This is a genomic window from Halomonas sp. M20, from assembly GCF_020622265.1.
Taxonomy (GTDB): Bacteria; Pseudomonadota; Gammaproteobacteria; order Pseudomonadales; family Halomonadaceae; genus Modicisalibacter.
Genome location: NZ_JACNMQ010000005.1, coordinates 1 through 57671, shown reverse-complemented (window position 1 = coordinate 57671; position 57671 = coordinate 1). Strand labels below are relative to the sequence as shown.

Here is a 57671-nt window from a genome sequence, read left to right as displayed (position 1 = left end):
CGCGCCATGCTCGAGGGTATCGTCAAATAGCCATGTCATTCATCGCCATGTCAACGCGTCATCAGTATGTCGATCTGCTCGCCAGCCTGCCGGTCTTGCCCGTCATGCCCTTTGGACGCGAGCCACTGCCGATCTCGGCGATCCGACTGGAACATCGTCTCGAGGCACTGAGCGCGGGCCATCGAGACAGCCTGCAGAAGCTGGAGACGCTGCTCGACTGGCAATATCTGGGCCTGGACGTTTCCACCGAGGCCTATCTTCAGCGCTATCGGCAAGCGGCACCGCAGTTGGCCGAGCACGGCGTGAATGATCTCCTCGTGTCGATGCTCGAACGCCATACCTTGGTAACGGCCCTGCGTCGGCGCCGGTCCGGTGAACCTGCGCCGGCGTTCGGCGAGCGCTGGGGGTTCGGCCCGCGCCTGGCGCATATCAGCGCCCACTGGCATGCGCCGCTGTTCGGCGTAGGGGCGGTCTTTCCCTGGCTCAGTGAGGCTTGGGAGCATCTCGAGCAGGACCGCCCCCGGGAACTGGAACGGCTATTGATGGAAGAGTGTGGGCGCCAACTTACCCGGGCGCGCCAGTATGATCGTTTCGATTTTCGCGAGGTCGTCATCTACTGGTTGCGCTGGCGCCTGATTGCCGCTTGGCAGCGCTACAACGCCGAGGCGGTGGAGCGCCGACTGCAGGCGGATATCGAGCGGGGGCTCGGCGACTACGGCGCGCTTTTTTAGGGAGAACGGGAATGATGAGAGCCATCGCCGAGAATTTCTTTCAACATCCGTGGATGAAAGGGGCGCCGGCGGCAAGGCGTAGCGAGGATCTTTTGCCATGGCCGGAAAAAGCTCCATGCAATTCCGGCATTTCCGCCATCCATGGCGGGCAGATAGCGAAAGTAGCGCCCAAGGACGGGTTTACAGCGCCCTCGCGCAGGCTTGCCGCCGGAAAAGCCCATTCTTGCCGGGAGTTTGAAAATGAGTACTAAGCAGGAAGCCAAGCGCGACTGCCGCGTGGTCAACGTTCAGGATGACATCGTGGTCATCGAGGCCACCGAGCGCTCGACGGGGCTGATGAAGAACGAAGTGGTCTACATTCTTCTCGCTCAGGACGAGGAAAATAGTAAACAAGGCCACGAACTGCGCCTCAAGGGCGAGGTGCTGCGGGTGCAGGGCAAACGCGCGGATGTCCAGGTCTTCGAGGATACCGGCGGCATCAAGATAGGCGACGCGGTGGAGCAGACCGGCGAGATGCTCTCGGTCACTCTCGGCCCCGGGCTGCTCGGACAGATCTATGACGGCCTGCAGAACCCTTTGGAGCAGATCGCCTTGCGCTCCGGCTTCTTCCTGCCGCGAGGGCTGCATCTGGAGGCGCTGAACAAGACCACCAAATGGTCCTTCTCTCCTCAGGTGCGCATAGGTACCAAGCTACGCGCCGGCGATACCCTGGGCACCGTGCAGGAAGGCCGTTTTACCCACCGCATCATGGTGCCCTTCGACGCCCATGGAGAGCAGGAAGTCAGTTGGATTCAGGAGGGCAGCTTTACCGTGGATGTGCCGGTGGCGCGGCTGGCGAATGAGGCCGGTACCGAGCGCCAGGTCACCTTGGCCCAGCGCTGGCCGGTGCGCACCCCGCTGCCGAAACGCCTGCTCGACAGCTACACCAGCGAACGGCTCTACCCCTCTCGCCCGTTGGATACCACCATTCGGGTGATCGACACCTTCTTTCCCATCGCCACCGGCGGTACCGCCTGCATTCCCGGCCCCTTCGGTGCCGGCAAGACGGTGTTACAGAACCTGATCGCCCGTCATTCCACCGTGGATATCGTGATCATCGTCGCCTGCGGCGAGCGGGCCGGGGAAGTCGTGGAAACCATCACCGAGTTCCCGCAGCTCAACGACCCCACCACCGGCGGCTCGCTAATGGACCGTACGGTGATCATCTGCAACACCTCCTCGATGCCGGTGGCCGCCCGGGAAGCCTCCATCTACACCGGCATCACCCTGGGCGAATACTACCGCCAGATGGGACTCGACGTGCTAATGATCGCCGATTCCACCTCGCGCTGGGCCCAGGCGATGCGTGAAACCTCGGGCCGCATGGAAGAGATTCCCGGAGAGGAAGCCTATCCCGCCTATCTGGACTCGGCGGTGCGCAGTGTCTACGAACGCGCCGGAGTGATTCGCAACAATACCGGGGACAGCGGCAGCCTCACCCTGATCGGCACAGTCTCGCCCTCCGGGGGCAACTTCGAGGAGCCGGTGACCCAGGCGACCCTTGCCACGGTCAAGTCGTTTCTTGGCCTGTCTTCCGAGCGTGCCTACAAACGCTTCTATCCCGCGGTAGACCCACTGCTGTCCTGGTCCCGCTACCGGGCCGAACTCGAGCCCGCCATCGCCAAGCACCTCGGCGCCGAGTGGCCGGCACGCATCGACGAGCTGCTCAAGCTTCTGCATGACGGCGAAGATGTCAACCAGATGATGCTGGTCACCGGCGACGAAGGCATCACCCTCGAGGATTTTCTCACCTACCACAAGGCGAGCTTTCTCGACCTGGTCTACTTGCAGCAGGACGCCTTCGACGACGTGGATGGCAGCACTTCTCCGGAGCGGCAGCGACGCAATCTGGCGTTGATCTACCCGTTGGTCAGCTCGAAGTATGCCTTCGACGACAAGGAGACCATTCGCGAGTACTTCACTGCCCTGGCCAGCGAGGTGAAGAATCTTAATTACGCGGCGCTCGATTCGAGCGAGCATCGACGCCATTACGCGGCGATCGAAAAGCTGGTCAAAAATGCAGGGCTCGAAATCAGCGCACCATCCCAGAGTACGACCTAACCTGGGTTATTTGGCAGCATGGAGCAATCACGCATTCGCTCAAGCGATGCAGTGCTCCTGAGGCCTACCGATGAGGAGTTGATCGACATGAACCAAGATCGTCAGCCATCTTCCCTACTTTCCAGCCGCTACGCGCCACACATGATGGACCAATCGCTCAAGGCGAACATGTCCACCCTCACCGGCGGTATTACACCGGCCGGTGTATCCACGGTCATTTATGAGTGGCTCGCCCATCTCGCCATATCGCCGGGCAAGCAGCTGGAACTGGCCGAAGATGTGGGCTTCAAGGTTGGATACCTGTTGCGTCATATCCGTCAAGCCAACATATTCTTGGATACACAGCCCTGTATCGAGCCAACGTTGCAGGACGACCGTTTTTCTGATGAAGCCTGGTCCCGCTGGCCCTACAGTTTTATTTATCAGTCGTTCCTGCTACAGCAAGCGTGGTGGGAAAACGCCACCACCAATATCAACGGACTCTCGGATAGTACCGAAAACGTAGTGTCCTTCATCGGTCGGCAGGTGCTCGACCGCTGGTCGCCCTCCAACTTTCCCTGGCTAAACCCGGAGGTGATCGACGCGACCGTACAGCAGGGCGGTATGAACTTCCTGCGCGGCTGGGAGAATTTCTTGGAGGACCGGGAACGACAGATGACCGGATGTCCGCCGGTTGGTATGGAAGAATTCAAGGTCGGCGAGAATCTCGCGACCACACCAGGCAAGGTGGTCTATCGCAACCACCTGATCGAGCTGATCCAGTACACCCCGACCACCAAGAAAGTCTACGCTGAACCGGTATTGATCGTGCCGGCCTGGATCATGAAGTATTACATTCTCGACCTGACGGCGGAGAAGTCCCTGGTGCGCTATCTGGTGGATCAGGGCCATACTGTGTTCATGATCTCCTGGCGCAACCCCACCTCTGAAGATCGCGACCTGGGCATGGGCAGCTATCGCAGGCTCGGTCCTGCAGCGGCGCTGGATGTCGTATCCGCCATTATCCCCGATCAGAAGATTCACGCGGTGGGCTATTGCCTGGGCGGTACGCTATTGACGATTCAGGCCGCTACCATGGCCCGGGACGGTGACGACCGCCTGGGTTCGATGAGTACCCTTGCCACCCAGGTCGACTTCACCGAAGCGGGTGAACTATCGCTTTTCATCACCGAAAGCCAGGTCGATTACCTTGAAAGCATGATGCATGAGCGGGGCTATCTCGATGGGCACCAGATGGCCGGCGCCTTCCAGCTGCTGCGCTCCAACGATCTTGTCTGGTCGCGGATGGTGCGCGAATACATGCTGGGCGAACGCCAGCCCATGATCGCGCTGATGGCTTGGAACGCCGATCTAACGCGCATGCCCTATCAGATGCACTCCCAATATCTACGCAGGCTCTATCTCGACAACGATCTGGCGGCCGGACGCTATATCGTCGGTGACCGACCCATCGCCATCACCGATATCGACGTGCCGCTTTTCGCAGTAGCAACGCAAAGCGATCATGTGGCCCCCTGGCGCTCCGCCTACAAGATTCACCTGCTGTCCGATGCCGAGGAAGTGACTTTCCTGCTCACCAGCGGCGGCCATAACGCCGGCATCGTCAGCGAGCCCGGACATCCGCGCCGCACCTATCAGGTCGAAACGCGCAAGGAAAGAGAAAGCTATATCGACCCGGACACCTGGCAGCAAACGATGCCGACCCAGCAAGGGTCCTGGTGGCCGGTATGGCAGGCCTGGCTGGTGGAACGCTCATCCAAGGAACAGGTCGCGCCTCCGGAAATAGGCGGCCAGGACTATTCGCCTATAACGGATGCGCCAGGCACATATGTATTGCAGCAATAATGCTGTGGTAGATGTAAAAAAACGCCGCTATCCTTGAAAGATAGCGGCGATATCTTGCGGTGAGAGAGTGACGTGGCCCGGTATCGCGCTACGCCGTCATTGGTTATCGATCGATCTCCAGGTTCGGGCGTGGCGTGTCCGCTGTGCTCGGTGGCAAGATGGGATATTCCACTCGGGGTTGCTCGCCGGTCAGGCTATGCAGGAACGCGGTGATCGAGTCCACTTCTTCATCGTTCAACTCGGCTCCGAGTTGCGCTGACCCCATTATCGCCACGGCCTGTTTCAAATCCCAGGCCTTGCCACTGTGGAAATACGGCGGCGTCAGAGCAATATTGCGCAGGCTCGGCACTTTAAAGACGTACTCATCGGAAGCAGACTCCGTGACTGCAAAGCGCCCCTTATCCTCCGGCGGAAGAAAGTTGGCACCAGGTTTTTCCACTACGCCGAAGGGCTGATACTGATCACCTCCCAGATTGATACCGCTATGACAAGAGGCGCAGCCCCTGTTGACGAACAGCTCAAGCCCAGTCTTCTGCTCATCGCTCAAGGCATCGGCATCTCCTTTCAAATATTGATCGAAAGGCGCGTTGGGCGTGATCAACGTGGCCTCGAACAGCGCAATCGCATCCTGGATATTATCGATGTTGATGGCATCTTCCGCCTCGGGAAACGCCTCCTCGAAAAACGGTTGATAACCGGGGATACCCTTGAGCATGTTCACCGCATTCTCGTGAGTGGTAGCCATTTCCACCGGATTGACCAGAGGGCCGCCTGCCTGCTGGGCGAGGTCTTCGGCACGCCCGTCCCAGAACTGGGCGGTATTGAATACCGCGTTGAGCACCGTGGGCGAATTGCGACCACCCATTTGCCAGCGATGGCCTACCGAGGTTTCCAGCATATCAGTGCCCCCGAGCCCCACCAGATGACAGGAGTTGCAGCTGATGGTATTACTCTTCGACAGTCGTGGCTCGAAGAAGAGCATCTTGCCAAGCGCCACCTTCGCCGGTGTACTGGGATTGCCTTCCATCTCCGGCGGCTGTTCGGGAATTGGTTTGAACAGCGCCTGGGCGCGACTCATCAACTCATCCTCAGCGGCCATCGTCGCGCCCGCTGCTATTACTCCAGCTATTATCAGTATCAGACTCCGCTTTTGCATGCTGATCTCCCTTGTTCGCGCGATGAACTATCTTGCTTGCACTCGCATTGATGCACAGGCGCCTTACAGGAAATTTAAGCTCGAAATATTAGCGATTCCTTCACTCATCTCGGTTCTGAACGTACAGTTTCACTTTATAATCTAACTAACTAATAGAACCTTGCCTTGATATGAATCAATAAGGTTATAAAAGGCCCATGTCATCTTGAACTAGCGGTACTTGGCAATCGACTGCCACTGAAAGCTTTGTCATCGTCATGGGAGAAATGTCATGAAGGCATTGGTATTTCACGGTCCTGGTAAACGCAGTTGGGAGGACAAGCCTCGCCCAACTATCGACAAACCCACGGATGCGGTGGTCCGCATCACCCATACCACTATCTGCGGCACCGACCTGCACATTCTAAAAGGCGATGTGCCTGCTGTTGAGGATGGCCGCATCCTGGGTCACGAGGGCGTGGGAGTGGTTGAGGAAATCGGTGATGGCGTGAGCAATATCCAGGTCGATGACGAGGTGCTGATTTCTTGTGTCACCTCCTGTGGCCGCTGCGACTACTGCAAGCGCGGCGTCTACGCTCACTGCCGCGACGGCGGCTGGATCCTCGGCCACCTGATCGACGGCACTCAAGCCGAGTACGTGCGCATCCCGCATGCGGACAACAGCCTCTATCCGCTACCCAAGGAGATGGACCGCGCCGCAGCGGTAATGCTCAGCGACATCCTGCCCACCGGCCACGAGATCGGCGCCCTCAACGGCGAGGTCAAGCTCGGCGACACAGTGGCCATCGTCGGCGCTGGCCCCATCGGTCTGGCAGCGCTGATGACATCACGCTTCTACTCTCCGGCGCGGATCATCATGATCGACCCGGACGAGAACCGCCTGGCCATGGCCAAGCAGCTCGGCGCCACCGATATCATCGCCGGTGATCCGTTTGAGACGATCGACAAGCTGACCGGCGGCGAAGGCGTGGATGTGGCCATGGAGGCGGTGGGCATCCCCGAGACCTTCGATGTCTGCCAGCGCATCGTCCGCCCGGGCGGGCATATCGCCAACATCGGCGTGCACGGCAAGAGCGTCGATCTTCAGCTGCAGGACCTGTGGATCAAAAACATCACCCTGCGCACCGGCTTGGTGAACACCGACACCATTCCGGTGCTGATGCGCGTCGTCGAGAGCGGCGGCGTCGAACCCGCTGAGCTGGTGACCCACCGCTTCAAGCTCGACGACATCGAGAAGGCCTACGATATCTTCACCGATGCGGCAAAGGAGAAGGCTATCAAGATGATCTTGACCGTCGAGTAACGTGGAGTTCATGTATGCAAGCTTGGCTGGCGTCCAAGTTCGAGGGCGCCGGTCGTTCAAGTAGTCTCGCCTCGACGCCATTCTTTCGTCCTGACACCGGGACTCCAGCACGAGTCGGGTTCCAGCTCCGTCGGCAAGGGCGAGCGCCAACTCGATATCCGTTTCGAGGAGCGACGAAAATCGTCGCCGCGGTTGACGATCGGCAGTACGCCTTGAGGCGTATCGGATGGCAACTGATCGACTGACTCGGCTGGCGGCTTCACATTCAGCAGTACTCGCGCCAACATCGGATAACCACAGTCGGATTGTCCCCCGCTAGAAAAGGCAACAAGGCATGCATACGACCTCTGCGGAAAAGCCTTCCATCACCGACCGTAATACGCGCCAGCTTAAAACCCGTGTCACCCTGGTGGGGGCTGTAGTCAATCTTTTGCTCGCGAACCTCAAAATAATTGCCGGAATCGCTGGCCATTCTCAAGCCCTGGTGGTCGATGGCGTCCATTCATTGTCGGATCTGCTCGGCGACACCTTAGTGCTGTTCGCCAGCCATTCCGGCAGCAAAGCGGCGGATGCTGAGCACCCCTATGGGCACGCTCGCTTCGAAACTGCCGCGACGGTAGTGATCGGAATCATGCTGCTGATCGTCGCCGGTAGTTTCATTTACGATGCCGTGCTGGGAATACTAGATCCCACGCGCCTACAGACACCGAGCTGGGTTGTACTACTTGCGGCGCTCGTCTCTGTACTGGCAAACGAGGCGCTCTATCACTATACGGCTCGGGTAGGACGACGTGTCGGCTCCAAGCTGATCGAAGCGAATGCCTGGCATCATCGCTCCGATGCGCTTTCTTCACTGATCGTCATCGGCGCCTTTTTTGGCAGCCTGGCCGGATTGACCTGGCTCGATGCGGTGGCCGCAGTGATCGTGGCTGCCATGGTAGGCGTCATGGGTTGGCAGTTCGTCTGGCAGTCCACCCGCGAACTAGTGGATACGGGGGCAGATCCACAGACCCTGAAAGAACTGGCTGCGGTCATCGATGCGGTGGAAGGAGTGCGATCTCATCACGATCTACGCACGCGATTGATGGCGGGCAAGGTGCTGATTGATGTCCATTTGCTCGTGGCACCCTACATCAGCGTCTCCGAAGGACACCGCATTAGTGAGGAAGCCCGCAGGCGCTTGATCGAGCAGACGAGTCGGGCCAGCGAAGTCCTGGTACATGTAGATACACAGAAGCCAAGCGATACAGCGGCACCTCTCCCGCCGCTGCGACATCAGATATTGGCGGACTTGATGGATGCATGGGTAGATCTGCCGGAAGCGAACGGCCTGCCTCGGGCCACCCTGCACTATCTTGGCAGCCGCGTGCAGGTAGTGCTGGAGCTTCCGGCAGAGCATATCGACTCACACCGATTGGATGAGATCGAAGACCGTTTCCAGAAGGCAGCGGCAGAACTGCCTTATATCGAGAGCATACGCTGTCTATTGGCAACGTCTCACGCATCAAGGCCCGACAAAACTGCTCTTTATCCCAACGCCCAGTCCGCCGGTTCGTGACACAGCGGCAGATCGGGCTGCGCGCGCCGTTGACCGAGTTCACGACGAGCGGCCTGCAAGGCGGTGCGCAATCCTTCTTCGACGGTGGGATGATAGAACGGCATCTCGAGCAGTTGATCAACGGTCAACTCTTGCTGAATCGACCACGCAAGAAGATGCAGCAAGTGCTCTGCATCCGGGGCCACCATCTCTGCGCCGAGCAGGCGCCCATCACTCTCGTCAGCGTATAGCTGCAGGATTCCCGCGTTACGTCCCGCCATCAGCGCTCGGCCCTGTTGGGTAAAGTCGACGCTGCCGGTCACCACTCCACTCTTCGGCAGATCCGCTCGAGTCAGCCCCGCATACCCGGCGCCGGGCTCGGTAAAGACGATGCCTTGTGGGGTACGCCGACGAAGACACTCGGCCTCCGGGTGCAGGGCATGATAAGCGGCGATGCGCCCTTCGTCTGCCGCCTCATGCAGCAGCGGGCGCAGGCCACTCACATCGCCGGTGACATAGACCGGCAGGTCGGCGATTTGCAGGGTCGACGCATCGAAAAGGGGAACGCCTCGCTTGTCGAGCTCCACACCAAGGTTCTCAAGACCCAGCCCTTCGACATTGGGCCGCCGCCCAAGGGAGGCCAGCACCCAATCGACCACGACCTCTTGCTCCTCTCCTTGAATCATCACGCCATCGTCGCTTTGGCGCAGGGTTACATCCGCCCCGGTAGTGACGGACATCTGGCTTTTGAGCACCTTGAGCAGGCTGGCGTTGATCTCCGGATCGCTCAATCCTGCTACATTCGACCCCTTGGTAAAAGCATGCACCTCGCAGCCAAGTTGAGCGAAGGCCTGGCCCAGTTCCACGCCGATCGGTCCGAGCCCCACCACGCCGATGCGCCGACCCGGCGCCTGGAGTTCGAAGACCTCATCCGAGGTCACTACGCGATCGCCGAAAGCACGCCACGCTTCGGGTAGATTGGGGCGAGTGCCGGTGGCAATGATCATGGTCTCGGCCTGAATCCGCTCGCCATTGACTTCGAGGGTGGTGGGATCGAGAAAGCGCGGCTGGCCGTGAATGCTTCTTTCTCCCAAGGATTCGGCCGTCTCAATGGGCCCGGCGATAAAACGATCCCGTAGCTTGCGCACATGCGCCATAATGGTGGGCAAATCGGGCTCGAAAGTTTCGGCGCCTCGTATCCCACTCTCCTCGAGCCAGTCGCGGCGACCGTAGGCATGGGCAACCTCGAGCAACGCCTTCGAGGGCATGCAGCCGACTCGTGCGCAGGTCGTGCCATAAGGACCGGCATTGATCAGCAGCACATCATCCGTATAGCGCCGCGCTTCACTCAGGGCAGTCAACCCGGCCGTGCCAGCGCCCAAAATCACCAACTTCGCTTGTCGTGCCATGGTTCCTCCACAACTGAAATAAAACCCTCAAACGCTGAGCCTAGTCCACAAGAACGGCAGCTCACCAACTCATCAAGTTCGATTGACCTTCCAGACCCTCGAAGCGGTCCGTCACGTAGCGGCTGTGGCAGGCCACGCAGGATTCGGTCATGCGGTTGAAGGTTTCGACCTGGGCCTGGGAATCCTGCTGCTTCCCCGCTTCGGCCAGCGACGCTGCCAACTGGTGAAGGCGCTCATCCATCTGCAGAAATTCCTTGGGCACCGCCGCCATCAGATCCTGACGATCCTGCTCGGTCAGGGACTGCTCGAGAATGAAACTGTCATGGATGGCTTGGCCCTTCTGCGCCACCTCGTCGTGCTTGCCCTGAATGATGGCGCTATAGGTCTCCTGCATCGCCGACTCGATCTCGACCATCTCCTTTACCAGCAATCCACGCAGCTTCTCGGTCAGCCTTGGGCCCACTGGTTCCGCGGCGACGGCACCTGCACTCCATGTCAGGCTCACTGCTATAGCAGCCGACAGAATGGCTCGGCATGCCTGTCCCTTGTTCATGACTTACACCTCGCGTTACGTTGGTTTGCTTGCATCGGTCAATGCATCTGGTGGCGTAGAATCCTCAACTTGCGCCCATCCCAGATCATCGAAGATCACATAGAGTGCCGGAATCACTATCAGCACCAGTATGGTAGAGGTCAGCAAACCGAACACCACCGCGATCACCAATGGTTGTACCGCCGCTGCCTGGGCGCTGGTCTCGGCCAGCAGCGGCAAGAGCCCGGCGATGGTGGTACTCGCCGAAATCAGGATGGCGCGCAGGCGGTCGCGACTGGCTTGACCGGCAGCGGCGATGGCGGATTGTCCCGAGGCGCGGTAGCTCTTGATGAAATGAATCAGCAGGATGGCATTGTTGACCACGATCCCCGCCAGGGACGCCACGCCGATCATCGAGGGCATCGATAGATAGAAGCCCATCAGCACATGGCCCCATAGCGCGCCGACAAAGGCCAGCGGGATCGACAGCATGACGATCAGCGGTTCGACGTAGCTTCTGAACTGGAAAGAGAGAATCACGAAGATACCGATCAGCCCGATCAGCAGCGCGCGACGAATGGAGCCTCCGGTTTCCGCCGAGCGGGCGACCTGGCCTTCGAAGGTGACCGCCACCTCAGGATGGCGCGTCTGGAAATCCGGCAGCCAGTGTCGGCGAATGTCGTCGACGATTGCCTGGGCATTGGCCGATGCCGCATCCACGTCGGCGGTCACGGTAGCGGTACGCTGGCCATCGACGCGGGTGATCCGCGCCCAGCCACGCGCCTTCTCGATGTTCGCGACGACTTCAAGGGGCACCCGGCCTCCTCCAGGGAGCTGCACGGTCAGATCCTGGAGATCATCCAGGCTCCGGCGGTCCTGTTCGGCGTGACGCACCAGGATTTCCATGTCCCGCTGGCCGATGCGCAGGGTATCGCTGATTTGCCCGAGCATGGCGGCCCGCAGCTGCACGGCGGCTTCTTCGGTGGTCAGTCCAAGCCCGTGGGCGCCCTCGGCCAGGGACAGGCGGCGCTCCGGCTTGCCCGGGCGCAGGTCATCGATGACGTTATAGACGCCCGTATAGCCGCCAAGATACTCGGAGAGCTCCAGAGAAGCCGCCTTCAGCCCATCCAGGCTCTCCCCCTGTAGACGCACTTCGATAGAGATGCCCGCGGGCCCGAACCCCGGCTCCTGAATGATCAGACTAAGTAGTCCTGGAATATTGCCGATCTCTTTCTGCCAGGCGGTAGTCAGCTCATTCAGGCTCAGGCTGCGCCGCTCCGCGCCAAGTAGATCGACGATCAACGTCGCCACATGGGCTCCGGTCTCCCGAGCACTGGGATTGTGGTTGAAGCGTACCTGGATGGCACGCACCAGAGGCGTTTCATCCGGCTGCTCTGGCGTCAGCCGCGCATCGATCTCGCGCAAGGCCTCCTCCACGCGGGAAGCCACCGCTTCGGTACGCGACAGCGGCGTACCCTGGGGCATCAGGATGCGTGCCTCGAGTACGTCGCCGTCGATTTCCGGCATGGCTTCGCTGCCGATATGGCCGCCGGCAAGATAGCCGCCGGAGCCCAGCAACAGAATCAGCACGCTGCCCAACAAGGCGTAGCGCCATCGAATCGCCGCATCGGCCAGACGCCCGACGCCCTCCCGGAACGCCTCGAAGCGGCGATCGAAGCCGGCACGCAACCGCGACGGCTCGGCCTGCAGGCGATGGAGGCTGCCTTTCAGATGATGCGGCAGGATGAAGAAGGCTTCGATCAGACTCGCCGACAGAGCGGCAATCAAGACAACCGGCAGCACCTTGAGCACGTCGCCCAGCTCACCGACCAGAAAAGAGAGCGGCAGAAAGACCGCCACCGTGGTCAGGAAGGACGACACCACCCCGGGGAGTACGCCCAGGGTTCCCTCGACCACGGCTTTCAGAGGCGAGGCGCCTTTCAACGCACGCTCGGCGATGTTGTCGGTAATCACGATGGCATCGTCCATGACGATACCGATCGCCATCAGCAGCGCCACCAGGGTGATCATGTTCAACGACAAACCGGCGAGCCCCATGACCGCAAAGGCCCCCAGGAAAGCCACCGGCAGGCCCAGCACCGCCCACAGCGCCAGCCGTGGCCGGAAGAACAGGCTCATCATCAGCACAACCAGCACAAAACCCTGGATGCCGTTCTCGACCAGCATCTGCAGGCGATCGCGCACGATGGTGGTCATGTCCTGGGTCAGGGTCAGCGATACATCGCCGTCCAGGCGCTGGCGCTCGTTCTCGACCATCGACTCCAGGGCATTCATCACGTCCAGGGCGTCGTCGCGCAGGGTCTTGTGCACCTCCAGCACCAGGGCGCGCTGGCCGTCGAACCAGACTTTTTCTTCCTCGCGCTCGACGTTCTCCCGCAGCGAAGCGATCTGTCCCAGGGTCAGCTCGCCACCCTCGGTGCCGGAGACGACCACCACATCCTGCAGCTCACGCAGCGCTTGACGCTGATCGGTGAAACGCAGCTGGATGTCCTGGCTCGGGGTTTCCAGAATACCCAAGGGCATGTCGATGTTCTGGCGGGATAGGATCGCCGCCAGCTCGCTCGCCGACAGCCCATACTGGCCCAGCGCTTCCTGGGGAATCTCGATCTGCCATTGGCGCTGGGAGAGCCCCTGAATATCGACCTTGGCGACGCCGGGCAGACGCAGCAGCCTATCCTCCAGGGTCTTGGCGTAATCCTCCAGATCGGACAGCGGCATGTCGCCGCCCACCGCCACCGCCGCCACCAGATCGCTGCGATGCAGCTCGCGCACGACCGGGGGATCGGCGCGCTGGGGAAAATCGGTGATGGCCTCGACCTCGGTGGAGATATCATCCAGAAAACGGCCGATATCGCCGTCGTCCTCCATGGTCGCCGTGGCGCTGGCCAGGTTGTCCTGGGCGACACAGACCAGCTCGTCGAGAAAATCCACGCCGCTCAAAGCATCGTGAAGACGACGACAGACCTGATCCTCGACGTCCGCGGCGGTGGCACCGCGATATTTCACCTCGACACTGACTTCACCGGGCAGGTAGTCGGGGAAAGTCTCGCGCTTGAGGCCGGGAACGGCGAATAATCCCGCTGCCAGCAGCAGGATCAGCAGCAGATTGGCGGCAGTAGGGTGGCCGGCGAACCAGCGAATCATTTCGGGAACCCCTGACTAAATGCCTGCACGAACGAATCGCTTCGTTGCGCGGTGCTCGAAGACTCGCCTAACCCCATGTTATGTCTCGTCTTCTGTGCTCCGTGCGTCTCGCGCTTCATCTCGTTCGGCAATTTATTCAGCGATTCCGCTACCTCCCCCAGCGCCTGGCGGCGAAGACTACGTGTCAATTCATCGTCGCGCCGCGGATCGATGGTCATGCCGCTTATCGCCGGCATCAGGTCATCCACGACCACGGTTTCGCCGATGGAGAGCCCCTCAGCGATCACCGACAGGTCGTGCTGCTCGAAGGCGATTCGAACCGGCTGACGAACCAGGCGGCGTTCGTCGTCGACCCGGTATATCTCTCCTTGATGGACCGCCGAGGCCGGTACCACCATCAGTGGTTCCGGTGCCCTGGATGTCAACCGTACCTGCACGTACATGTCCCGCACCAGAGGCGGATGGGTCAACGGCGCCACATGCCGATAAGGCTCGTCGACTCGCACCACGACCTGAGCGGTACGCGTGGCTGGGTCCAGACCGTTGGCGATCCGCACGACCCGGGCCGGCCAGCGTGCGCCCTTCCCGGCCACCAGGGACACCTCGGCTTCGATGACGGATAGATCCATGCGCTGGGCGATGTCCAGAGTCTCGTCATCCGCATCACGAACGATCTGGGTACCGAGCAGGCGTCGTAGCATGTCCATCGGCACCTGGGCCACCACCTCGGCGGCCTCGATGCCGTCGGCGCTGAACAAGCGCTGCCCGGCGTTGATGTACTGATGAAGCTCTGCTTCGACACCGCCCAAGCGCAGATCGTAGGGCGCGACGAAACGGGTGTCGTCGAGATCCTGGCGGGCCTGGGCCAGCCTGGTGGATGCCTGCTCGCTCTGGGCTTCCAGGCGCTGGCGTCGCGAGGGAATCAGCTGTAATTCATTTTCCAACGACTGCACGGTCTGGCGTTGAGAAAGCGCTGCGCGCTCTTCCGTATCCAGACGAGAGTGCGATACCGAACCGCTATTCGCCAGCCGCCGGATACGCGACAGCTCCTGTTCCGCCAGACGCAGGCGCTCACGCTCCAGGGCAAGCAGTCGCCCCGTGTTTTCGGCCTCCATTTCCAGTTGGGCCTTCTCCGCGGCAAGACTCGCTAGTTCGGCCTTGGCTTCAGCCTCGGCAAGCCGATAGCGACTGGGATCGATCTCCAGCAACAGGCTATCCTTCGCCAGCAGCGTGCCGCTTTCCAGCCCGGGATGACGCTCGACGACGCGCCCCGGCACATTGGCGATGGCATCCCAGCGTCGTGCGGGGCGAGCGGTGCCGTAGCCCCGGGCCTCGACGGCGAAAGGCATCAGCTCGGCCTCGATGACACGCACTGTGGGTGTATCCAAGGGGGCCTCGCCGCGCGAGGGTGTCTGACGATTGATAACGAAGATCACGATCAGCAGAATGCCGATCGCAAGGCCCAATGCGACCAGCAGGCCACGACCCCAGCGGATTCTCATGACGCCTCTCCCGCTTGAATGCCACGTCGATAAAGCAGGAAGGCACCTGGCGCCTGCTCGGTGATGCGCGTGACATCTCCGGCGATCAGCGACTGCACCACCAAGCCCTGCACCGTGCCGATGAACTGGGTGACCGCCGCTTCGGTGTCCAGATCGGCACGCAATTCACCGCTTGCCCTGCCTTCCTCGAGAATGGCCGCAAGCCGTTCGCGATATTTCGCCAGCATGGAACGTAGCAGTCGTGTGGCGGAGGTTGGCTCTGTGTACTGAAGCTGCCCGAACATCAGCCGCGGCACCCCCGGGTGATCGGTGATGAAACCGATATGTGCCGTGAACATCGCCTCCAGGGTTGCCAACGGCGTCTCGGTTCCGACGACGGCCTTTTCAAGACGTTGCAAGACCTGTTCGGCGATCCAGGTCATGACCGACTGCCATATCTCATCCTTGCCGGAGAAATGACGAAACAGCGCCCCCTGGGTCACCTTCATGCGCTGAGCGATGGAGGCAGTGGTGATACGCGCCGGGTCCTGCTCTGCGCATAGCTCCACCACGGCACGCACGGTCAACTCCTTGCGTTCTCGAGAGGGCAGATGACGAGTTCGTGACATAAGATGCTCCAAAAGATAGTAATTGATTACTATCTTAATAAAGAACTCCTCTTCTTGCCAGCAAGCCAAGTCGCTCTGGCCAGCTGTCACCTTTCCTTCATATGAAACAATGCGCAGGATGTCAGTGGCTCTTCATTCATGGGCGCCACCTCCGTGTCTCGATCCGCTGCTACTAACGCACGATGACAACAGCGCAGGGCGCGACATGCAGCACACGATGCGAGACGCTGCCAACCACTAGACTTTTAATATTGCTGTTTCCGCGGCTTCCCATTACCACGGCATCGACACCCAGGCTTTCCACTTCCGATAAGATGACCCGCGCCGGCTGACCCGCTCGTACGATGGGTTGCAGCTGCTTGCTGTCGAGTCCGGCCTGCTGACACGCCTGTTCAATGATGGCCAGTCCCGCCGGCTGCACGATCGCCTCCGCATTAGTGGCTATGGCGCCCGCAGCCCGGCCCATGGCATCCTCCGCAAGAGGTGGCTCCTGGATATTGAGTGCGTATAGGCGCCCTCCATCGGCCTTGGTCAGGCTGGCAGCCAGTTTGAGCGCTGCACAGGACTGGGCAGAGCCGTCGATGGGTACCAGAATCGATTGATACATATACACCTCCGAAAATAGTCGAGATGACGATGATCCATTCCTGTTAACCAAGTTAGCGCAACGCCGGCAAAGTTACTTGACCTGGATCAATCTAAGAGCGTAATACCACTCCGCGCGACATCGCGCCGAGGCTTACAAAAACCGCGGTGCTGAGCCGAGAAGAACTCATATCGACACATTGTGACGGCAAAAAGATCTACTACCGCATCAGCAGCGAACAGGCCATGGCAGTGATTCAGACGTTCCACGAACAGTTCTGCGTCTGAGTGGTACGACAGCATCGGAAGCGGGATACGCGTTGCCAGTAGAGCGATCCACTCAGGACTTGAGGTATGAAAACAAAGCCGCGCTCCCTGATTCTCAGTAGATAGCAAAGATATCATCCGACCCCTTCCTTATAGAGTTGCAACAGATCCGCTCCTTGCTTACGCATCCATTGACTCCCCCCAAAGGGCGTCGTCGTTTTATCGTTATCAGCCGTTTTATTGACTCGAGTCAACTTTTCTTGCTGCCGGAGCGTCTAGGCTTCTTAACACAACATATAGTATTAAAAAACTTAAAAACCGGCATATATAGGGTAAACTGTGAACGCACACGCTACCAAAATCGGCAGCAAGTCTCGTCTGGATGTCGCTTCCACCATCGATGAATATCTGAATCGCGCGGACTGGCGGGTGCACGCTAACGCCAATCAGGGCTACTCCCTGGGCGGGCTGATCCTCAACGTCTCCGGCAAGCTGATCGCCAATTACTGGTTGGATGAGGTTTACCCGCAAGCAGTCGGCGAAGCTCACCGCCAGGGTGACCTGCATATCCACGATCTGGACATGCTCGCCGGTTATTGCGCCGGCTGGTCGCTGCGTACCCTGCTGGTAGAAGGCTTCAACGGCGTACCGGATCGCGCGGAAAGTACGCCTCCGCGCCATCTAACCAGCGCCTTGGGACAGATGGTCAACTTTCTCGGCACTTTGCAGAACGAATGGGCCGGCGCCCAGGCCTTCAGCTCCTTCGACACCTACCTGGCGCCCTATGTGCGCAAGGACAACCTGAACTACGCTGCCGTCAAGCAGGCGATCCAGGAATTCATCTACAACCTCAACGTGCCGTCTCGCTGGGGCAGCCAGACGCCCTTCACCAACCTCACCTTCGACTGGGTGTGTCCTGAAGATCTGCGCGAGCAGGTACCGGTGATCGGCGGCGAGGAGCAGGCCTTCACCTACGGCGAACTGCAGGCCGAGATGGACCTGATCAACCGCGCCTATCTGGAAGTGATGGAAACCGGCGACCGCCAGGGCCGTGTGTTCACCTTCCCCATCCCCACCTACAACATCACCCCGGACTTCGACTGGGACAGCGACAACGCCGAGCGGCTGTTTGCCTTGACCGCCAAGTACGGCCTGCCCTACTTCCAGAACTTTCTCAATTCGGACCTGGAACCGCACATGGTGCGCTCCATGTGCTGCCGCCTGCAGCTGGATCTCAGCGAACTGCTAAAACGCGGCAACGGCCTGTTCGGCAGCGCCGAGCAGACCGGCTCCCTGGGGGTGGTGACGATCAACTGCGCCCGGCTCGGTCACCGTTTTGCCAGCGACAGGGCCGGGCTCTACGCGGAGCTCGACCGGCTGATGGAACTCGGGCGCGACAGCCTGGAACTCAAGCGCGAGCGCATCCAGCAATGGATGGATGCGGGGCTCTACCCCTACTCGAAGCGCTACCTGGGAACGCTGCGCAATCACTTCTCCACGCTCGGGGTCAACGGCCTCAACGAGATGGTGCGCAATTTCAGCGAGGACCGTCTGGACATCACCAATACGGAAGGGCGCACCCTGGCACTGGAACTGCTGGATCACGTGCGCGAACGGATGAAGCAGTTCCAGAAGCAGACCGGCCACCTCTACAACCTGGAAGCCACTCCAGCGGAAGGCACCACCTACCGCTTCGCCAAGGAGGACGCACTCCGCTACCCGAGCATTCTCCAGGCCGGTACGCCAGAAGCGCCCTACTACACCAACTCCAGTCAGCTACCGGTGGGCCACACCGACGATCCTTTCGAGGCGTTGATTCATCAGGACCCGCTGCAGAGCCGCTATACCGGCGGCACCGTGCTGCATTTGTACATGCGCGAGAAGCTCTCCAGCGCTACGGCCTGCAAGGCCCTGGTGTGGCGGGCGCTATCGCGCTTCCGACTGCCCTACCTGACCGTCACCCCAACTTTCTCGATCTGCCCGGTACACGGCTACCTGGCCGGCGAGCACGAATTCTGCCCGCGCTGCGATGAAGCATTGCTGGCAGAAACCCAGGCCACGGCCTGAGAGCCTGTCCACGAGTTCGTGAACAAAGCTCTATTATCATTACCATTGCACAAAGGATTCATCACCATGAGCAATCAAACCCTGCGCGACACCCTGCCGAGCGAACAACGCCAGCGCTGCGAGATCTGGACCCGAGTCATGGGCTATCATCGCCCAGTCAGCCAGTTCAACATCGGCAAGCAGTCAGAGCATCGCGAGCGGCGTCACTTCACCGAGACGATGCTGAATTCATGAATATCGATGTTCGCCGGGAGTCCCGCTCCCGGCATCAAGATCCTATCGCGCGGGTCGGCATTCGACTGCCCATTGCGGGCCTGACGCCGATGACTACTCTGGACCACCCGGACCATCTTGCCTGTGTGGTCTTTCTGCAGGGCTGTCCGCTGCGCTGCGGCTACTGCCACAATCCGCAGATGCTTCCATCGCGTCGAGGCAAGCGCGAGGAATGGGAGAAAATACTCAAATTCCTGGAGAATCGGCGCGGGCTACTCGATAGCGTAGTATTCAGCGGCGGCGAACCCACTACACACGCGGACCTTGTCGCGGCCATGAAGGATGCCAAGGCGCTGGGCTTCAAAGTGGGGCTGCACACGGCGGGCGTCTATCCGCGACGCCTCGAGACGCTGCTGCCTTGGCTCGACTGGGTGGGGTTCGACGTCAAAGGCCACGTCGATGACTTCGAGCACATTGCCGGGCGGCTCGGCACCTGGCCGCGCCACGCCCAGAGCCTGGGGCTGCTGCTGGATAGCAATATCGATCTCGAGTGCCGCACGACTATCCATTGGCGGGATTTCGATCTCAAGGCCGTGGAGCGTCTGGCACTAAGCCTGGCCGACTGTGGTGTGCGCCGCTACGCTTTGCAGTTGGCCCGTACCGAGCAATGCCTGGCCTCCGCCTACGCCGAACCCGTCGTCGATGCCCCTCTGCCAGAAGAATTGGCGAGACTCGTCAAGCGCCTTGCCCCCCGTTTCGACCAGCTGACGCTACGCGAATGACGCCTTCCCCAGATTTTCTGGGGCCAAAAGCATCCGTTAGTAGCCAGCCCCTTCGCAAAGGCCGGCGACTTCTACCGCGTGGCGGAGCAGCCCGAATTCGGCGACGGTCGCCGGTGGTAGCCCACGACCGTCGCGTTTATAGCGAATCGCCTCCTGGCCAGCATCAATAGCCATCGCCCTCGTCCTGGGCGATGGCAACGCCGAGAGTGACGAGCAGATCATCAAGCAGACTCGAGGCGCCGAAACGAAAGCGCGCCGGAGTAAGCCAGTCGCTGCCCATGAGCCGCGTCGCCAGTTGCAAATAAGCCTGGGCCTCTTCGGCACTGCGCACGCCGCCGGCGGCCTTGAAGCCCACCTCGGGGGCGGTATCGCGAATCAAGCTCAGCAGGATTTCCGCGGATTCGAGGGTCGCGTTGACCGGCACCTTGCCGGTGGAGGTCTTGAGGAAGTCGGCCCCTGCCTCGATGGCCAGCTCGCCGGCACGCCTGATCAGCGCCGGATCGTGCAGCTCGCCGGTTTCCAGAATCACTTTGAGGGTGGCACCGGCGCAGACCGACTTGCAGGCATCCACCAGGTCATGGCCTTGCTCCTCGTTCCCCGCCATCAAGGCACGATAAGGAAAGACCACCTCTACTTCGTCGGCTCCGGATGCGACCGCCGCCCTGACCTCCCGGGCGACCTCCATGACCTCGCCATCGCCGTTGGGAAAGTTGGCAACGGTGGCGACATTCACGCTATCGCCTAGGCCATAGGCGGAGAGCGCGCGTTTGGCGGTCGCCACGAAGCCGGGATAGACGCAGACCGCCGCCGGCGTGCCGACGGGGGTCTTGGCACGGCGGCACAACGCCTCGATGGTAGCGTCGTTGTCGCCGTCGTTGAGGCTGGTGAGGTCCAACAGGCTCAGGGCTTGGCGGGCCGCGTTGCGAAGTTCGTTACCGGAAGAATGGCTCATGCTTTCCTCTCATTGATCAAGTGCTGTCGATCATCCGCCTTTTCTACGCCAAGGCAATGAAGAAGCCGGCAATCGTCGCGGACATCAGGTTGGAGAGCGTGCCCGCCAATACTGCCTTGAGACCCAGGCGGGCGATATCGTGACGGCGGCTCGGGGCGATGCTGCCAAGCCCACCCAACAGAATGGCGATGGACGACAGATTGGCGAAGCCGCACAGGGCAAACGACAGAATCGCCACGGTATGCGGGGTAATCATCTCGCCCGTGGCCGCCACTACCGTCTCGCCGTCGATATAGGGTGCCAGGTTGACATAGGCGACGAATTCGTTGAGTACCAGCTTCTGGCCGATGAAGGAGCCCGCGAACACAGCCTCATCCCAGCCCACCCCCAGTAGAAACGCCAGGGGCGCGAACAGCCAGCCCAGGATCAACTCGAGACTCAGCGACTCCATGCCGAACCAGTCCCCAATGCCGCCCAAGATGCCGTTGATCAGCGCAATCAAGCCGATGAAGGCCAATAGCATGGCACCAACGTTGGCTGCCAGCTGCAGGCCCGAGGAGGCCCCGGCGGCAGCGGCATCGAGCACGTTGCTTGGCTGATCCTGCTCCTCGATCACCTCATTGGCTTCATTCACATCGTCCCCCACCTCCCGGGTCTCGGGGATGATCAGCTTGGCGAACAGCAGTCCCCCCGGTGCGGCCATGAAGGAAGCCGCCACCAGATATTCCATGGGAATCCCCAGGGCGGCGTAGCCCGCCAGTACCGAACCCGCCACCGAGGCGAGCCCGCCGCTCATCACCGCGAACAGCTGGGATTGCGTCATGCCGGCGATAAAGGGGCGCACCACCAGTGGCGCCTCGGTCTGACCGACGAAGATATTGGCCGTGGCCGAAAGCGACTCTGCCCGAGAGGTGCCAAGCGCCTTCTGCAGCGCGCCCCCGAGAATACGCACGACCCACTGCATGATGCCCAGGTAGTAGAGTACGGCGGTCAGCGAGGCGAAAAAAATGATCACCGGCAGCACCTTGATCGCGAAGACGAAGCCGACCGACTCCACGTTGGCCAACCCGCCGAACAGGAAATCGATGCCGTCGTTGGCGTAGAGCACGACCTGGCTGACCGCATCGGAGACTGCCTTGAGCACCGCCTGGCCGAAGGGCACGTAGAGCACGAAGGCGCCGATACCCGCCTGGATGGCGAAGGCGACGCCCACGGTACGCAGGCGTATCGCCCGCCTATTGGTGGAGAACAGCAGCGCAATGAGAATCAGGGTCGCCATCCCAACGAGGCTCATGATCAATGTCATGGGAAAGTCCTTTTTCTACAGAAAATTGTATTTGAGGGTGTAGATCATGGCGTTCTGATAATGGTCGGCGGTACCCAACTTGTTATTTGAATAGCGATATTGCACACCGGTAGTGATCGCCTCCACGGGGTGCCACCACAGGGCCACGGCGCCGTTGGTACCGACACTGCCGGCCGGGCCGTTGACGTAGTTACGCGACAGGTAATCGTCGTCTCGGTCGAAGGTCTGCTCGTGCCAGTTGGTCACACTCAGGTTTTCACCAAAGGCCTCGAAGCCATAGCCCAGCACCCAGCCGAGCATGTAGCCATTCTCGCCACTGTAGCCACCGGACTGGCTCTCTACCCAGGCCTTGCCCAGGAAAGGCTTGAACCACAGCCCATTATCGAAGGTATGGCGGTATCCCAGGCCAACGATGCGATCCTGCTCCTCGCTGTTGTAACCGTAGTCCCGAAAGTCGTAGACGTGAAAGTAAAGCGAGAAAGGCGTCTCGCCCAGATAGATATGCGAGGTGACCTTGGCGGCGCTGCGTCGATTGTCGCGACCGTCTTCCTCGCTGGTATCGTTCTGCGGGTTCTCGAAATCGTAGAAACCATAGAACTCTCCCCAATCGAAACCGATACCGCCTTCGAGTTCAAGGTAGAAGAAGTCGCCCTTGGCGGCATTATCGGCGGTGCGCGCCTCGGTACCATCCGACCAGTCGAGGTAATTGATCGACAGGTTGGCGAAAGACCAACGCGGCGTAAGAGGCCCCTCGGCCTGCACCGGGGAAGCGACGAAAGAAAGGATGCCAGCAGCAACTGGCAAGACGGCAGCAGATCGAGGAAGGAACTTGGGCATGGCGGATTCCACTTTTGTCGTTGTAATCAGCGAATTTGCTGTTCACGCAAAAGCGATTCGCAGCTCCCGAAGTGGAATTTATAGCATCAGGTGTTACTTTTCTAACAAAAATGGGTTCTGTGAACGCCCACACGACACCAGAGAATCCGGATAGCAGCAACGAACACGCTAGAATCGACCACCTACTGTCTGGATTTCTATCAAATGAGCCTTCGCCGCGACTGAGGGCCAGGATCGAGTCGAGATGCGGGACTGGGCAGTAGCAAGCGCATCAAGAACCCTCACCCTTCTCTTTGCGAGCGAGATTATCGATGGGCCTGCGCCCCAGCCCCTTGATCACGAGATTGCGAATACCCCGCAGCGGCGGATAGAGCAGGCGCGCGCGCCGAGGCGAGCGAAATATCCAGTGATTGAGACGGTTGAAGACGCCCGAGCGGCTACTCATCAGTGCCACCCGTTGCATCGCTTCGTCACCGTGATACAAGTTGCCATTCAGCTTGAGCACCATGCCCTGGTCGATATCCAGTCCGGCGTGGTTGATTTCTTCCATAATGGCGGGCTTTTCCCGGGCATCGACCAGCTTGAGACGATCGACAGTTCCCCGTAATCGCACCAGACGAGCGTAGTTGGCACAGAAGGGACACTGGCCGTCGTAGATCAGCACTGCGTCGTCACTCATTGCTTTCCCTAACGTTTTCTTTTGAGAATCGTACCCTTATCGCCGGCGGCGAAGACATCGCCTTGGCCGGTTACTCGCACCGCGCGCAGGCCGGTGGTGGTGCCAGCGTTCTCCGGCTGCCACTCTCCGCCTTCATAGCGCAGGATATTGCCGCCGGTGCCGACGACGTAAGGGCCAACGTCAGACGTGCCGGAAATTGCCAGCAGATCGTCCCGGGCTCGGGCCGGGGTCAGCATCCAGCGCGTGCCATCGAAATGCCCCAGGGTGCCGGAAAGCCCGACGATGAAGATGTTGCTCAGGCTATCCCCCCACACATCGTAGAGGAAATTTTCGGTACCGGCGTGAAACTCCGCCCAGTTGTCGCCATTCCAGCGCAAGATCAAACCGAAGTCGCCCACTGCCAAGATATGATCGTCGTCCATACCCCAGATATTGTAGAGCGCGGACTTGGTGCTACTGATCATGCGCTGCCAACCCAGGCCGTCCCAATGCAGGATCAGCCCTTCGTCTCCCACCGCATAGATCGAGTTCGGCCCGGTGCCCCACATGGCCAGAATGGTGATATCCAGATGCAGGTCGTAATGCTTGTCCCACCGCTCGCCGTCGAAGCGAAATATCTGTCCCATCTGCCCAGCGGCATACAGGCCGCCCTGCCCGGCATCCCATACACAGTGCACCGAGAGTTCACTGGGGGCCGGCAGTGTTTCCCAGCGGTTGTCGCCATTGTCGCCTTGGCCTTCATTTGCATGACGCAGTACCGTGCCGCTCTCGCCGCAAGCGTAGAGCGTGCCATCCGGGCTGGCCCAGAGGCCCCAGAGCTGACGCTGGGTACCGGAGTCCATGAGTTCCCAGTCGATGGCCTGTTCGGCATCGGGGTCGACCTCCGGCGCCAGGGCCTGGGTAAAGTCCGCCGCCGCGGTCATGATGGTGCCGAAATCACCCACCGCCAGGGCTTCCCCGGTAGGCAGCGGTACGATATCCATCAGATCGTGACGGTTGTTGCTTTGCAGCTGGTCGAGCCTGCTGCCCTTCAGACTGTCCTTGAGATAGTAGAGATGCCCCTGATCACCAACGATCAGCACGCCGTCCTTGTAGGTCTTGAGAGAGCGCAGCCGCGGCATGGGCTTGTCGACTTGAACGTTCTCGAAACGCCCCTTTTGATAACGTACCAATTCGCCACGAAAACCGTTCTGGTCGATGAAATAGCGCCCACCGGCCAGCAGCAATTCATCGTCACCAAGCGCCAGCACGGTCATGAAGCCCGAACCGAAGGGGCACTCGAGCTGGTGCCACTGGCCGTCGCCGGCGCTAGTGAGCACCGTGCCTTCGCCGCCTACCGCATAGAGCTGGCCATTGGGGGTGCGCGTAATGCCGCGCAGATTGATCGTGGTCCCGCTGGCTTCGCGCCGCCAGGTATCGCCATCGAGGGTCAGGATCATGCCGTCGTCGCCTACCGCCCAGGCGCGGCCTGCCTCGTCGCCGATGATGGCGAACAGCGGGGTGTTTTCCTCGCAGGGAGCGAAGCGCTCGGTTTTCTCATCGATGATGCCGCCACGCTGTAGGTGCCATTGGTCACCATCGAAATGCAGGATGGACCCCATCCAGCCCACCGCGTAGAGCCGCAAGCGATCGTTGCCCCAGATGGCGTGCAGCGGCAACTGTATCGGCGTTTCCATGTGATGCCACAGGCTGCCGTCTTCCGCGGGAGTGCCATCGAAGTGCAGGATCATGCCTTCGTCACCCACCACGAACACTTCATTGCTGGATGCCCAGCCGGACCACAGCACATCGCCATCGCCGGCGCTGACTTCCGGTACTCGATGCCAGGGCGCCTGATGCGGCGCTTCGGGATCGCCGCCGCCGAGCAGATCACGAAATAGGCGACGACGCTCAGGGTTGGTTGCAGTGCCGGTTATGGCCATGTAATTCCTTATTTATCGCTGTCATCATAACTGGATGAATCGACGGAAACATCGGCACCGGAGAGACGTTGCTGCTCGGCGCTCAACATGGCTTCCAGTTCCTGGCGCATGGCGTCGCGCTCTTCTTCGGGAAAACCCGCCAGAGCGTCTTCCAGATCGGAAGACTCGAGATTCTTGTCAAACGCATCCCCCAGGGAGTGCACCGCAGCCTGGGAGAACGCCGACTGGGCCTTCGTGATGCAGGCTTCCACCACCGGGGTGAATGCCTGGGCGGCGGGGCTCTGAGGATGCGCGACCACCACTGGCGTGCCCAGGTCCGAGCCCGAGGCAAGTTCCAATGCCAAGGGGATCTGGGTCAAGGATTCAATACCGGCCTTGGCAAGGCTTTCCACCAGATGATCCCGGGGGAAAAGATGAAACTCACCGCTGCAGTGTGGGCAGGTGATGCCGGACATGTTTTCCACCACGCCCAGCATCGGCAGGCCCCGCTCATGACAGAAGCGCACGGCTTTCAAGCTGTCCATCAGCGCCACGTCTTGCGGCGTGGTGGCAAGCAAGGCCGAGACATTCGCGCCTTCCAGCATGTCGGAAAGCGTAATCAGTTCGTTGCCGGTGCCCGGGGGCATATCGACGATCAGGAAATCCAGCTCGCCCCAGTCAAAGGAGCCCACCAGATGATGCATGAAGTCATGCTTGTAGGCGTCTCGCCATACGATGGGCGTATCGTCGCTTTCCATCAGAAAGGCCAGCGAGCCGACCTTGACCGGATGCTCCAAAGCATCGTCAGTGAAATCCTTGGTCGCCAGGCCCTGCTCGCTCAGACGCACGTGCTCGCCGGCGAAGCCGAAGAAGCGACTCTGATTGGGACCGTGGATATCCGCATCCGCCACGCCAACCCGATAGCCGCGCTGAGCCAAACCGGTGGCCAGATTGGCAGACACGGTGCTCTTGCCAACGCCGCCCTTGTTGGCCATTACCAGCACGATCTGATCGATGCACTCAAGGCAACTTTCGATCAGCAGTTTCTCGTGATGGGGCTTGTCCAGGCTGCAGTGGGGCTCATGAGGACAAAACTGACAGGAATGGCCCAGCCCGCAATTCGCCGGGCTGAGCTTGAGTTCCTCGTTATCGCCCGCTGAGTCATTGCCTACGTTGAGGTAGGAAACCGACATTCCGACACCTATTGATTGGACGTTTGAGTGGAGGCCTGAGCCTTGTCATCGTCAAAGGACTTGCCGCCTTCCAGACTATTGTCCAGCAGAATCCATCCTTGAGTGACGTGCTTGTTACCGTCTCGTCCGCCATCCGCCCCCTGCCATACGGCGAAGCTGATGGGAATCTGATCCTGGGTCAGGTCGATCTTGTGATCGCCCTCCTCTCCGATTTTTCGCGCCATTACCAGATGCCATTCCTGATCCACGGGTGCACGGCCATCGTTGTACGCGGCGTGTCCGTTGAGCTGCTGATCCGGCAACATGGTCGTACTGCCATAGCCGCCGGCGGCCAGGTCTTCCACATGAAACTCATGGTCCGAACGCCAGTACCAGATATTGACCGGGCTATCCGGCCCCGAGCCCATCATGTAAGAGGTGTCCGTGCTGCCATTGAGGGCGAACTGAATGGCAGCGGCATCGCGAAAGCCGTCGATGGTAGTACCGATGTTTTGGGTGGTGTCCTTCCAGCGCAATCGCACCAGAAAGTAATCCGAGGTGCGGGCGACCTGAAAATACAAGTTCGTGCCGCTATCCGCGTTGAAGCGCAGCTTCGTCGAGGGGTGCACCGGCGGCGCCACGCTCAGATAAGTGCGATAGGCAGGAATTCGATCCCAGATAATGTCGTCCGGGTCATCGATATCCCTCAAATAGATGTCATCCGGTACTCGGCCTATCCTGATAGTATCCCAGGGCTCTACCTCCTGAATATTGGGGTTTTCAAACTCCGAGAACTCCGCCAGGGCGGTGCCGGACAGCGGCAGTCCGATCAGGAGCGCGGCCAGGTAGTTGATTGAGCGCTGCATTATCATCTCTCCTCAATTCCACAGGTTCTGATCGGGAACGCGGCCCTTGATCGCGGCGTCCTTGGCCTTTTCATCATAAGGCCCCACTCTTGCCTCGAGCTCGACCAGCTGGTTCCTTGCCCACTCTGGCAGGTCCTCGATCAGGCGTATCAGGGTCGCATCCAGGATCAGCCTTTTTTCGCTGCCGGCCTTTCGTTGAATGGCCGCAAGCAGCGGCACCAGATGCCGCTTGATAAAGTCCCGTTGCGCGAGACGATAGGGGTTCGCCTCCTTATGCTGCGCAAGCGCCTGAGCCTCCAGATGGGTCAATACCGCCATGAACTCGAGCATGGCGCTCAGGTGATCCGGCTCTTCGGTCAGCCCCTCGTCCCCCACGGCGGCCTGCAGGCCAAAATGCTTGTAGAAGGCCTGCACGTTCAGCAGGAAGGTGGGACGCGTCTGGCCCTTGAGCAGCTCCTCGTACTCTCCTGCCACCAGTGCTACCTGCGGCTTACCTTTCTGACCATGACGAAAAGTGCTGATATAGCCCGATTCCAGTTCGGCAAAACTGCTGCTTGCCGGCTGGCATGGCCAGGGGCGACCGGTGACCGCCTGCCAGGCGCTATCCAGCGCCTGGTTGAAGCTGCCGTCGGCGAAGGCCTGCTGGGTTTCCGGCAACGGATGGCCGAAGGCTACCGCCGCCAAGCGGTAGATCGTGCTCTTGGCTTCCGCGCGGGCGGGAGAATCCACCGAAGGCAGTCGTTGAGCTGTCGTCATGGTGTCGCCCTCAGCTCAACTTGAACATTTCGGCGTGCTTGAAGCCGATCAGCGTATCCATCAGCTCGCTCTCCCGGCCTTCGTTCTTAGCCTTGCGCTCACGCTTGATGGTCTCCAGCACCTCGCCGACCCGTTCGCCGAACAGGCTTTCCAGGTACGCAAGCGGTATACGCGGCTCATCCAACTCCTCGCCGTTGGGGCCGAACTTCGAAGAAGACATCGGCGGCACATAGAAGACGTTGGGCTGGGTGCCCCACTCCGGATGCAGCGGCAAGGCGACCTTGTACTTTTCCACCAGAGTGTGAATCGGGCCTTCCTCGTCGTCGCGATAGCCGATCCAGCGAATCCGACCGACACACTGGCGGGCACAGGCGGTGGCCAGGCCCTTTTCGATCCTTGGATAGCAGAAGATGCACTTCTCAGACTTCGATATTTCCTCGTTGAAGTAGACCTTCTTGTAGGGGCAGGCGTTGACGCAGTAGCGATAGCCTCGGCAGCGCTCCTGGTCCACCAGTACGATGCCGTCTTCCTGGCGCTTGTAGATGGCGTTACGCGAACAGGCCGCCAAACAGGCCGGGTTGGCGCAGTGGTTGCACAGACGCGGCAGGTAGAAGTAGTAGCTGTTGGGGTAGTCCCCCTCGCCCTGATCTTCATCCCAGTTGGCCCCCCAAGTAGGCTTGACGTTGGGACGCAGCCAGGGATCGGTGCCGGTCATCAGGGCTTCTTCATAGTTGTATTCCCAGGGAATACCATAATCTTCCAGCGTAGGTTGCTTGCTGAGCTTCAGCGCCCCGTCCTTGTCGAAACCGCCGCCCATCTTCTGGTAGCCCCGGGGATAACCTTCCCCAGGCATGGTCTCGACGTTGTTCCAGTACATGTATTCGCGACCGCTGCGGTTGGTCCACATCAGCTTGCAGGCGGATGTGCAGGTCTGGCAGCCAATACATTTGTTCAGGTCCAGCACCATGCTGATTTGACGTTTTACGGCCATGATTTTCTCCTCTCGCGCCGGTCAGGATCAGCTGAAGCTGATGTCTTCGGGTTTGGCCAGTTCGATGTCGTAGCTGCCCTCGTGCGCCAACTGGTTGGCGTTCCACATCGCATACTTGAAGCCTAGATGTCCCCAACCGCCGGCCATTTCGAGCGGCTGCAGGAAGGTCGCCATGGAGTTGTTCATGGGCTTTCTTTGAATGTACTGATGCGGCTCCCAGCCGTGCTCCATCATGATCGTGTTGGCGGGAATACTCGGGTAGAACTTCGCCTGGGCGAAGAACTCGCCGTTGGCGTTGAACAGCCGCACGGTATCGCCGTCCTTGATATTTCTCTCATCCGCCAGCTGAGGATTGATGTAGATGTTCGGTTCACCTCGCTGCAGGCGCAGCATGAACTTGTTTGACCGCCAGTTGGAGTGGATACCCCAGCGGGTGTGAGGAGAATAGAACGCCAACGGATAGTTCGATGCTGCCGGTCCGGCGGTTCCGCGCCCGGTGGGTACCGCAGCCCCCATCTTCATGAACCACGGATGATCACAGTAGAAGGTGATACGTCCGGTCAGGGTATCGTAGGGCTTCTTGGTATCGGTCTGAGCGGTAAAGGGATTGTAGGGCTCGTCTTTTACCAGGGGCTGATTGGTGCCGGCCTTTTCGTTCAGCACGATAAAGCCTTTCTCAGCTGCCTCTTCAATGGTTATGTCACCGTACTCCGGTGAGTTTTCCACCATCCACTTGGTCACGTCATAATCAGTCATCAGCTTGCCATTCATGGTGAAGTCGTCATGAATGGTATGCAGGTCCCGGGTCACGTCACCGTCCTCGATAGCGCCAATACCCCGAGCGATAGCCCGCTCCTGAATCTTCTTGGTCAAAAGCGCCATGATTTCCCAATCCGGCTTGGATTCGAAGATCGGCTCTACCGGGCGAGTGAACACGTTACAGAAGCGGTGGAACCCTTGAGTACGCAGATCCCAGGCCTCGTAGTGGCTGGCCGCGGGCAACACGTAATCCGCCCATTCCGCGGTGGAGTCCAGACGCACGTTGACGTTGACGTAGAGTTCGCTTGCCTGCTCCAGATGCACCCGGCGGTACTCGTCGACGTACTTGTTGCGCCGGAAGGTGTTGTCCGCCACTGAGATCATGCCCTTGATCTCGCCGTAATAGGGCATCCAGCCCTTATCGATGGACTCCTGCATCATCTCTTCCATATCATCGAGATCGAAGCCCACCGCCTCCTTGAGCTTGGCGTTGTCGAAATGCTTGCGCGCGCCCTTGATCATGTTGCCGCGCTTGAATTCGCCGATGCCACCGGCTTCGTAACGGGGCAGCTTCTTGCCGCCGAAGTTGGCAAGCTCCGTCCAGCGCGGGTGGTTCCACACCACCCAGGAGGTATCCAGGCCGCCGGTCTTGCCGCCGTGACCGGTCAATGCCAGCGCCAGCGCATAGCCCCAGCCGGTGAACAGGCAGTTGGAATAGAAGGATGTGATGTAGCCCAGCATGACGATGGCCTTGCGCGCCTCGGCCATGCGACGCGCCTCGCGACGCACCATGTCCGCATTCAGCCCCGTGCGGGACTCGGTGTCTTCCGGCGGGAACTTGGCAGCCTCTTTCTTGACGAACTCAAAGACGGTGGCAACTGCAATACCGTCGAAATCGAACTCACCCTCGATGGCGGGATCGACGCCGTCGAGCTTGATGGTCTTGTCCGTGGAGCCCATGGAGCCCTTGACCTTGACCGGCTTGTTGCTGTTGAGATCCCAGTGGTAGAAGATTTCCTCGGAGCCGCCCTCTTCCATATCGGATTCCCGCAGCATCTTCTGGTTGTCGCTGCGCACCAGAATCGGAAGATCCGTCTGCTCCTTCATGAACTCGGGCTTGTAGAGCTTTTCCTCGATGATCACATTGACCATGGAGATGGCAAGGTAAGGGTCGGTGCCGTGCTTGATGGGCATCCACAGGTCGGTGTGAATGGCGCTGGGGTTCATGTCCGGTGCGGTGGAAACGATACGCGCGCCGTTATGCTGCGCTTCCCAGATATAGTGAGCATCCGGGATACGAGTGGCATTGGGATTGATCATGCCCAGCAGGATGTAATCCGCATCGAACCAGGCATCCGAGGTGAAGCTTTCCAGCGGGTTGCCATAGGCCAGGTGCGCCCCGGTGTTCAAGTCGCCGACCACGGTGAAGCCGTCGAGCTGAATGCCGCCGACCAGGCAGGAAAAACGGTTGCCCGCGGATTGGCGTACCATGGACTGATTGCCGGAACCCTGGTGGGTCTTGAGCTTGCCCGGGCCATATTTCTCGAAGATATCGATGATCTTGTCGGCGATTTCTTCCGTGGCCTGATCCCAGGATACACGCTGCCACTTGCCCTCGCCGCGTTCACCGGCACGCTTGAGCGGATAGTGCACGCGATCCGCCTCGTACATGGCGGCGGAGTGGATGGCACCCTTCTGGCAACCCCGCGGGTTGGCATCCGGCACCTTGGAATTGACCTGAGGGTACTTGGCGATCTGCTCCTCGCGGATCACGATGCCATCTTTTACATAGACGTCCCAGCCGCAGTTGCCCATGCAGTTGATACAGTGAGCGGCGTGGCCAATCTTGTCCCAGTCCCACTCGTTGCGGTACAGATCTTCCCAGCCACGATAAGGATATTCTTCGTTCAGGCTGTCGCCGATGGGCTCGAGGCGATTGAGCGCCCAGACGTTACCGCTGAGCAGCACGCCGGTGCCGGTTAGTCCCATGCCTTTCAAGAAGTCACGGCGCTTGAGTTTCCACATCCCCATGGTTCTCTCCTCATCATTGGCGAGTCTGCAGGGACTCACCTGTCATCATTTTTATGGCCAATTGGGATGGCATGGATGAACCGTACCTATAATTTATTTATAAATCAGATACCTACGATCATCACCATATAGATCGATATGCCAATATCCTATCGGGCAAGCCAACTTTAATTTAGGCTAATATTAAGCTTGCTAACGCAAGGCCTGAGCTAGTCGGTTATTTTTTGATTGGCGAGGCACTACTACTTAAGTTGTGCTGTAGTTTAGCAGTGCGAGGGTGGAAGTGGTGTCAGATGAGCCTGCGAATAGTCCCTTTCTGCACTAAAATTGATTTGCGTCAAATTACGCAACGTTTGCTTGCTGACCAGGCGTTCATCCTAGTTTCTTGCTCGGTTCGTTAGCCCGAAATTATTCAGTGGCTATCAACAACATGCTGCCGAAATAGATAGCCACTGAATTGCTCAACAAATCAGTGATCGCCAGTCCAGCTGACCTGGAAAGACTTCATGAAGGGTTTGCCATCCACCATGACGGGTTTATCCACATCGGTATTATCCGGGCCGAATTCGTACTCGCCTTCCTTGCCCGTATCTTCATGCAACATGACGAAGATCTTTTCACCGGATTCCATGTCCCTATCCAACACGATCCCGATGCGCTCCTGAGACCCTTTTTTTATCTGGGTGTGGCCGATGGCCTTTGTATTCGGCTTGCCTTCGTCATCTGCCTCGTGGGCCACCACAAACCCATCGACATTCGATACGAGCGTGGCAATGGTGATATCGCCACCTGGTTCCTGAAGTTCGATTTCCATGCTCGGTGCACCGCCTTCACTAGCCATTGCCGCCCCCATGGGTAGCAACATCAAGCTCGCGAGTAAGGATGCGCTGACAATTTTCATCGTTTACCTCCTTGTGATTAGCTTCTCATTACAGTGTAGCCTCTTTCCGCAGACACGCTCTGACGTGTCTGCGCTTGATCCTGTGACTCAGCTTCATGACCCAATTTCATGACCTAACTTCATGACCCAACTTTATAGCCCAGCCACGTCACACTGATGCCCAGGGGCTATTTCAGTTGCATTGTTTACCCACACTTCGACCAGCCGCAGCCCGCGTAACAGGTAGGGCAACCATCCATCATGATCAACTCGCCACGGCATTCCGGACAGTGGCCGACCACCGGCGCTCCGGCACCGCTGCCGCTTTGGGTCGCCGCAGGCGCCTCGTCCTTCTCCTCTACCGGTGGTTGCCAGGGCTGACCGTTCATCAGGCGCTGGGCGTGAACCCGAGCCAGCTCGTCCACCGGCACCTGGATGCCATCGGCGTCGACAAACCCACGCCGGTGAAGAATCTGCTGCAGCGACCAGGCGATCGCCGCCACCTCGGAGTCGTGAAACATGGGCTTGTTCCAGCGGTTCATGCCGCAGCGTACCAATCCCTTGTCCCAGGCCACCTTGCGCAGATCCGCCAGGGCCTGGGTGACATAACCGCCCCGGGCCGCCAGGGACAGGCTTCGCATGGTAGCGGTGATCCATTGATGCTCGCTGGAAAGCTGGCCCGAGGGGAAGAAGAACTCCACCGGGCGTTCGATGACTACCTGCTTGCCATTGAGCACCCCTTCCACCGGCATGAAGGCCACCAGCACATAGACCTTCTTGCGCCCTTCGGCGCCGACGTAGGAGATCTTTTCAGAGACCGCTTCAAGCGTGCCTTCCGGGCGCGATGGAATGCGCAGCGTCAACGGGTCCTCTTCGCTTAGCGGCAACTCTGCCTGCAGTCCTGTCTGCAACCCTGCCTTCGATTCGGCTTGGGGCTGCTTGACGCGGTAACCCACGATCTTGGATTTGATTTCGACGGCCATCACAAGGCTCCTCTATAAACGGGCATAATGCTGAATCCACGGTACGTTGGGGCGCTGTCACCACTTGCCATAGTTGCCTTCCTTCAACGCATCGTAGAGGTTGGCGACATTGTGTTCCTCGCCGTCGTAGACCACTTTCTCATTGCCTGAAAGCTCGATGGACTCGCCGTTTTCCAGCTCGAACACATAGGTGGTGTTGTTCAAGTCTTCTTCCCGCACCAGCACGCCCTGTATGCTCTCGGGATTGAAGCGGAAGGTGGTGCAGCCCTTGAGCCTGCTTGCGTAGGCATCCAGATAAAGATCCTTGAACGCCTCGTAAGGGAAGTTCGTGGGCACGTTGACGGTCTTGGAAATGGCCGAGTCGATCCAGGTCTGGGCTGCCGCCTGTACCGCCACATGCTGTTTTGGCGTCACCGAATCCGCGGTAATGAAGTAATCCGGCAGATCGCTTTCCACCGCCTCGGCGGCCACGAAATGCCGATAGGCGGCAAGCTCGAAGGAGACGACCTCGACCTGCTCCTTGGTCTTCTTGCCGGCTTGAATGATGTTGCGATAGTAGCGATGCGAGAACGACGGCTCGATGCCGTTGGAGGCATTGTTACCCAGCGACAGGCTGATGGTACCGGTGGGCGCAATGGACGAGTGATGGGTAAAGCGCGCGCCATGCTCGGCGAGCGCCGCCACCAGCTCCGGCTCGACTTCGGCGATCTTCTGCATGTAGTTACTGTAGCGGGCATGCAGGATACGCCCAGGCACCTTGTCACCGATCTCGTAGCCGTCTTTTGCCAGCTGCGGGCGCTCGCGCATCATCTTCGGGGTGATCTCGATCTCTTCGGCCAGGATCGGCGCCATACCCTTCTCCCGAGCCAGCTCGAGCGCCACCTTCCAGCCTTCGAGAGCGAGCGTCTGGCTTACCTCATCGGTAAAGGCTAGGGAGTCATCGCTGCCGTAGCACATCTTGAGCATGGTCATCGTCGAACCGAGACCCAGGAATCCCATGCCATGGCGTCGCTTGGCCTCGATCTCGCGCTGCTGACCGGGCAGTGGCAAGCCAGCGATCTCCACCACGTTATCGAGCATGCGGGTAAAAATGGCCACCACCTTGCGATAGCGCTCCCAGTCGAAGCGCGGATTGTCGCCAAACGGCTCGATCACGAACCGGGTCAGGTTGATCGATCCCAGCAGACACGCCCCCTCTGGCGGAAGTGGCTGTTCGCCGCAAGGGTTGGTCGCCCGGATCTCCTCGCAGAACCAGTTGTTGTTCATGCGGTTGACCTGATCGATGAGGATGAAGCCGGGTTCGGCGAAGTCGTAAGTGGAGGACATGATGGACTCCCACAGCTCGCGAGCCTTGATTACTTCGACGATGCGACAGGCCACCCGGCCTTCGTCGTCGACGGTGTAGCCTGGCTCGATCACCGGCCAGTCGCGATAGATCAGCTCATCTTGCTTCACATCCTCCTTTTCACCCGGGTGCAACGGAAATGCCAAAGGCCAATCCGCGTTGTTCTTGACCGCTTCGATGAACTCATCGGTGATCAGAAGACTCAGGTTGAACTGACGCAGTCGCCCGGCCTCTCGCTTGGCCTCGATGAACTCCTTGACATCCGGGTGACCGACATCGAAGGTCGCCATCTGAGCCCCGCGCCGACCGCCGGCGGAAGCCACGGTGAAACACATCTTGTCGTGCACGTCCATGAAGGCCAGCGGCCCATTGGTGCCGGCCCCGGCACCGAACACGAAGCCGCCCTTGTGGCGCAGGGTGGAGAACTCATAGCCGATGCCACAACCCGCCTTCAGCGTCATGCCCGCATCCACCACGGAACCGAGAATGTCCTGCATGGAGTCGTGGATAGTACGGGATACGGTGCAGTTGATCAGGCTGACCGCAGGCTTGTAATCCTCGGCGCCGGCATTGGAGAGAATGCGCCCTGCGGGAATGGCGCCGTTTTCCATGGCCCAGCGAAATTTCTCCAGCCACTCGGGGGCTTTGTCGCCTTCGACCGCAGCCAGGGCGCTGGCCACGCGCTCGTAAGTCGCCCGAACATCCTTGTCGACAGGCCGTTGGTGACGATCCTTGAGGCGATACTTGGAATCCCAGATATCCCGGGAAGGTACCTGCAACGGTACCTCATTGGATGTCTTGACGGCTTTGGCGGAAGTGCTCATGAGGAGAAATCTCCAAACATTCTGAAATTAAGAAAAACCGGAGCCACAGCTGGCCCATCGGCAAAATCTGAGTAAAAATCTAATCGAATGCAATCATTTTTCTGATTGCTCAAGGTGCTTGAATGCTGGCCATCCTAATCACCCTGGCCTCTATCGATCATGATTCACATCAAGAAAGTGTTATTTCTTACCGGCAAATATACACACTACATATGGGCTCCATAATGATAACAAACACAATATATGGAATCTATTTCGAATTTTCAGGCATATGTGAACCTGACTTCCCAGGGTTCAACACGCCGCTTTTCTTCGCCCGGGCTTGGGTGGTGATTGCTGCCATTCGTTCCGCCCTTTAAGATGTGTAATATATGCATCTTAAAAATCGGGAGATGAAACATGACCTTCGTCGTCACCGAAAACTGCATCAAATGCAAGTACACCGACTGCGTGGAAGTCTGTCCCGTCGATTGCTTCTATGAAGGCCCCAATTTCCTGGTAATCAACCCGGATGAGTGTATCGATTGCGCGCTATGTGAGCCGGAATGTCCGGCGGAGGCAATCTTCGCCGAGGACGAGCTACCCGATTCACAGCGTCATTTTATCGAACTCAACGCTGAGCTGGCCGAGCAGTGGCCGGTTATCACCGAAAAGCAGGACCCGCCTGAGGACGCTGAAGAGTGGGATGGCGTTCCCAACAAGCTGCCCCACCTTGAACGCTGAAGAGGGATGACGCATGCCAACCAATCTCGAACGAAACGAAGACGACTTCGCCGCCCTCAAAGCCAACTCACCGGGCCGCGGCGCTGCTGTTTTGATCTATGCCTTGTATCTGGGCAGCATCATGGCCGTGGTCACGGCACCGCTCGGCGTAGCGATCGCTCACTTCAAGCTGGGGCGCGGCGCCGAATGGGTCGATACGCACCTGCGGTTTCAGATTCGCACTTTCTGGTTGGGGATCGTGGCGGGTGGCATTGGACTGCTGTTATGGAATCTGCTGGGCTATATCAATGCCGCGCCGGGCATCGCCTGGGGGTTGGGCTATCTATTCTTCATGATGTGCTTGATATGGATGGTGGCACGCTGCGGCGTAGGCATCCATCGCCTGATGGCCAACCGCCCCATCGACAATCCGCGCAGCCTGACGTTCGGTGGCGCCTCGGTGAGTTTCCATGACTGAATCGCAACACGCCCAGCCTGGGCAGAATGACGCCCTGCCGGACGACGCTATCAAGAGCGACGCCGTCGATACCGATAGCGACTGGGGGCCACTCTCCGCCCTGCCCGGCAACCCCTTGATGTGGGTACTGATCCTGAGCGAGATGCTGGTGTTTGCCGCGGCATTTGGCCTATACGCCTGGATGCGCGCCGCGGAGCAGCCACTTTTCGATGCGTCTCAACAACAGCTCGACCCCATCATGGGCGGCCTGAATACCATGGTGCTGTTGACCAGCGGGCTGTTTGCGGCGCTGGCGGTGAATGCGGTGGCGCAGGGCCGAATACGCCACAGCCGGCATTGGCTGCTGGCGACCATGGTGCTCGGCGGCGTGTTCTGCGCAATCAAGATCACCGAATACATCGACAAGTTCGGCGCCGGCTTGACCCCGGACACCAACACCTTCTTCGCCTTCTATTATCTACTGACCGGCTTTCATTTCGCCCACGTGCTGTTCGGGCTGGGAGTGCTTGCCTTGGTGACCTGGCGCACCACGCTTGCCAATGTGGAGACCGCCACGGCCTTCTGGCACATGGTCGATCTGATCTGGATTCTGCTCTACCCGCTGATTTATTTGTTGAGATAGCTCTCTGTCGAGATGACCATGACGATGACGCACCCCACTACCCGTCGCCTGACGATTACCTGGATCATTCTGATGGGGCTGACGCTGGTATCGATGATCTCCTCCCGGCTCGACGCCGAGGATCAGTGGCTGGCATTGCCGCTGTGGTCGGCGCTGCTGGTCTTGATCAGCACCGGCTTCAAGGCGCACCAGGTGTTGATGATCTATCTCAACCTACGTGTCTCGTCACCTGCCTGGAAAGGTGCCTTCCTGGGGCTGGCGCTGGTGATCCTGGGGTTGATTCTGTCGGGCTACCTCGCGGCCCGGGCCAACCTTCTTGGCTGATCGCTCTTGGCTGATCGCTCTTGGCTGATCGCTCTTGGCTGACCATTCTTGACTTGCCGTTTTTGGCTAACCGTTTTTAACCGATCAGGGCTGCCGACGCCGTTTCGGGTCGGCGCGCACCCAATCATCCAGCCGCCGCGCCAGGACCATCAAGCCATAGACGATAAAGGGCGCAGGGAAGATCATCGCCACGCCCCAATCCTTCGTATTGATGATCCAGGCCACCGGAATCACCACCGCCAGAAAGACCAAGCCACCTATCAGTATCGCGACCACGGCGCGGGTGTTCATGTAACTTCTCCTCAAGGAAGCGCTGAAGAAATCGGCGAGCGGGTCAAGCGCAAGGCGCCCGGAGCACAGGAACCGGAGCATATGGGTATATGTGAGGATTCCGCGCACCGCGTAACGCAGTGATTGGGACGCGTAGACATTTATTCGGTGTTTCCTTCAGTTGGCAATGATTTGACGGTATATCCCCGGCAGCGCCAATGAAAGGTGCTCAGGCTTTTGCACGATGGCATAACCCCCACGGCCGAACAGATGCGGAATATACTGCCGCGCCTCCTGATCGATGGTCACGCCGAATACCTTGATCTCCTGCTGACGCGCATCCCGGATCGCCTTGCGGGTATCCTCGATGCCATAACGCCCTTCGTAATAGTCGGTATCGTTGGGCTTGCCATCGGTGAGCACCAGCAGCAAACGATGACGATTAGGCCGTTTGGAAAGCTCTTGCGTCATATGCCGGATGGCTGGCCCCATGCGGGTGTAGCGCCCCGGCTTGAGGGCCGCGATGCGCCGATCGACTCGCTCGTTCATGGACTCTTCAAACGTCTTGAGAGTGTTGACCCACACCTTCTGGCGGCGATGGGAAGTGAAGCAGTGAATTGCGTAGTCGTCGCCGCAGCCCGCCAGTCCGTGACCGAGCACCAGCAGAGCCTCTTTTTCCACGTCCAGCACTCGCCTATCCTCCAGCCAGGCATCCGTGGACAGCGACACATCCACAAGGATCGACACGGCCAGATCCCGGGCCTGCTGCCGGGTTGCCAGATACAGGCGATCGTTGGTCTCACCGGTGGCAACCAGATCGCAATGGGCGCGAATCACCGCATCCATGTCCAGCTCGCTGCCATCGAGCTGACCCCGCAGGGTTTCGCGACGCGGCCGCAACGCCTCGAACTCCCGACGCACCCGCCGGATGCGTCGCCGGGTCGTTTCGTCCGGTGTCCAGTCCTCGCCCTCTTCGCTTTGCAGGTCCGTCAGCACCGCGCAGTGATCCGGCAGATAGATCTGCTTGCGATGATTCCACTCGGGGTAAAGGTGCTTGCCACGCAGGCGCTCGCCGCTGATGGCCTCCGGCGCCAGGTCCAGATCGATCTTGAGCTGAGACGCCGCCCGCTGCTGGTGAGGGCTTAGGGTGATCTCCTCCATCTGTTCCGCGGTGCTCTTGGCGTTCTTGTCCTCTTCATCGTCCACCATGCGATTGAGATTGATCATCTCGGAAAAGGACAGCATCTTCTCGAAGCGATTGAAGATCAGCGAATCCTTGCGTTCACTCTGGTCCTGGCGCCGGCGCTCCGCCTTGCGCTTGCCTTGAGCAACCGCTTCCGCCTGTTGATCGCCCGGCTCATCGTCATCCCCCAGGGGGCGGGTTTCGCCCTGGTTACCCAGATCGACCACCTGCGCCCAGAGCGGTACGGGAAGCGGTGGGCGATAGCCCCGGGGTGCTTGAAAGGCATCCAGGGAAGCATCGGGATCGTTAATTGCCGCCTCCAGCTCGGCGGCCTCGCCGTTCAACGGTTGCGAATCGCCGAGCAGGCGCAGGATGACCATTTCAACGGCGGCTTCGGTCGCCGGAAGGCGGCGCTTGGGACGAACGGTCAGCAGCGCCTTGCAGAGCCGCGTATGGCGCTCCTGCAGCCCGGGAAAGTGGGCCAGGGTTCGATGAGTCGCCCCCAGGACGTCACGCAGCCAGGCAATGTCCTGGCGCAGTGGATCGCCACGGTGTGGAACGCGCCGCGCCAGCGCCAAGAAAGCCGCCAGCCAGAAGTAAAGATCGCGATTGAGAGCAGCATCGGCAAACAGATCGAGAGTGGGAGGCAGCAACAGATTTTCCTCGTCGCGCCGAGCGATATCGAGGATTTCCTCATCGAAGCCCAGGCGCTGTCGCAAACTCAGGCGATGGGTCGAGTTGCGCGCAGCGATGGCTGCCACTTCAAGGCCTGCCTCTCCGCCGCTGGCACGGAAAAACACCCCCAGCACGACGCGCAGATCCTCGAGTTGAACCGCTGCCTCGGGATGATGCGGATAACTGGTGGCATTGGACGCCCAGCGGTGCCAGTGGCGCCCGACGAACTCTTCCACTTCAAGAAAATCCAGCTTGCTCATAGGCTCAAGCCCTTGTTACTCACCAAAGGTGGCTCGGATAGCTTCGAGTAGTCCTTCTTGCACATCCTCGTCATCGGAAAGCGGCTCCACCAGAGTCGCCCGGGCCGCTTGCATGATGGGCATGCCGGCGACGATCAAGGTGGCGCAGTAGACCAGTAGACGCGTCGACACGCCCTCTTCCAGATCCTGGCCTTTCATGTCGCGCAACCGCGCGGCCAGGTTGACCAGGGCGCTACATCTGTCCGCGGATAGACCGCTTTCCCGAGCGACGATATCCCGCTCCACCGCCGGCGGAGGGAAGCCGAAGGTCTGGGCCACGAAACGCTGGCGGGTACTGGGTTTGAGCGACTTCAGGATGTGCTGATAGCCCGGGTTGTAGGACACCACCAGCATGAAATCGTCCGGTGCCTCGAGCAGCTCGCCGGTGCGCTCCAGAGGCAGCAAACGTCGATCGTCGGTCAACGGGTGCAATACCACGGTGACGTCCTTGCGTGCCTCTACCACCTCGTCGAGATAGCAGATACCGCCTTCACGCACGGCGCGGGTCAAGGGGCCATCGACCCAGCGCGTCTCGCCGCCCTGCAGTAGATAGCGTCCGGTCAAGTCGGCGGCGGTCAAGTCATCGTGACAGGAGACGGTAAATAAAGGCTTGCCTAGCCGCGCCGCCATGTGAGCAACGAAGCGGGTCTTGCCACAGCCTGTCGGCCCTTTCAGCAGCAAAGGCAAGTGCTGCTGATAGGCATGTTCGAACAGTTCGCGTTCGTTACCGACCGGTTGGTAAAAAGGAAGCTCACTATCAGCCTCGTGGGATCGGGCAGATGAGGAGGACATAAGAGATACTCCAGGGAAAAATCAATGTCCCGCGACCTCGTTGAAAACTTGTGTCGAAGTCGCGGGTTGCTACGTGGTGCGGCAATTCAGCTACGGCTCAGTAGGCGCCAGAAGTCATTTGGGTGCCGCCGGCAGGCAACTGCTCTTTCACACGTCCAAAGATGGCATAGAGGAACAGCACTGCGGCAATGGCCACCGCTACCCCCGTACCCAGACGCATGACATAGAACAGCACGAGCTGGTCCTGGACTTCCATGTAGTTCATGCCCAGCACCCGCTGCAGGTGGGTCTGCACCACACCGGCAAAGGTCAGGGTGAAGGTCATGAAGGCCATGGCGGAGGTCATGATCCAGAAGCTCCACATGTTCATGATCTGATTGTAGGGCTGCACGCGACGAATCTGCGGCATGGCGTAGGTGATCACCGCCAGTATCATCATCACGTAGGCGCCGTAGAAGGCCAGATGGCCGTGGGCGGCAGTGACCTGGGTGCCGTGGCTATAGTAGTTGACGAAGGACAGCGTGTGCATGAAGCCCCATACGCCCGCGCCAAAGAATGCCGTGGCAGCGCTGCCCAGAGTCCATAGCATGGCACTCTTGTTGGGGTGGTTGCGCCGACCCTTCCAGAACATGCTGAAGGCGAACATCACCATGACGAAGAATGGCAATACTTCGAGGGTGGAGAAGATGCTGCCGATGGGCTGCCAGTAGCCAGGCGCACCGATCCAGTAGTAGTGGTGACCGGTCCCCAGCAGGCCGGAGAACAGCGCCAGACCGATGATGACGTAGAGCCACTTCTCGATCACTTCACGGTCCACCCCGGTCATCTTGATCAGCAGGTAGGCCAGCAGCGAGGCCATGATCAGCTCCCACACGCCCTCTACCCAGATGTGCACGACCCACCACCAGTAGAGCTTGTCCAGGGCCAGATTGCTCGGGTTGAAGAAAGCGAACAGCCAGAATACTGCCGCCAGCCACAGGCCCAGCATCAGGATCATGTTGACTGCGGTCTTGCGCCCCTTGAGCAAGGTCATGCTGGTGTTGTAGAGAAACATCAGAAAGGAGATGGTAATCAGCACCTTGACCCAGAACGGCTGCTCGAGGAACTCGCGACCTTCATGGATACCGAGCTGATAGCTGACCAAAGCGCCCACCCCGGCGATAACGAAAATACCCAGCTGAATGTAGGCGATCATCGGGCTATGAATCTCCCGCTCCGCCTCTTCTGGCATCAGGAAGTAGGTACAGCCCATGAAACCGATCAACAGCCAGACGATCAGTAGGTTGGTATGACTCATGCGTATGATATTGAAGGGCATGAACTCGGCCCAGAATTCCGGTACCACATAAACGGTGGCAGCCAACAACCCAAACACGATCTGCAGCGCGAACAGCAACATCGCGACGGCAAAGAAGGGATAGGCCACCCACTGTGTTTCATATTTCATCGGTTCGATGCTCCTGTGTTCTTGAACCCTTGTCTCTCTTGCACCTTCGATGCGCGCGATCAATCAGCCTGATTTGGTAGGCGGCCAGTCCTGGGTATCGATGGAATCGGTCCACTGGAAGAAATCGACCAGGGAGTCCAGCTCATCGTCACTCAGATTGAATTGCGGCATCTGACGGCGTCCTGGCACATTGAGCGGCTGCGACTCCATCCAGGCCTTCAAGCCCGCACGAGCGGCTTCGGGGTTCTCGCGGCCCCCATAGCGGTCCCAGACGTTGCCCAGTTCCGGCGCGAAATAGGCACCCTCACCGATCAGGCTATGGCAGTTGATGCAGCTATTCTCCTCCCACACCTCCTTGCCATGCTTGACCGAGGCGGTCAGCGTCTCCTCGTTGGTAGATGACGTCTTCATGTACCAGTGGCTGTGAGCCGTCAGCGCAGCGAACAGCAAGAAGAAAAACAGCGACCCGCCAAAGAAGATATTGCGTGCCGCCGATCTTGTTAGTCCATCGGCCATATGATCCCCCCCTTTTTTCTCGTTTTCGACGCAACTGATCGAGGCTTTTCAGCGACGGACCCGAGCGCGCCATTAATATGCATTAAAAATACTTCTTAAAGGTTATGCCTTACCTGTCCCCTGGTCAATTGCCAGGTCAGTATCTCCTTTCATCAACATTGATAGAAGTCATCTTTGTATGCAAAAACATGACCTCCATCAATTTACTTGCATCTAGAGTACGGGCATTATCCTCTTGACCGGCCCGCCGTGTTTCATATGGTGGGTTTCTTGAAGAACATAAGAAGCATTTTGGAGTCTAGTTTATGAAAATTCTGGCTACTGCACTGCTAGCAAGCTGTGCAACATTTGCTGTTACAGCCCAAGCTGCGGGGGATGCCGAAGCCGGCGCCGAGAAGATCACTACCTGCGTGGCTTGCCACGGTAAAGACGGCATGGCAACGGCACCAATTTATCCCAACCTTGCAGGGCAATCCGCTCAGTATCTGGAGAGCTCACTCAAGGCTTACCGTGAAGGCCAGCGTGGCGGGGGCATGTCGATGATGATGACACCAATGGCCAAGTCGCTGTCCGATGAAGACATCGCCGATCTCGCGGCTTATTACAGCCAGCAAACCCCTTAAAGCGTATCGCTCCGGCTCTCTTCTGAAGCCGGAGTACTTCCTGCCATAAAAAACCTCGACTATTGACGCAGATCAATATTGGTTACTCATGAAACTGCGAAGCTAAAGATTCATAGAATTTACATCTATTGGTAGGTTAACGCACTGCCGGATAAGGCGTGACTCATGAAGTGGATGCCTCTTACTTTTCGCCCTTTTATCATGCTGGTCATGCTGGCGTTCATGTCATGCCTGACTTTGCTGGCGCTGCCCGCTTCTGCCGCCATCGAACTTGATCAGGTAAAAAAGGGTTTTCCCGAGGCCAGCAGCCTTGAAGAAACGAAAAGTGAACTACCGGTTCAAGCGGTCATGAGTGGCGGCGAAACCCTGGGGTACGTTTTCGAGAGCGTGGATATCGCGCCCATTCCCGCCTACTCGGGCAAGCCGGTCAATCTGCTGATAGGTATCGGCCCCGCCGGACAACTGATGTTGGCCGAGGTGCTCGACCACGCCGAACCGATCATGTTGGTGGGCATTCCGGAAGAGAAGCTCCAGAGCTTTGCCGATGCCCATACCAGCTTCGGCGTCACCGACAACCCCAAGATCGGTACCAATCTCGACGCCATTTCCGGCGCCACGGTCACGGTGATCGTGGTCAACGACACCATCATGCGCGCCGCGCGCCAGGTCGCTGCCAGCCTGGGTATCATCGAGGATCCCTCCGCCCAGCCTGCCGCCACGGTCAAGCCGGGTGTATTCGAGAAAGCCGACTGGCAGACCCTGACCGGGGACGGCACCATCCGCCGCCTGCACCTGACCCACGGTCAGGTCAATGAAGCCTTCATCGGCACCGCGGCGGAAGACTACCTGCGCGGCACTCCCGAGCCTGCGGACAAGACCTTCATCGATCTCTATTACACCTATCTGAATGCCCCCATGGCGGGCCGAAACATGCTTGGAGACGCCCGCTTTGATGCGCTGATGGAGAGTCTCAAGCCCGGCGAGCACGCCGTCGCCCTGATGGCCAACGGCGACTACTCCTTCAAGGGTTCCGGCTATGTGCGCGGCGGCATATTCGATCGCATCGAGCTGAGTCAGGATGGGCGCACCATCACCTTCCACGATCTGGATCATCAGCGGGTGGGCCGTTTCGATCTCGACGGCGTGCCCCGCATGACCGAGAAGGACATCTTCATCATTCGCGAGGAAGCCAGCTTCGATCCTGGCCGCCCCTGGCAACTGGACCTGCTGGTGCGCCGCGCCTCAGGCCCGCTGGATACCGAATTCACCCGTTTCAGCGCCGACTACAGCATCCCGGATGCCTACGTCGATCGGCCCGAACCCGTGGTGGAACGTCCCATCTGGGTGCAGGTGTGGTACGACAAGGCCTTTCAGATCGGTGTACTCGGTGCTGGGCTCCTGGTGTTGACCGCGGTCATGCTGTTCCAGGATGTGCTGGTACGTTACCCGCGTATCCTCGAACCACTGCGCATCGGCTTTCTAGTCTACACCCTGGTATTCATCGGCTGGTATGCCCTCGCCCAGCTCTCGGTGGTCAACATCCTGACGTTCACCCACTCCCTGATGACAGACTTCAGCTGGACCTCGTTTCTGATCGACCCGATGATGTTCATCCTGTGGGGGTTCGTTGCGGTCAGCCTATTGCTGTGGGGCCGTGGCGTCTACTGCGGCTGGTTGTGCCCTTTCGGCGCTCTGCAGGATCTGGTCAACAAGGCGGCGCGTAAGCTCGGCGTCAAGCAGATCGAAGTGCCCTTCGGTCTGCACGAACGGCTCTGGGCGATCAAGTACATCATTCTGCTGGCGCTGTTCGCCCTGTCGCTGCACTCGCTGGGCACCGCCGAACAATACGCCGAGGTGGAGCCCTTCAAGACTGCCATTACCCTGCGCTTCCAGCGGGATTGGCCCTTCGTGCTCTACGCTCTAGGGCTGGTGCTCGTCTCGGTATTCAACCACAAGTTCTACTGCCGCTATGTGTGCCCACTCGGCGCCGGGCTGGCGATCCCCTCGCGGCTACGCATCTTCGATTGGCTCAAGCGCCATCGCGGCAGCTGTGGCACGCCATGCCAGATCTGCGCTCATGAGTGTGAGGTGGGCGCCATTCACCCCGATGGCCGCATCAATGCCAACGAATGCCACTACTGCCTTGATTGCCAGGTGCTGTATTGGGACGACCAGCGCTGCCCACCGATGATCAAGCGCCGCAAGCGCTATGAGAAAGCCGCCCGGGTCTCGGGCGCCAACCCACAAACCTTCGACCCTGCAGCCGCCAGCACACAGGGCGACACGCTGCAACGTATTCCCATCCACCACGAGGAATGAAGCATGAGTGATGACAAAACCAACGAACTGAAGAACCTCGGCCGCCGCCACTTCTTGCGCAACACCGGCATCGCAGGTGTTGCCGGCGCAGGAATCGCCGGCGGCTTCGGTAGCGCTGCGGCGCTGCTGCAGAGTCAGAAGGCCCAGGCGGCCAGCGAGAATGGCGAAGCCACCATCGCTCCGGGCGAACTCGACGAATACTACGGCTTCTGGAGTGGCGGCCACTCCGGCGAGGTGCGCATTCTCGGCGTCCCCTCCATGCGCGAGTTGATGCGCATTCCGGTGTTCAACGTCGACAGCGCCTCGGGCTGGGGCATCACCAACGAGTCCAAGCAGATACTCGGCGACTCGGCGAAATTCCTCAATGGCGACGCCCACCACCCGCACGTTTCGATGACCGACGGCCGCTACGACGGCAAGTACCTGTTCATCAACGACAAGGCCAATACCCGGGTGGCGCGGATTCGTCTCGACATCATGAAGACGGACAAGATCACTACCATTCCCAACGTTCAGGCAATCCACGGCCTGCGTCTGCAGAAGGTACCGCATACCAAGTACGTGTTTGCCAATGCCGAGTACTTCATCCCCCATCCCAACGATGGGCAGAACATGGCGGATCTCGAGAACCACTACACCATGTTCAACGCCCTGGACGCGGAAAGCATGGACGTGGCCTGGCAGGTGATCGTCGACGGCAACCTGGACAATACCGACGCCGACTACACTGGCCGCTTCGTGGCTTCAACCTGCTACAACTCGGAAAAGGCCGCCGACCTGGCTGGCACCATGCGCGAGGAGCGGGACTGGGCGGTGGTATTCGACGTCGAGGCCATCGAGAAGGCGGTAGACGCCGGTGATTACAAGACCATCGGCGATTCCAAGGTGCCGGTGGTGGACGGTCGTCACGGCTCCAAGCTGACCCGCTACATCCCGGTTCCCAAGAATCCTCACGGCCTGAATACGTCGCCGGACGGCAAGTACTTCATCGCCAACGGCAAGCTCTCCCCCACCTGCTCGATCATCGCCATCGACAAGCTGCCGGACCTGTTTGCCGACAAGATCGAGCCGCGGGATACCGTGGTCGGCGAGCCGGAACTGGGCCTGGGGCCGCTGCACACCACCTTTGATGGTCGTGGCAACGCCTACACTACGCTGTTCATCGACAGCCAGGTGGCCAAGTGGAATATCGAGGATGCCATCAAGAGCTACAACGGTGATGAGGTCAACTATCTGCGTCAGAAGATCGACGTGCATTACCAGCCCGGCCACAACCACGCCAGCTTGACCGAAACCCGGGACGCGGATGGCAAGTGGTTGGTGGTGCTGTCCAAGTTCTCCAAGGATCGCTTCCTGCCGGTAGGCCCGCTGCGCCCGGAGAACGATCAACTGATCGATATTTCCGGCGAGGAGATGAAGCTGGTGCACGACGGCCCGACCTACGCCGAGCCTCACGACTGCATCCTGCTGCGTGCCGACCAGGTCAATCCACGCAAGCTGTGGGATCGTAACGATCCTTTCTTTGCGGCCACTCGCGAGCGAGCCGAGAAAGACGGTATCGAGCTGACGGCGGACAACAAGGTCATCCGGGATGGCAACAAGGTACGGGTCTACATGACTTCGGTGGCGCCGCAGTTCAACCTCACCGAGTTCAAGGTCAAGCAGGGCGATGAGGTGACCGTTACCGTGACCAACCTGGACCAGATCGAGGATCTGACCCACGGTTTCTGCATGGTCAACCACGGTGTCTCCATGGAGATATCGCCGCAGCAGACCGCGAGCGTGACCTTCACCGCGGACAAGCCCGGGGTGCATTGGTACTACTGCAACTGGTTCTGCCATGCGATGCATATGGAGATGACCGGCCGAATGCTCGTCGAACCAGCCTAAGGGAGTGATAAATGGCTGCGCGGCTCAATCACTGTGTTGCGCGCCGCTGGTGCGCCAGCCCGGTCGGAATCTCACATATAACCCATATGCTCCGGTTCCTGCGCGCCGCGCGCCTTGTGCTTGATACCGCTCGCCGATTTACTCTACGCATATTCAAAGAAACAGGCCGGAGCATGCTCCGGCCTTGAAATGATATTTCGATTTCATTGATATAAGGTCCGGGGCATATCGCAGCGAAGGCCTGCCCTGACTGATTTCTACTGTTCTCCTACCCAGGAACTCCATGCGCTATCTTTTTTGGGTTCTCCTATTTTTTAGCTTGCCCGTCTCAAGCCTAGCGGCGGAGTATCAGGCAACACCCGACGAGCCATTGCAGGCTCAGCTCGATCGCACTGAAAGTGGGGATCGTCTTATCCTCGCCCCTGGGCGCTATACCGGGTCGATAACCATCGACCATCCAATGGAAATTCGCGGCACTGGCCAGGCGATAATCGACGGCCAGGGCCAAGACCATGCGGTCACCATCAACGCTCCCCAGGTAATGCTCGAAGGGCTCGAGATCGTCAACTGGGGCAGGAATCTCACCGACCTGGACGCCGGTGTTTTCGTCACCGAAAACGCCACCGGCAGCGTGATCCGCGACAACCGCCTCGAGGGGCCGGGTTTCGGCATCTGGCTGGACGCGGTCACGGACGTCAAGGTCATCGACAACGGCATTCGCGGCGACACCGCGCTGCGCTCCCAGGATCGCGGCAACGGCATTCACCTGTTCAACGTGCGCGACGTTCTGATCGAAGGCAACGACATCGCCCGCACCCGGGACGGCATCTATATCGACAACAGCAGCCAGAGCTTTCTGAACCGCAACGAACTTCATGACCTGCGTTACGGCATTCACTACATGTACGCCTACGACAATCACCTAGAAGGCAACCTGACCTTCGACACCCGCACCGGCTACGCACTGATGCAGTCCAAGCGCCTGACGGTACTGAACAACCGTTCCGTCAACGACGAGAACTACGGCATCCTGATGAACAACATCACCGGCTCACGACTGGAAGGCAACCGTATCGAGGGCATTCGTCAGCCGGTGAACGCCCGGGGCGAAGGCAAGCTCCAGGGCGGCGATGGGAAGGCCATCTTCGTCTACAACTCCCAGTTCAACGAATTTCTCGATAACCGCTTTGCAAAAAGCGATATCGGCATCCATCTCACCGCCGGTTCGGAAGACAATGTCGTGCTTGGCAACGCCTTCATCGATAACCGCCAGCAGGTCAAGTACGTGGCGACACGCTCTCAGGAGTGGTCGAAAGACGGTAGCGGCAACTACTGGAGCGACTACATGGGCTGGGACATGAATAACGACGGCATTGGCGATACTGCCTACGAGCCCAACGACGCTATGGACCGCCTGCTATGGCGCTATCCCGCTGCGCGTCTGCTGATGAATAGCCCGGCGATATTGGCGCTGCGCTGGGTGCAGCGCCAGTTTCCGGTCTTCAAGGCCGAAGGCATCAAGGACAGTGCGCCGCTGCTGGCCGATCCCACCTTGGATAAGGCGGATATATGAACATTATCACCTTCGACGGCGTGACCAAGCGTCACGGCGATGTCACAAGTCTGAATGACCTCAATCTCGAAGTGCGACAGGGAGAGGTGCTGGCGCTGCTGGGTCACAACGGTGCCGGCAAGACCACCGCCATGAAGCTGATTCTCGGACTGATCGCCCCAAGCGAGGGTGAGCTCCGCGTCTTCGGCGCGACACCCCAGGGCAATGCGGCCAACCAGTTACGCCAGCGCCTAGGCTTCCTGCCCGAGAACGTCGGCTTCTACGAGCAGCTCACCGGCTATGAAGTGCTTGACTACTTCGCCCGGCTCAAGCGCGTCGACCGGGGTCAGATTGATGATCTGCTCGGACAGGTCGGCCTGGCGGATGCCTCCCGGCGTCGCGTCAAGACGTATTCAAAGGGCATGCGCCAGCGCCTGGGGCTGGCCCAGACACTGCTCGGCGAACCGCAACTGTTGCTGCTCGACGAACCCACCACCGGCCTCGATCCCGCCGCTACCCGAGACTTCTACACCACGGTCAAGACCCTGCGCGATCGAGGCTGCACGGTACTGCTCTCCTCACACGTGCTGCCCGGGGTCGAGCCCTATATCGACCGCGCCTTGATTCTCGGCGCCGGTCGTCGCCTGGCTCTGGGCAGCCTCGATGAGCTTCGCCACCAGGCGGCACTGCCGTTGACCATTCGCGTCAAGGGCAATTGGACCGGCGCCCCTTCAAGAGACCTGCCGATCCAGGAGACGCAGCGCCTCAACGGCCACGCCCGGGAGTTCCACGTGCATCCCGCGAACAAGATGACGGTGCTGCGAGAGTTGACCACCGCTCCCGGCGTCGAGGATATCGAGCTGCTGCCGCCCAGCCTTGAACATCTCTACACCCATTTTTCCGCCACGCTTTCCACTATTTTACCTGCGCGAGACCCGTCATGAATGCCATTTTCACCGTCGCCCGCAAAGAGTTCCAGGACGGCCTGCGCAACCGCTGGGTGCTGGCCATCGCCCTGATGCTAGCGCTGATGGCGGTGGGCATCGCCTACTTCGGCGCCGCCGCCAGCGGCGGGCTGGGATTTACGTCCCTGGCCACCACCGTGGTCAGCCTGTCGACCCTGGCAGTATTTCTGATCCCATTGATCGCTCTGCTACTGGCTTACGATGCCATCGTCGGTGAACAGGAAGCCGGTACCCTGCTGCTGCTGCTCACCTATCCCATGAGCCGATCAACGCTGCTGTTGGGCAAGTTCCTGGGGCATGGATTGATTCTTGGCGTCGCCACCGCCTCGGGGTTCGGCATCGCCGGCATCGCCATCGCCCTCGGCGCCCCGGACGTCGATCTACTGGCGCTTGCCAGAAGCATCGGCTTGCTGATCGTCAGCAGCGTACTGCTGGGCTGGGTGTTTATCGCCTTCGCCTACCTGATCAGCGTCTGGGTCGCGGAAAAGGCTCGGGCCGCGGGACTCGCCCTGATTATCTGGTTCCTGTTCGTGCTGGTCTTCGATCTGGCCCTGCTGGCGCTATTGGTCGGAGCACAACACGGCGGCGACTGGCTGCCCTACCTGCTGCTGCTGAACCCCACGGACTGCTTCCGTCTGATCAACCTGGCAGGCATCGAGGCCGCCCAGGCCTATTCCGGCCTGACCGCACTCGCTCGAGAAAACGCTTTCCAACCCATCTGGCTGATGCTGATCCTGCTGGGGTGGATTGTGGTGCCCCTGAGTCTGGCGCTGCTGCGCTTTCGTCATCGCTCCGTATAGCCAGCCTAACCAGCCTAAGAAGGATACCCGTATGCCACGTCGTCTCGCGTCAGCTTCTTTGCCCTTCGCACTGGTGCTTGCTCTTTTCCTGGCGGGCTGCGGCCAAGAAGCGGATAAGACCGCCCTGGCCGCGCCGGTGCCCATCACCGACGGCGATGCCTGCCACGTGTGCGGCATGACCATCACCAACTTTCCCGGCCCTAAAGGGCAGGCCTTCATGAAGAGCGATCCCGACGCCCTGAAATTCTGCTCGACGCTCGAACTATTCACCTTCCTTAAGCAGCCGGAGAACGAGACCCAGATCAGTCATGCCTACGTTCACGACATCGGCGAGACGACCTGGGAAGCCCCCGCCGACGGTGCCTATGTTCGCGCGGTGGATGCCTGGTACGTGATCGGCCACGATCAACCCGGCGCCATGGGCCACACCCTCGCCTCCTTCGCCGAACAGAACCGGGCCAAGGATTTCAGCGACGAACATGGCGGCAAGGTCATCCGCTTCGAGGATATCGACCTGAAGTTGCTGGGTGAGTTAGGGCGGGGCGAGATAAACGCCAGTCAAGACCATTAAGGAAGGGTGAAGACAGCAGCCTAAGGTCATCGCATCGAGGGTTGCTTTTTAAAATCTACCACCAAAACCAACCGTGGCTTCCCGCCACGGCGCCGGCCACCGTCACCAGGCTGATCGTCAAGAGCCCCCAGTGAAGCCCCTGTATCACTTGAAAAGTGGAACGCGGCGCTTGGGCGGCCCGCGCATGAAACCAGCGATGCAGGAACAGCGGTTCGAACACGAATAGCATCAGGGTGAACAGCGCCCACACCGCGATCATGGCGTGTATCCACCAGTAGTGCGCCGAGAAAAGGCGCTCCCAGCCCAACAGGTGCAGCATGTAGAAGCCGCTAACGCCGGCCAGCAGCGTGGTAATGCGCGACTGCCAGGCGAAGCGCCCCTCGATCTGCTCGAAGAAGGCAACGGCTTCCGAAGGATCCTTGAAGCGCCTGACCGCAGGCAATAGCACGGTGGTCACCATGGCCACGCCGCCGATCCACAGCACCACCGCCAGCACATGCAGCACCCGAGCCAACGCTAGCTCCATCAGCCAGGTAACCTCATACCGTGCGCGAAAAGCGCCGCTCTTTTGAATCCGCAACGATATAGGCATCGAAGGCCATGGCCACGTTGCGCATCATTAGCTGGCCCTGGGGATGCAACACCAGGGCATCGCCGTTAATGCTCACCAGATCGTCCGCCATCAGTTCATCCAGTCCCGCTAAGGCATCGGCGAAATAGTCCCGAAAGCGAATGTCGTGGGCGGCCTCTATCTCGGCAAAGTCGACACGTCCATGGCACATCAGCTGGTGAATGACATCGCGACGCAGATGGTCGTCTGCGTTGAGCCGGTAACCACGTTGAATGGGCAGTTGGCCCTTGTCGAGGGCCGCATAGTATTCCGATAGCACCTTGGCATTCTGACTGTAGGTATCCCCGACCTTGGCGATGGCGGACACGCCCAGACCGATCAGGTCGCAGTCCGCATGGGTGGAATAACCCTGAAAATTACGCTGCAGGGTGCCGTTGTCTCGGGCGCGGGTGAGTTCGTCATCGGGCAGTGCGAAATGATCCATGCCAATGTAGACATAGCCCGCCGCCTGCAGGTGGCCGATCGTGAGTTCCAGCAGCTCCAGCTTGCGCTCCGGGGGCGGCATATCTTCCGGGCGAATCAGGCGCTGGGCCCGAAAAGTATCCGGCAGGTGGGCATAGCTGTAGGTCGCCACCCGATCCGGGCGCATGCTCACTACCTTGTCCAGGGTGGTAGTGAAGCTCTCGACGGTCTGGAGCGGCAAGCCGTAGATCAGATCGAAGCTGATGGACTCGAACCCCACCTCTCGCGCCGTCTCGATCAGATCCTGTATCTGCTGCTCGCTCTGGGTGCGATTGACGGCCTGCTGAACGTCGGGATCGAAGTCCTGCACGCCCAGGCTCAGGCGATTGAATCCCAATGCATGCAGCTCACGAAGCTGTTGCGGCGATACGGTACGCGGGTCCACTTCCAAGGAGAACTCCCGCTGCGCGCCCCGCTCCAGAGTAAACGCTGCATCGAGCGCATTCATCAACTCCGCCATTTGATCGTTGGTCAGGTAGGTCGGCGTACCGCCCCCCAGATGCAGCTGAGTCAACTTGCGGGACGTATCGAACATCTCGGCCTGCATGGCAATCTCGCCCTTGAGATAGTCGAGATACTCCACCGCCTTTTCGGTCTTGTGGGTGATGATCTTATTGCAGGCGCAGTAGTAGCACAGGCTCTTGCAGAACGGGATATGAATATAGACCGAGAGTGGTTTAGGCGATGCCTCGGCATTGCTGCGCTTCACCGCATCCCGGTAGTCGTCCAGAGCAAAGGCGGCATTGAAGCGCGGCGCCGTGGGGTAAGAGGTGTAGCGCGGGCCCGGTCGGTCATACTTTTCAACCAGAGCTCGGTCGAAGGTCAAATCATTTGGTTTCACGATCTCTCCGCAGTCTCCAAAAACTCGAGGGTCACAGACTCAATGAAAGCTGACCGCATCGCCTTTGCGATCGAAGGCCAGGAAGTTGTCGATGGTGCCCTGCTGCAGCGACTCCACCATGCGCTGCAGGGGTTGTTCCGCTTCCTCGCTGCTGGGCGGCTGGCGGCCGTCACCGGCCAAGGCCGCGGCAAAGACGATATCCCACTCGACACCGGTACGCTGGGACTCCTCGACCAGCGCCTGCATATCACTCAGCTCATCCAGGGTCTTGTCGACGCACAGCACCGGCGCCAATACGCCACCCTCACCCTGCTCGAAGCGTTCACGCTGCTGAGCATCGGGGTGATCCGGCAACTCGGCTCGGGCGAACACGAACAGCAGACGCTGTGGTTCAGGCTGTTGGCGCGCTTCCGCCAGCAAATCGGCAAAACAGGCAATGGACACAAGAATCTCCTTTCAGTGACGACAACAACATCCAGAATTTCAGTTTATCCGAAAGCTCAACCTCACTGAGCTTCGCGGTGTCGCGCTGCCTGACGTTTCAAGCCATCGCTGGTGGCTCGGCATAAGCACCATGTGGCCAATAACCAAGCCAGACACCAGGCGAGAGAAGCGCTCCACAGTAGTGCCAGATGAAGCGATACGACGTGCGGTGCAGCAAGCCGCAACAGAGTCGCCACTGCGATCAACACCGTAAACACCGGAATCCGCCATTCGCGGGCGAGATCCGCAGTATCGCGTCCGCCGGCCTGCAGGATGGTAGAGCGCATCATGATAACACCCGTAAGCGTCCCAAGGGCCCCCAGTGTAATGACATGGATCAAGCTCGAAGTCATTTGCTGTTGCCACTGAGCGATACCGTTACTCACGAGCCCCACCGCCAGCCAGCCATACCCGACACCGAGACAAAGCAGATCCGGCCGCTTCCCGCACCACCACAATCGCCAGCGTAGCAAACGCACGAACGCCAGCGCGCCTGCCAGAATCAGCACAGGCCCTGCCCAACTACGGCTAGCCGGCCAGCTCATCAGGACGATAGCCAGGATCGTGCTTAGAATGAGCCATCCTTCGAGACGTGGCTGCACGCGGGCATTCAGGATCTCGCCCAGGCGTTGGTAATGCCCCGCTAACGCCGGTGCGATCACCCGCCCTCCCATGAACAGCATCAGCAGCGCCAACAGCAGCACGGCCTGATACACCAGGGCATGTTGCAGTCCTGGTGCCTTGCCCGTATGAATCAGCCAGAACAGGACCGATGCAAGCAGGCAAATCGATAATAGAAGCGGACTCAAGAGGCGATTGCGCCATTTCTTGGCGGAATGAAAACGCGGCACGATGTGCATCGCCAGCCCGAGCGCAAATAGCGAGCCGATCAATGGGGGCAGAAAGCTCTCAGGTGCCAGTAAATACCCCAGCCGCGCACCCAGCCACAGCCCAAACAGGGTCATCAGACGCTGCAAGCTCAAAGGACCCAGTAGATACCCTGCGATCACGGCCAGAGCAAAGCCGAACAGTAACTCCCGCGCATGGTCGAGCCCACCGTTGATACCCGGCAGCAACAAGGGGCGATAGAACAAGGCCCATAGCGACAAAGGCACCAGCACTGCCGCATAGAGGCCAGCCGCGGGGAAGAACAGCACCCTTGCCGGCAACTTGCGTTGATTATTCATATAGGCCTTTCGCTTGTGCGCACCATGACTGACAACTAACATACATAAAATATACATCTTATAAACTACGGCGTGTTTTTTAATAGCCTGCTATGGAACGATGCGTCTGTTCATTTGTCTTGTGATTTATCAATAACCAACGCCGTTCGCTACGCTAGTGGTCGCTTTGGCACCTTCACCAAGAGGCAAGGAAGCCTACGTTTGCAAGGACACCAACATGCACATTACACGTTATACCGATTATTCATTACGCGTACTGCTTTATGTGGCGCTCAAGGGCGAGGAGCGCTCCACCATCAGTGAAATCGCCGAGCGCTATAATATTTCCCGCAACCATCTGATGAAGGTTGTCCAGGAACTCAATCGCAAGGGCTACCTTCAGGCGATTCGTGGCAAGCACGGTGGGCTGCTGCTGAAGCAGCGCGCCGAGAATATCAATATTGGTGCGCTGGTACGGGACACCGAACAGGATCTAGAGTTGGTGGAATGCTTCGGTGACCGCAACCAATGCGTCATCACTCCCGCCTGTCGCATCAAGACAATGCTCGCCGAGGCCTTGGACGCTTTCTTGGGGGTACTTGATGGCTACACCCTGGCCGATATGCTGGGGCCGGACCCGCGCATGCGTAGCGAGTTGATCCGGCTGCTACAGCTCAACAGCTCCCCCCAACCCGACCCCCAAGTCAGCGCTTGAACCGTTCGCGAATATCCTTGGCTTCCCAATGCGGGAAGTATTTACGGATCAAACCGTTGAGTTCGAGTTCGAAGTTCTGCCAATCGACGCCATCAGCTGAATTCGCATTCCGCTCAGACTCACACACCCCGCGCATCATCCCGGCGCCCAGGGTCACGTTGCTCAATCGATCGATGACAATGAAGCTGCCGGTGCCCGGACATTTGCGGTAGTCATCTATTGGCAGCGAGGCGGTCAGAGCGACCCGGCAGCGACCGATGGCGTTCAGCTCCAGCTGTTCAGCGGGTTTATGCTCCAGCGTATTGACGTCGATCTGGTAGTCAATGGCACTCACCTGCCCTGCCACTTCTCGAGTGGCCAGCTTGATATCATAGAGCTTGTTCAGCGCCATTGGCGTGTCGTGCAGCCAAACGATGTCGGCTTCGATATTGGACGCCAGCGCTATATCATTACTCGCCTCTACTAGCCAGTCGCCCCGAGAGATATCGAGCTCGTTGTTCAAGGTGACGGTAATTGCCTGACCCGGCGATGCTAGCGCCAGATCACCATCGAAGGTGACGATGCGCTCCACCCGGGCGGTCTTGCCCGAAGGTAGCACCTTGACTGCCTGCCCCGGCCGTAGCGTTCCCGCCGCCAACGTACCGCAATAACCGCGAAAGTCCAGATTGGGCCGATTGACGTACTGCACTGGCAGGCGCAGATCCGAGATGTTCTTGTCCTGAGCGATTTCGATTCTTTCGAGCAGTTCAAGCAACGTGGGGCCGGCGTACCAATTGATATGCTGGCTCCTGTCCACCACATTGTCGCCCTGTAGTGCGGACATCGGCACACAACGGATATCCCGCACGGTGAGCTTTTCCGCAAAAGCACGATAGTCGGCAACGATCTCATCGAAACGCGCCTGGGAGAAATCCACCAGATCCATCTTGTTGACCGCGATCACCAGATGCTGGATGCCCAGCAGGTCAGCGATAAAGCTGTGCCGGCGGGTCTGGGTCTGCACGCCGTGGCGCGCATCGATCAAGATCACCGCCAGACTGGCGGTGGAGGCGCCGGTGGCCATGTTGCGGGTGTACTGCTCGTGGCCCGGGGTGTCGGCGATGATGAACTTGCGCTTGTCCGTGGAGAAGTAGCGGTAGGCGACGTCGATGGTGATGCCCTGCTCACGCTCGGACTGCAAGCCGTCCACCAGCAATGCCAGATCCACCGCCTCGCCGGTGGTGCCGCTTTTCTTCGAATCCCGGGTAATGGCGGCGAGCTG

General features: G+C 59.4%; 51 protein-coding genes and 1 pseudogene (1 of these 52 running past the window's edge). 21 read left to right on the top strand and 31 right to left on the bottom strand.

Annotated elements, in window-relative coordinates; genetic code table 11:
- The 5 genes from H7850_RS13405 to H7850_RS13385 all read left to right on the top strand — a co-directional run.
- Window positions 1–30, top strand: partial view of an ATPase gene (locus tag H7850_RS13405; RefSeq protein WP_227370096.1) — the 3' portion only. Its footprint begins 663 nt before the window's first position; the window shows 30 of its 693 coding nt (coding positions 664–693); the start codon falls outside the window, past its left edge; the stop codon is at window positions 28–30.
- Between the two features lie 2 nt (window positions 31–32).
- Complete coding sequence (locus H7850_RS13400) at window positions 33–731, top strand: hypothetical protein (protein WP_227370095.1); 699 nt, start codon at window positions 33–35, stop codon at window positions 729–731.
- A gap of 11 nt (window positions 732–742) precedes the next feature.
- Window positions 743–982: a hypothetical protein gene (locus H7850_RS13395; RefSeq protein WP_227370094.1), complete on the top strand. Its 240-nt coding sequence runs from the start codon at window positions 743–745 to the stop codon at window positions 980–982.
- Window positions 972–2831 carry a V-type ATP synthase subunit A gene (locus tag H7850_RS13390; RefSeq protein ID WP_227370093.1) on the top strand — a complete coding sequence of 620 codons (1860 nt, stop codon included), beginning with the start codon at window positions 972–974 and terminating at the stop codon, window positions 2829–2831. The genes H7850_RS13395 and H7850_RS13390 overlap by 11 nt, the downstream gene beginning before the upstream one ends.
- An 87-nt stretch (window positions 2832–2918) precedes the next feature.
- Window positions 2919–4676 (top strand): PHA/PHB synthase family protein, encoded by a 1758-nt coding sequence (locus H7850_RS13385; RefSeq protein ID WP_227370092.1) that lies wholly within the window; start codon window positions 2919–2921, stop codon window positions 4674–4676.
- 103 nt (window positions 4677–4779) lie between these two features.
- Here H7850_RS13385 and H7850_RS13380 read toward each other — a convergent pair whose 3' ends face one another.
- Window positions 4780–5832, bottom strand: coding sequence for a cytochrome-c peroxidase (locus tag H7850_RS13380; RefSeq protein ID WP_227370091.1), 1053 nt, complete (start codon window positions 5830–5832; stop codon window positions 4780–4782).
- Between the two features lie 271 nt (window positions 5833–6103).
- On the opposite strand from H7850_RS13380, the gene H7850_RS13375 reads away from it, so the two are divergent.
- Entirely contained in the window at window positions 6104–7135 is a 1032-nt protein-coding gene (locus tag H7850_RS13375) for a zinc-dependent alcohol dehydrogenase family protein (RefSeq protein ID WP_227370090.1), read from the top strand.
- A 334-nt stretch (window positions 7136–7469) separates the two neighbouring features.
- Complete coding sequence (locus H7850_RS13370) at window positions 7470–8693, top strand: cation diffusion facilitator family transporter (protein WP_227370089.1); 1224 nt, start codon at window positions 7470–7472, stop codon at window positions 8691–8693.
- Here H7850_RS13370 and H7850_RS13365 read toward each other — a convergent pair.
- The 6 genes from H7850_RS13365 to H7850_RS13340 all read right to left on the bottom strand — a co-directional run bounded on the left by H7850_RS13365 (window position 8663) and on the right by H7850_RS13340 (window position 16495).
- On the bottom strand, window positions 8663–10081 hold the full coding sequence (locus H7850_RS13365; RefSeq protein ID WP_227370088.1) for a dihydrolipoyl dehydrogenase: 1419 nt from the start codon (window positions 10079–10081) through the stop codon (window positions 8663–8665). The two genes, H7850_RS13370 and H7850_RS13365, sit on opposite strands and share 31 nt — an antisense overlap.
- A 61-nt stretch (window positions 10082–10142) precedes the next feature.
- Window positions 10143–10634: a hypothetical protein gene (locus tag H7850_RS13360; RefSeq protein ID WP_227370087.1), complete on the bottom strand. Its 492-nt coding sequence runs from the start codon at window positions 10632–10634 to the stop codon at window positions 10143–10145.
- Window positions 10635–10649: 15 nt separating this feature from the next.
- Window positions 10650–13778, bottom strand: coding sequence for an efflux RND transporter permease subunit (locus H7850_RS13355; RefSeq protein WP_227370086.1), 3129 nt, complete (start codon window positions 13776–13778; stop codon window positions 10650–10652).
- Complete coding sequence (locus tag H7850_RS13350; RefSeq protein ID WP_227370085.1) at window positions 13775–15280, bottom strand: efflux RND transporter periplasmic adaptor subunit; 1506 nt, start codon at window positions 15278–15280, stop codon at window positions 13775–13777. Before H7850_RS13350 ends, H7850_RS13355 begins: the two co-directional genes overlap by 4 nt.
- A complete protein-coding gene (locus H7850_RS13345; protein WP_227370084.1) occupies window positions 15277–15888 on the bottom strand; it encodes a TetR/AcrR family transcriptional regulator in 612 nt (203 codons plus the stop codon). Before H7850_RS13345 ends, H7850_RS13350 begins: the two co-directional genes overlap by 4 nt.
- A gap of 172 nt (window positions 15889–16060) precedes the next feature.
- Window positions 16061–16495, bottom strand: coding sequence for a universal stress protein (locus H7850_RS13340; protein ID WP_227370083.1), 435 nt, complete (start codon window positions 16493–16495; stop codon window positions 16061–16063).
- Between the two features lie 584 nt (window positions 16496–17079).
- Here H7850_RS13340 and H7850_RS13335 point away from each other — a divergent pair.
- Together H7850_RS13335 and H7850_RS13330 are read left to right on the top strand one after the other, a co-directional pair.
- Window positions 17080–19041, top strand: a pseudogene (locus H7850_RS13335) (ribonucleoside triphosphate reductase).
- Entirely contained in the window at window positions 19038–19802 is a 765-nt protein-coding gene (locus H7850_RS13330) for an anaerobic ribonucleoside-triphosphate reductase activating protein (RefSeq protein ID WP_227370082.1), read from the top strand. The pseudogene H7850_RS13335 and the gene H7850_RS13330 overlap by 4 nt, the downstream one beginning before the upstream one ends.
- Window positions 19803–19838: 36 nt before the next feature.
- Here the strand turns inward: H7850_RS13330 and H7850_RS13325 are convergent, their stop codons facing one another.
- From H7850_RS13325 to H7850_RS13260, 14 genes are all read right to left on the bottom strand, one after another.
- Window positions 19839–19976 carry a hypothetical protein gene (locus tag H7850_RS13325; protein WP_227370081.1) on the bottom strand — a complete coding sequence of 46 codons (138 nt, stop codon included), beginning with the start codon at window positions 19974–19976 and terminating at the stop codon, window positions 19839–19841.
- Complete coding sequence (gene deoC / locus H7850_RS13320) at window positions 19966–20754, bottom strand: deoxyribose-phosphate aldolase (RefSeq protein WP_227370080.1); 789 nt, start codon at window positions 20752–20754, stop codon at window positions 19966–19968. The genes H7850_RS13325 and deoC overlap by 11 nt, the downstream gene beginning before the upstream one ends.
- Before the next feature lie 43 nt (window positions 20755–20797).
- Window positions 20798–22060, bottom strand: coding sequence for a NupC/NupG family nucleoside CNT transporter (locus H7850_RS13315; RefSeq protein ID WP_227370079.1), 1263 nt, complete (start codon window positions 22058–22060; stop codon window positions 20798–20800).
- Between the two features lie 15 nt (window positions 22061–22075).
- Window positions 22076–22897 (bottom strand): outer membrane protein OmpK, encoded by an 822-nt coding sequence (locus H7850_RS13310; RefSeq protein WP_227370078.1) that lies wholly within the window; start codon window positions 22895–22897, stop codon window positions 22076–22078.
- 271 nt (window positions 22898–23168) lie between these two features.
- Window positions 23169–23576 (bottom strand): DCC1-like thiol-disulfide oxidoreductase family protein, encoded by a 408-nt coding sequence (locus H7850_RS13305; RefSeq protein ID WP_227370077.1) that lies wholly within the window; start codon window positions 23574–23576, stop codon window positions 23169–23171.
- Between the two features lie 8 nt (window positions 23577–23584).
- Entirely contained in the window at window positions 23585–25498 is a 1914-nt protein-coding gene (locus H7850_RS13300) for a WD40/YVTN/BNR-like repeat-containing protein (protein WP_227370076.1), read from the bottom strand.
- An 8-nt stretch (window positions 25499–25506) separates the two neighbouring features.
- Window positions 25507–26670 (bottom strand): Mrp/NBP35 family ATP-binding protein, encoded by a 1164-nt coding sequence (locus H7850_RS13295; protein ID WP_227370075.1) that lies wholly within the window; start codon window positions 26668–26670, stop codon window positions 25507–25509.
- 8 nt (window positions 26671–26678) lie between these two features.
- Entirely contained in the window at window positions 26679–27515 is an 837-nt protein-coding gene (locus H7850_RS13290; RefSeq protein WP_227370074.1) for a dimethylsulfide dehydrogenase, read from the bottom strand.
- A gap of 12 nt (window positions 27516–27527) precedes the next feature.
- Window positions 27528–28271: a molecular chaperone TorD family protein gene (locus H7850_RS13285; RefSeq protein ID WP_227370073.1), complete on the bottom strand. Its 744-nt coding sequence runs from the start codon at window positions 28269–28271 to the stop codon at window positions 27528–27530.
- A 10-nt stretch (window positions 28272–28281) separates the two neighbouring features.
- Window positions 28282–29262: a chlorate reductase subunit beta gene (gene clrB, locus H7850_RS13280; RefSeq protein ID WP_227370072.1), complete on the bottom strand. Its 981-nt coding sequence runs from the start codon at window positions 29260–29262 to the stop codon at window positions 28282–28284.
- 27 nt (window positions 29263–29289) lie between these two features.
- Window positions 29290–32052, bottom strand: coding sequence for a molybdopterin-dependent oxidoreductase (locus H7850_RS13275; protein ID WP_227370071.1), 2763 nt, complete (start codon window positions 32050–32052; stop codon window positions 29290–29292).
- A gap of 469 nt (window positions 32053–32521) precedes the next feature.
- Window positions 32522–32953 (bottom strand): hypothetical protein, encoded by a 432-nt coding sequence (locus tag H7850_RS13270; protein ID WP_227370070.1) that lies wholly within the window; start codon window positions 32951–32953, stop codon window positions 32522–32524.
- Window positions 32954–33138: 185 nt separating this feature from the next.
- A complete protein-coding gene (locus tag H7850_RS13265; RefSeq protein WP_227370069.1) occupies window positions 33139–33915 on the bottom strand; it encodes a ribonucleoside-diphosphate reductase in 777 nt (258 codons plus the stop codon).
- A gap of 57 nt (window positions 33916–33972) precedes the next feature.
- The gene (locus H7850_RS13260; protein ID WP_227370061.1) at window positions 33973–36084 is read right to left on the bottom strand and encodes an adenosylcobalamin-dependent ribonucleoside-diphosphate reductase; all 2112 of its coding nucleotides are present in this window, start codon (window positions 36082–36084) and stop codon (window positions 33973–33975) included.
- Between the two features lie 399 nt (window positions 36085–36483).
- Between H7850_RS13260 and fdxA the strand changes: the two genes are divergently transcribed.
- Genes fdxA through H7850_RS13240 form a run of 4 tightly spaced genes read left to right on the top strand, consistent with a single transcriptional unit; the run spans window position 36484 to window position 38210 of the window.
- A complete protein-coding gene (gene fdxA / locus H7850_RS13255; RefSeq protein WP_227370060.1) occupies window positions 36484–36807 on the top strand; it encodes a ferredoxin FdxA in 324 nt (107 codons plus the stop codon).
- A 13-nt stretch (window positions 36808–36820) separates the two neighbouring features.
- Window positions 36821–37264: a DUF4870 family protein gene (locus tag H7850_RS13250; protein ID WP_227370059.1), complete on the top strand. Its 444-nt coding sequence runs from the start codon at window positions 36821–36823 to the stop codon at window positions 37262–37264.
- Complete coding sequence (locus H7850_RS13245; protein WP_227370058.1) at window positions 37257–37886, top strand: cytochrome c oxidase subunit 3 family protein; 630 nt, start codon at window positions 37257–37259, stop codon at window positions 37884–37886. Before H7850_RS13250 ends, H7850_RS13245 begins: the two co-directional genes overlap by 8 nt.
- A gap of 18 nt (window positions 37887–37904) precedes the next feature.
- Entirely contained in the window at window positions 37905–38210 is a 306-nt protein-coding gene (locus H7850_RS13240; RefSeq protein WP_227370057.1) for a cytochrome C oxidase subunit IV family protein, read from the top strand.
- An 84-nt stretch (window positions 38211–38294) separates the two neighbouring features.
- On the opposite strand, the gene H7850_RS13235 is transcribed toward H7850_RS13240, so the two are convergent.
- From H7850_RS13235 to H7850_RS13215, 5 genes are all read right to left on the bottom strand, one after another.
- Window positions 38295–38501, bottom strand: a complete 207-nt coding sequence (locus H7850_RS13235) for a hypothetical protein (protein WP_227370056.1) — start codon at window positions 38499–38501, stop codon at window positions 38295–38297.
- A 156-nt stretch (window positions 38502–38657) separates the two neighbouring features.
- Window positions 38658–40598 carry a nitric oxide reductase activation protein NorD gene (locus tag H7850_RS13230; protein ID WP_227370055.1) on the bottom strand — a complete coding sequence of 647 codons (1941 nt, stop codon included), beginning with the start codon at window positions 40596–40598 and terminating at the stop codon, window positions 38658–38660.
- Window positions 40599–40613: 15 nt separating this feature from the next.
- Window positions 40614–41429: a CbbQ/NirQ/NorQ/GpvN family protein gene (locus H7850_RS13225; RefSeq protein WP_227370054.1), complete on the bottom strand. Its 816-nt coding sequence runs from the start codon at window positions 41427–41429 to the stop codon at window positions 40614–40616.
- A 97-nt stretch (window positions 41430–41526) separates the two neighbouring features.
- Complete coding sequence (locus H7850_RS13220; RefSeq protein ID WP_227370052.1) at window positions 41527–42876, bottom strand: cbb3-type cytochrome c oxidase subunit I; 1350 nt, start codon at window positions 42874–42876, stop codon at window positions 41527–41529.
- A gap of 63 nt (window positions 42877–42939) precedes the next feature.
- Window positions 42940–43392 carry a c-type cytochrome gene (locus tag H7850_RS13215; protein WP_227370051.1) on the bottom strand — a complete coding sequence of 151 codons (453 nt, stop codon included), beginning with the start codon at window positions 43390–43392 and terminating at the stop codon, window positions 42940–42942.
- 305 nt (window positions 43393–43697) lie between these two features.
- On the opposite strand from H7850_RS13215, the gene H7850_RS13210 reads away from it, so the two are divergent.
- From H7850_RS13210 to H7850_RS13180, 7 genes are all read left to right on the top strand, one after another.
- The gene (locus H7850_RS13210) at window positions 43698–44015 is read left to right on the top strand and encodes a c-type cytochrome (protein WP_227370049.1); all 318 of its coding nucleotides are present in this window, start codon (window positions 43698–43700) and stop codon (window positions 44013–44015) included.
- 165 nt (window positions 44016–44180) lie between these two features.
- The gene (gene nosR / locus H7850_RS13205) at window positions 44181–46334 is read left to right on the top strand and encodes a transcriptional regulator NosR (protein ID WP_227370048.1); all 2154 of its coding nucleotides are present in this window, start codon (window positions 44181–44183) and stop codon (window positions 46332–46334) included.
- Window positions 46335–46337: 3 nt separating this feature from the next.
- Window positions 46338–48224, top strand: a complete 1887-nt coding sequence (nosZ, locus tag H7850_RS13200; RefSeq protein ID WP_227370046.1) for a TAT-dependent nitrous-oxide reductase — start codon at window positions 46338–46340, stop codon at window positions 48222–48224.
- A gap of 283 nt (window positions 48225–48507) precedes the next feature.
- The gene (locus tag H7850_RS13195) at window positions 48508–49797 is read left to right on the top strand and encodes a nitrous oxide reductase family maturation protein NosD (RefSeq protein WP_227370045.1); all 1290 of its coding nucleotides are present in this window, start codon (window positions 48508–48510) and stop codon (window positions 49795–49797) included.
- Window positions 49794–50720 carry an ABC transporter ATP-binding protein gene (locus tag H7850_RS13190; protein ID WP_227370043.1) on the top strand — a complete coding sequence of 309 codons (927 nt, stop codon included), beginning with the start codon at window positions 49794–49796 and terminating at the stop codon, window positions 50718–50720. Before H7850_RS13195 ends, H7850_RS13190 begins: the two co-directional genes overlap by 4 nt.
- Complete coding sequence (locus H7850_RS13185) at window positions 50717–51541, top strand: ABC transporter permease (protein ID WP_227370041.1); 825 nt, start codon at window positions 50717–50719, stop codon at window positions 51539–51541. Before H7850_RS13190 ends, H7850_RS13185 begins: the two co-directional genes overlap by 4 nt.
- 31 nt (window positions 51542–51572) lie before the next feature.
- The gene (locus H7850_RS13180; protein ID WP_227370040.1) at window positions 51573–52112 is read left to right on the top strand and encodes a nitrous oxide reductase accessory protein NosL; all 540 of its coding nucleotides are present in this window, start codon (window positions 51573–51575) and stop codon (window positions 52110–52112) included.
- Between the two features lie 55 nt (window positions 52113–52167).
- On the opposite strand, the gene H7850_RS13175 is transcribed toward H7850_RS13180, so the two are convergent.
- The 4 genes from H7850_RS13175 to H7850_RS13160 form a co-directional block, all read right to left on the bottom strand.
- Complete coding sequence (locus H7850_RS13175) at window positions 52168–52638, bottom strand: hypothetical protein (protein WP_227370038.1); 471 nt, start codon at window positions 52636–52638, stop codon at window positions 52168–52170.
- A 13-nt stretch (window positions 52639–52651) separates the two neighbouring features.
- Window positions 52652–54046, bottom strand: a complete 1395-nt coding sequence (gene hemN, locus H7850_RS13170) for an oxygen-independent coproporphyrinogen III oxidase (protein ID WP_227370037.1) — start codon at window positions 54044–54046, stop codon at window positions 52652–52654.
- 39 nt (window positions 54047–54085) lie between these two features.
- Entirely contained in the window at window positions 54086–54490 is a 405-nt protein-coding gene (locus H7850_RS13165; protein WP_227370035.1) for a ribonucleotide reductase subunit alpha, read from the bottom strand.
- A 62-nt stretch (window positions 54491–54552) separates the two neighbouring features.
- Window positions 54553–55716, bottom strand: coding sequence for an NnrS family protein (locus tag H7850_RS13160; protein ID WP_227370034.1), 1164 nt, complete (start codon window positions 55714–55716; stop codon window positions 54553–54555).
- A gap of 217 nt (window positions 55717–55933) precedes the next feature.
- On the opposite strand from H7850_RS13160, the gene H7850_RS13155 reads away from it, so the two are divergent.
- On the top strand, window positions 55934–56410 hold the full coding sequence (locus H7850_RS13155) for an RrF2 family transcriptional regulator (RefSeq protein ID WP_227370032.1): 477 nt from the start codon (window positions 55934–55936) through the stop codon (window positions 56408–56410).
- Here the strand turns inward: H7850_RS13155 and cysN are convergent.
- Window positions 56400–57671, bottom strand: a 1272-nt coding sequence (gene cysN, locus H7850_RS13150; protein ID WP_227370029.1) for a sulfate adenylyltransferase subunit CysN, incomplete at its 5' end; no start/stop codon positions are given. The two genes, H7850_RS13155 and cysN, sit on opposite strands and share 11 nt — an antisense overlap.

What these genes read in the sequence shown, in the direction of transcription:
- H7850_RS13325 (WP_227370081.1), bottom strand. Translation starts at nt 19,976, where the DNA reads ATGGCTATTGATGCTGGCCAGGAGGCGATTCGCTATAAACGCGACGGT.
- H7850_RS13350 (WP_227370085.1), bottom strand. Translation starts at nt 15,280, where the DNA reads ATGAGAATCCGCTGGGGTCGTGGCCTGCTGGTCGCATTGGGCCTTGCG.
- H7850_RS13315 (WP_227370079.1), bottom strand. Translation starts at nt 22,060, where the DNA reads ATGACATTGATCATGAGCCTCGTTGGGATGGCGACCCTGATTCTCATT.
- H7850_RS13265 (WP_227370069.1), bottom strand. Translation starts at nt 33,915, where the DNA reads ATGGCCGTCGAAATCAAATCCAAGATCGTGGGTTACCGCGTCAAGCAG.
- H7850_RS13290 (WP_227370074.1), bottom strand. Translation starts at nt 27,515, where the DNA reads ATGCAGCGCTCAATCAACTACCTGGCCGCGCTCCTGATCGGACTGCCG.
- H7850_RS13275 (WP_227370071.1), bottom strand. Translation starts at nt 32,052, where the DNA reads ATGGGGATGTGGAAACTCAAGCGCCGTGACTTCTTGAAAGGCATGGGA.
- H7850_RS13225 (WP_227370054.1), bottom strand. Translation starts at nt 41,429, where the DNA reads ATGTCCTCCTCATCTGCCCGATCCCACGAGGCTGATAGTGAGCTTCCT.
- H7850_RS13190 (WP_227370043.1), top strand. Translation starts at nt 49,794, where the DNA reads ATGAACATTATCACCTTCGACGGCGTGACCAAGCGTCACGGCGATGTC.
- H7850_RS13340 (WP_227370083.1), bottom strand. Translation starts at nt 16,495, where the DNA reads ATGTATCAATCGATTCTGGTACCCATCGACGGCTCTGCCCAGTCCTGT.
- H7850_RS13250 (WP_227370059.1), top strand. Translation starts at nt 36,821, where the DNA reads ATGCCAACCAATCTCGAACGAAACGAAGACGACTTCGCCGCCCTCAAA.
- H7850_RS13220 (WP_227370052.1), bottom strand. Translation starts at nt 42,876, where the DNA reads ATGAAATATGAAACACAGTGGGTGGCCTATCCCTTCTTTGCCGTCGCG.
- nosR (WP_227370048.1), top strand. Translation starts at nt 44,181, where the DNA reads ATGAAGTGGATGCCTCTTACTTTTCGCCCTTTTATCATGCTGGTCATG.
- H7850_RS13330 (WP_227370082.1), top strand. Translation starts at nt 19,038, where the DNA reads ATGAATATCGATGTTCGCCGGGAGTCCCGCTCCCGGCATCAAGATCCT.
- H7850_RS13215 (WP_227370051.1), bottom strand. Translation starts at nt 43,392, where the DNA reads ATGGCCGATGGACTAACAAGATCGGCGGCACGCAATATCTTCTTTGGC.
- H7850_RS13390 (WP_227370093.1), top strand. Translation starts at nt 972, where the DNA reads ATGAGTACTAAGCAGGAAGCCAAGCGCGACTGCCGCGTGGTCAACGTT.
- H7850_RS13375 (WP_227370090.1), top strand. Translation starts at nt 6,104, where the DNA reads ATGAAGGCATTGGTATTTCACGGTCCTGGTAAACGCAGTTGGGAGGAC.
- fdxA (WP_227370060.1), top strand. Translation starts at nt 36,484, where the DNA reads ATGACCTTCGTCGTCACCGAAAACTGCATCAAATGCAAGTACACCGAC.
- H7850_RS13365 (WP_227370088.1), bottom strand. Translation starts at nt 10,081, where the DNA reads ATGGCACGACAAGCGAAGTTGGTGATTTTGGGCGCTGGCACGGCCGGG.
- H7850_RS13210 (WP_227370049.1), top strand. Translation starts at nt 43,698, where the DNA reads ATGAAAATTCTGGCTACTGCACTGCTAGCAAGCTGTGCAACATTTGCT.
- H7850_RS13355 (WP_227370086.1), bottom strand. Translation starts at nt 13,778, where the DNA reads ATGATTCGCTGGTTCGCCGGCCACCCTACTGCCGCCAATCTGCTGCTG.
- H7850_RS13370 (WP_227370089.1), top strand. Translation starts at nt 7,470, where the DNA reads ATGCATACGACCTCTGCGGAAAAGCCTTCCATCACCGACCGTAATACG.
- H7850_RS13155 (WP_227370032.1), top strand. Translation starts at nt 55,934, where the DNA reads ATGCACATTACACGTTATACCGATTATTCATTACGCGTACTGCTTTAT.
- deoC (WP_227370080.1), bottom strand. Translation starts at nt 20,754, where the DNA reads ATGAGCCATTCTTCCGGTAACGAACTTCGCAACGCGGCCCGCCAAGCC.
- H7850_RS13310 (WP_227370078.1), bottom strand. Translation starts at nt 22,897, where the DNA reads ATGCCCAAGTTCCTTCCTCGATCTGCTGCCGTCTTGCCAGTTGCTGCT.
- H7850_RS13245 (WP_227370058.1), top strand. Translation starts at nt 37,257, where the DNA reads ATGACTGAATCGCAACACGCCCAGCCTGGGCAGAATGACGCCCTGCCG.
- H7850_RS13400 (WP_227370095.1), top strand. Translation starts at nt 33, where the DNA reads ATGTCATTCATCGCCATGTCAACGCGTCATCAGTATGTCGATCTGCTC.
- H7850_RS13385 (WP_227370092.1), top strand. Translation starts at nt 2,919, where the DNA reads ATGAACCAAGATCGTCAGCCATCTTCCCTACTTTCCAGCCGCTACGCG.
- H7850_RS13285 (WP_227370073.1), bottom strand. Translation starts at nt 28,271, where the DNA reads ATGACGACAGCTCAACGACTGCCTTCGGTGGATTCTCCCGCCCGCGCG.
- clrB (WP_227370072.1), bottom strand. Translation starts at nt 29,262, where the DNA reads ATGGCCGTAAAACGTCAAATCAGCATGGTGCTGGACCTGAACAAATGT.
- H7850_RS13260 (WP_227370061.1), bottom strand. Translation starts at nt 36,084, where the DNA reads ATGAGCACTTCCGCCAAAGCCGTCAAGACATCCAATGAGGTACCGTTG.
- H7850_RS13345 (WP_227370084.1), bottom strand. Translation starts at nt 15,888, where the DNA reads ATGTCACGAACTCGTCATCTGCCCTCTCGAGAACGCAAGGAGTTGACC.
- H7850_RS13185 (WP_227370041.1), top strand. Translation starts at nt 50,717, where the DNA reads ATGAATGCCATTTTCACCGTCGCCCGCAAAGAGTTCCAGGACGGCCTG.
- H7850_RS13395 (WP_227370094.1), top strand. Translation starts at nt 743, where the DNA reads ATGATGAGAGCCATCGCCGAGAATTTCTTTCAACATCCGTGGATGAAA.
- H7850_RS13380 (WP_227370091.1), bottom strand. Translation starts at nt 5,832, where the DNA reads ATGCAAAAGCGGAGTCTGATACTGATAATAGCTGGAGTAATAGCAGCG.
- H7850_RS13295 (WP_227370075.1), bottom strand. Translation starts at nt 26,670, where the DNA reads ATGTCGGTTTCCTACCTCAACGTAGGCAATGACTCAGCGGGCGATAAC.
- H7850_RS13360 (WP_227370087.1), bottom strand. Translation starts at nt 10,634, where the DNA reads ATGAACAAGGGACAGGCATGCCGAGCCATTCTGTCGGCTGCTATAGCA.
- H7850_RS13160 (WP_227370034.1), bottom strand. Translation starts at nt 55,716, where the DNA reads ATGAATAATCAACGCAAGTTGCCGGCAAGGGTGCTGTTCTTCCCCGCG.
- H7850_RS13230 (WP_227370055.1), bottom strand. Translation starts at nt 40,598, where the DNA reads ATGAGCAAGCTGGATTTTCTTGAAGTGGAAGAGTTCGTCGGGCGCCAC.
- nosZ (WP_227370046.1), top strand. Translation starts at nt 46,338, where the DNA reads ATGAGTGATGACAAAACCAACGAACTGAAGAACCTCGGCCGCCGCCAC.
- H7850_RS13175 (WP_227370038.1), bottom strand. Translation starts at nt 52,638, where the DNA reads ATGGAGCTAGCGTTGGCTCGGGTGCTGCATGTGCTGGCGGTGGTGCTG.
- H7850_RS13240 (WP_227370057.1), top strand. Translation starts at nt 37,905, where the DNA reads ATGACGATGACGCACCCCACTACCCGTCGCCTGACGATTACCTGGATC.
- H7850_RS13270 (WP_227370070.1), bottom strand. Translation starts at nt 32,953, where the DNA reads ATGAAAATTGTCAGCGCATCCTTACTCGCGAGCTTGATGTTGCTACCC.
- H7850_RS13195 (WP_227370045.1), top strand. Translation starts at nt 48,508, where the DNA reads ATGCGCTATCTTTTTTGGGTTCTCCTATTTTTTAGCTTGCCCGTCTCA.
- H7850_RS13305 (WP_227370077.1), bottom strand. Translation starts at nt 23,576, where the DNA reads ATGAGTGACGACGCAGTGCTGATCTACGACGGCCAGTGTCCCTTCTGT.
- H7850_RS13235 (WP_227370056.1), bottom strand. Translation starts at nt 38,501, where the DNA reads ATGAACACCCGCGCCGTGGTCGCGATACTGATAGGTGGCTTGGTCTTT.
- H7850_RS13300 (WP_227370076.1), bottom strand. Translation starts at nt 25,498, where the DNA reads ATGGCCATAACCGGCACTGCAACCAACCCTGAGCGTCGTCGCCTATTT.
- H7850_RS13180 (WP_227370040.1), top strand. Translation starts at nt 51,573, where the DNA reads ATGCCACGTCGTCTCGCGTCAGCTTCTTTGCCCTTCGCACTGGTGCTT.